General features: G+C 60.6%; 34 protein-coding genes, 3 pseudogenes and 1 riboswitch. Of the genes and pseudogenes, 22 read left to right on the top strand and 15 right to left on the bottom strand.

Translation table 11 applies throughout. From position 1 onward, the window contains the following. Window positions 1–190 (bottom strand): hypothetical protein (locus NKH95_RS31965; RefSeq protein WP_352894383.1); only part of this gene is annotated, 190 nt, incomplete at its 3' end. 395 nt (window positions 191–585) lie between these two features. On the opposite strand from NKH95_RS31965, the gene NKH95_RS31960 reads away from it, so the two are divergent. Then, a complete protein-coding gene (locus NKH95_RS31960) occupies window positions 586–3,120 on the top strand; it encodes a two-component system VirA-like sensor kinase (protein ID WP_352894381.1) in 2,535 nt (844 codons plus the stop codon). An 813-nt stretch (window positions 3,121–3,933) separates the two neighbouring features. On the opposite strand, the pseudogene NKH95_RS31955 reads toward NKH95_RS31960, so the two are convergent. Then, a pseudogene (locus NKH95_RS31955) lies at window positions 3,934–4,676 on the bottom strand (oxygen-independent coproporphyrinogen III oxidase); the annotation flags it as partial. 1,047 nt (window positions 4,677–5,723) lie between these two features. On the opposite strand from NKH95_RS31955, the gene NKH95_RS31950 reads away from it, so the two are divergent. Both NKH95_RS31950 and NKH95_RS31945 read left to right on the top strand, forming a co-directional pair. Then, complete coding sequence (locus NKH95_RS31950; RefSeq protein ID WP_245264324.1) at window positions 5,724–6,422, top strand: Fic family protein; 699 nt, start codon at window positions 5,724–5,726, stop codon at window positions 6,420–6,422. Between the two features lie 23 nt (window positions 6,423–6,445). After that, the gene (locus NKH95_RS31945) at window positions 6,446–6,865 is read left to right on the top strand and encodes a Fic family protein (protein WP_352894379.1); all 420 of its coding nucleotides are present in this window, start codon (window positions 6,446–6,448) and stop codon (window positions 6,863–6,865) included. Window positions 6,866–6,942: 77 nt separating this feature from the next. On the opposite strand, the gene NKH95_RS31940 is transcribed toward NKH95_RS31945, so the two are convergent. Beyond that, window positions 6,943–8,436 carry an NAD-dependent succinate-semialdehyde dehydrogenase gene (locus tag NKH95_RS31940; RefSeq protein ID WP_023768617.1) on the bottom strand — a complete coding sequence of 498 codons (1,494 nt, stop codon included), beginning with the start codon at window positions 8,434–8,436 and terminating at the stop codon, window positions 6,943–6,945. Window positions 8,437–8,558: 122 nt separating this feature from the next. Beyond that, window positions 8,559–9,938, bottom strand: coding sequence for an aminotransferase (locus tag NKH95_RS31935; RefSeq protein WP_352793957.1), 1,380 nt, complete (start codon window positions 9,936–9,938; stop codon window positions 8,559–8,561). Window positions 9,939–10,099: 161 nt separating this feature from the next. On the opposite strand from NKH95_RS31935, the gene NKH95_RS31930 reads away from it, so the two are divergent. The 4 genes from NKH95_RS31930 (at window position 10,100) to NKH95_RS31915 (ending at window position 14,014) form a co-directional block, all read left to right on the top strand. After that, complete coding sequence (locus NKH95_RS31930; protein ID WP_245263162.1) at window positions 10,100–10,918, top strand: transketolase; 819 nt, start codon at window positions 10,100–10,102, stop codon at window positions 10,916–10,918. Further along, window positions 10,915–11,895, top strand: a complete 981-nt coding sequence (locus NKH95_RS31925) for a transketolase family protein (RefSeq protein ID WP_023747620.1) — start codon at window positions 10,915–10,917, stop codon at window positions 11,893–11,895. Before NKH95_RS31930 ends, NKH95_RS31925 begins: the two co-directional genes overlap by 4 nt. A gap of 33 nt (window positions 11,896–11,928) precedes the next feature. After that, complete coding sequence (locus tag NKH95_RS31920; RefSeq protein WP_023768619.1) at window positions 11,929–13,242, top strand: aspartate aminotransferase family protein; 1,314 nt, start codon at window positions 11,929–11,931, stop codon at window positions 13,240–13,242. An 88-nt stretch (window positions 13,243–13,330) separates the two neighbouring features. Continuing rightward, the gene (locus NKH95_RS31915) at window positions 13,331–14,014 is read left to right on the top strand and encodes a GntR family transcriptional regulator (protein ID WP_023737066.1); all 684 of its coding nucleotides are present in this window, start codon (window positions 13,331–13,333) and stop codon (window positions 14,012–14,014) included. A gap of 44 nt (window positions 14,015–14,058) precedes the next feature. On the opposite strand, the gene NKH95_RS31910 is transcribed toward NKH95_RS31915, so the two are convergent. From NKH95_RS31910 to NKH95_RS31875, 8 genes and pseudogenes are all read right to left on the bottom strand, one after another. Beyond that, window positions 14,059–15,852, bottom strand: a complete 1,794-nt coding sequence (locus NKH95_RS31910) for a hydantoinase B/oxoprolinase family protein (protein ID WP_023768620.1) — start codon at window positions 15,850–15,852, stop codon at window positions 14,059–14,061. A 32-nt stretch (window positions 15,853–15,884) separates the two neighbouring features. Next, complete coding sequence (locus NKH95_RS31905; RefSeq protein WP_352538807.1) at window positions 15,885–17,945, bottom strand: hydantoinase/oxoprolinase family protein; 2,061 nt, start codon at window positions 17,943–17,945, stop codon at window positions 15,885–15,887. Window positions 17,946–17,961: 16 nt separating this feature from the next. Next, the gene (locus NKH95_RS31900; RefSeq protein WP_352443109.1) at window positions 17,962–18,951 is read right to left on the bottom strand and encodes an ABC transporter permease; all 990 of its coding nucleotides are present in this window, start codon (window positions 18,949–18,951) and stop codon (window positions 17,962–17,964) included. Beyond that, a complete protein-coding gene (locus NKH95_RS31895) occupies window positions 18,944–19,918 on the bottom strand; it encodes an ABC transporter permease (protein ID WP_352443110.1) in 975 nt (324 codons plus the stop codon). Before NKH95_RS31895 ends, NKH95_RS31900 begins: the two co-directional genes overlap by 8 nt. Then, window positions 19,915–21,417, bottom strand: a complete 1,503-nt coding sequence (locus NKH95_RS31890) for a sugar ABC transporter ATP-binding protein (protein WP_352760697.1) — start codon at window positions 21,415–21,417, stop codon at window positions 19,915–19,917. Before NKH95_RS31890 ends, NKH95_RS31895 begins: the two co-directional genes overlap by 4 nt. A gap of 74 nt (window positions 21,418–21,491) precedes the next feature. Next, window positions 21,492–22,469, bottom strand: a complete 978-nt coding sequence (gene torT / locus NKH95_RS31885; protein ID WP_352894372.1) for a TMAO reductase system periplasmic protein TorT — start codon at window positions 22,467–22,469, stop codon at window positions 21,492–21,494. Next, a complete protein-coding gene (locus tag NKH95_RS31880) occupies window positions 22,430–22,561 on the bottom strand; it encodes a hypothetical protein (RefSeq protein WP_352894370.1) in 132 nt (43 codons plus the stop codon). The genes torT and NKH95_RS31880 overlap by 40 nt, the downstream gene beginning before the upstream one ends. Before the next feature lie 476 nt (window positions 22,562–23,037). After that, window positions 23,038–23,543 (bottom strand): annotated as a pseudogene (locus tag NKH95_RS31875) (ISNCY family transposase); the annotation flags it as partial. A 365-nt stretch (window positions 23,544–23,908) separates the two neighbouring features. Here NKH95_RS31875 and NKH95_RS31870 point away from each other — a divergent pair. Beyond that, window positions 23,909–24,661: an SDR family NAD(P)-dependent oxidoreductase gene (locus tag NKH95_RS31870; protein ID WP_286461381.1), complete on the top strand. Its 753-nt coding sequence runs from the start codon at window positions 23,909–23,911 to the stop codon at window positions 24,659–24,661. Window positions 24,662–24,672: 11 nt separating this feature from the next. Here the strand turns inward: NKH95_RS31870 and NKH95_RS31865 are convergent, their stop codons facing one another. Further along, the gene (locus NKH95_RS31865) at window positions 24,673–25,341 is read right to left on the bottom strand and encodes a GntR family transcriptional regulator (protein ID WP_352538810.1); all 669 of its coding nucleotides are present in this window, start codon (window positions 25,339–25,341) and stop codon (window positions 24,673–24,675) included. A gap of 860 nt (window positions 25,342–26,201) precedes the next feature. On the opposite strand from NKH95_RS31865, the gene hemA reads away from it, so the two are divergent. The 8 genes from hemA (at window position 26,202) to NKH95_RS31825 (ending at window position 34,402) form a co-directional block, all read left to right on the top strand. Further along, window positions 26,202–27,332, top strand: coding sequence for a 5-aminolevulinate synthase (gene hemA / locus NKH95_RS31860; protein WP_502895401.1), 1,131 nt, complete (start codon window positions 26,202–26,204; stop codon window positions 27,330–27,332). A gap of 191 nt (window positions 27,333–27,523) precedes the next feature. After that, on the top strand, window positions 27,524–28,828 hold the full coding sequence (locus tag NKH95_RS31855; RefSeq protein WP_352558836.1) for an ATP-grasp domain-containing protein: 1,305 nt from the start codon (window positions 27,524–27,526) through the stop codon (window positions 28,826–28,828). 223 nt (window positions 28,829–29,051) lie between these two features. Next, a riboswitch (TPP riboswitch) is annotated at window positions 29,052–29,168 on the top strand. Window positions 29,169–29,271: 103 nt separating this feature from the next. Beyond that, complete coding sequence (gene thiC, locus NKH95_RS31850) at window positions 29,272–31,107, top strand: phosphomethylpyrimidine synthase ThiC (protein WP_352558838.1); 1,836 nt, start codon at window positions 29,272–29,274, stop codon at window positions 31,105–31,107. After that, entirely contained in the window at window positions 31,104–32,105 is a 1,002-nt protein-coding gene (gene thiO / locus NKH95_RS31845) for a glycine oxidase ThiO (protein WP_352538813.1), read from the top strand. Before thiC ends, thiO begins: the two co-directional genes overlap by 4 nt. After that, window positions 32,074–32,271, top strand: coding sequence for a sulfur carrier protein ThiS (gene thiS, locus NKH95_RS31840; protein WP_023685606.1), 198 nt, complete (start codon window positions 32,074–32,076; stop codon window positions 32,269–32,271). Before thiO ends, thiS begins: the two co-directional genes overlap by 32 nt. A 3-nt stretch (window positions 32,272–32,274) precedes the next feature. Next, complete coding sequence (locus NKH95_RS31835) at window positions 32,275–33,048, top strand: thiazole synthase (RefSeq protein ID WP_352894367.1); 774 nt, start codon at window positions 32,275–32,277, stop codon at window positions 33,046–33,048. Further along, a complete protein-coding gene (locus NKH95_RS31830) occupies window positions 33,045–33,650 on the top strand; it encodes a thiamine phosphate synthase (protein WP_352657839.1) in 606 nt (201 codons plus the stop codon). The genes NKH95_RS31835 and NKH95_RS31830 overlap by 4 nt, the downstream gene beginning before the upstream one ends. Next, a complete protein-coding gene (locus NKH95_RS31825) occupies window positions 33,641–34,402 on the top strand; it encodes a hydroxymethylpyrimidine/phosphomethylpyrimidine kinase (RefSeq protein WP_352894385.1) in 762 nt (253 codons plus the stop codon). The genes NKH95_RS31830 and NKH95_RS31825 overlap by 10 nt, the downstream gene beginning before the upstream one ends. Before the next feature lie 1,143 nt (window positions 34,403–35,545). Here NKH95_RS31825 and NKH95_RS31820 read toward each other — a convergent pair. Next, window positions 35,546–35,788: a hypothetical protein gene (locus tag NKH95_RS31820; RefSeq protein WP_352894364.1), complete on the bottom strand. Its 243-nt coding sequence runs from the start codon at window positions 35,786–35,788 to the stop codon at window positions 35,546–35,548. A 585-nt stretch (window positions 35,789–36,373) separates the two neighbouring features. On the opposite strand from NKH95_RS31820, the gene NKH95_RS31815 reads away from it, so the two are divergent. From NKH95_RS31815 to NKH95_RS31800, 4 genes are all read left to right on the top strand, one after another. Beyond that, window positions 36,374–36,817: a hypothetical protein gene (locus NKH95_RS31815; protein WP_352894362.1), complete on the top strand. Its 444-nt coding sequence runs from the start codon at window positions 36,374–36,376 to the stop codon at window positions 36,815–36,817. A gap of 198 nt (window positions 36,818–37,015) precedes the next feature. Then, window positions 37,016–38,671 carry an MFS transporter gene (locus NKH95_RS31810; protein ID WP_352894359.1) on the top strand — a complete coding sequence of 552 codons (1,656 nt, stop codon included), beginning with the start codon at window positions 37,016–37,018 and terminating at the stop codon, window positions 38,669–38,671. A 254-nt stretch (window positions 38,672–38,925) separates the two neighbouring features. Further along, a complete protein-coding gene (locus NKH95_RS31805; protein WP_352894357.1) occupies window positions 38,926–39,978 on the top strand; it encodes an NAD(P)/FAD-dependent oxidoreductase in 1,053 nt (350 codons plus the stop codon). Window positions 39,979–40,173: 195 nt separating this feature from the next. Then, window positions 40,174–40,365 (top strand): hypothetical protein, encoded by a 192-nt coding sequence (locus NKH95_RS31800; protein ID WP_023727257.1) that lies wholly within the window; start codon window positions 40,174–40,176, stop codon window positions 40,363–40,365. Window positions 40,366–40,541: 176 nt separating this feature from the next. Here the strand turns inward: NKH95_RS31800 and hemN are convergent, their stop codons facing one another. Continuing rightward, window positions 40,542–41,903 carry an oxygen-independent coproporphyrinogen III oxidase gene (hemN, locus tag NKH95_RS31795; RefSeq protein WP_352894353.1) on the bottom strand — a complete coding sequence of 454 codons (1,362 nt, stop codon included), beginning with the start codon at window positions 41,901–41,903 and terminating at the stop codon, window positions 40,542–40,544. Between the two features lie 1,003 nt (window positions 41,904–42,906). Between hemN and NKH95_RS31790 the strand changes: the two genes are divergently transcribed. Both NKH95_RS31790 and NKH95_RS31785 read left to right on the top strand, forming a co-directional pair. Next, window positions 42,907–44,064 carry a porin gene (locus NKH95_RS31790; RefSeq protein ID WP_352894350.1) on the top strand — a complete coding sequence of 386 codons (1,158 nt, stop codon included), beginning with the start codon at window positions 42,907–42,909 and terminating at the stop codon, window positions 44,062–44,064. Window positions 44,065–44,097: 33 nt separating this feature from the next. Next, a pseudogene (locus NKH95_RS31785) lies at window positions 44,098–44,284 on the top strand (thiazole synthase); the annotation flags it as partial. Window positions 44,285–44,366 lie beyond the last annotated feature (82 nt).

Here is a 44,366-nt window from a genome sequence, read left to right as displayed (position 1 = left end):
GCAGGTGCAGGACGCCGGCTTGGAAGACGGGCAAGCGGTCCAGGCCCGGCGAGTGGGCTTTGAGCAGCACGTGTCCGAGGCGCTCTGGCCGCTGTTCGATGGTCGAGCTGACGAGCCGCCTACCGGTCCAGAGGAGCTTCTGCGACTGGAAAAGGGGTTTCGCGAGGTGCTTCAGCGAGGGCAGGATCATCAAGCCGCCTCGTCTTTTTTCAGCGATCCAAGAATGCCCGCTGGACGGGATGACCCCAAGGGAAGCGTGTCGGACGCTTTCGCAGCAGCCGGCTCTAGGCACGCCGTAGTTGAGGCCGCCGCCCCGCCAGTGTTAGCTGCCAGCCAACAGCAGATCCGGCCCTCGCCAGTTGCGTTTGACCGGCCGGTATCATCCTCGGCTGCTGCAGGCGTGCGCTTGTATGCCCCTTCGATGATCTCTCGGAAGACCAGTTCCGAAAACTGCGATCAGTTGCCCGCCTTGTGCTGCCGCCTCGCCGTCGAGGTCGAAACGCCCGCGAATCAATGGAAGGTCAGCGGGCCATGGGGGCAGAGTGCAACGGTGTCTACACCGCCTGTTTGAGGGGAGAGGTACACTTGGCTTTCCTGTTCCAGCAGCATCCGGCCGCACACCGACGCGATGGGGAGCTAGAATTCAACTCGGACCTTCGCAAGGCACGCACCGCGGCTCAAACGCCGTTCGTTTGGGAAAAATGGCTCAGTACCGACAAAGCTTCTGTAATGGCCCTAGTGGCCTCGGTTGCGCTCTTGGTCGCGATACAGTGGCAAGACCCCCAGATCAACGAGGCGGTCCTAAGCGAACTGCGGACGATTCAGATCAACTACGCATTGCTCCAGCGAGACGTCGCCCGCGCCGACATGGTATTGGACTTCCGTTCCGTTGCTTCTACCGGGCAAGCATTAAAAAGGAACCTTCAAAACTACCAACGCCTTGTTGAGATTTCGCCCAATGAGAGCTCCGGGGTGCACTCCAGGTTGGTTGCACAGCTCAAAAAGTCCCTCGAAAACACAGAAGCTGCCATCTCGAACTCGGCCGCGCAAAATGAGCTTCTGCAAAGCTCTCTCGTACGCTTTGCTCGCTCGGCTAATCGCCTTTGGGGGGGAGTGTCGAACAGGCCTGAATTTTCCAATCTGATCCTTCAATTTTCGGCCAGACCGGGATTCAGCCTCGCATTACAAATCGATCAGTCTCTCCGCCGACTTCCTCCTAGCCAGGACCAAGTCACGGAGGATGTTGCCCGCGAGGGCCGCGCTATCCTGTCCTCAATGTTGAGGTTGGACCGCGCTGTCAATCGGATCCCATCCTTCGACACGTTCGCCAAGGCTGCCGAATTGGAGCGAGAACATCTGAAAGCCTACAGCTTCGCCAGCGCGCAAGCGCAGCGTACACGGCTTTTCTTTGGCTTGGTGTCCATATGCCTCTGCTTGTTTGCGACCATTCGAGCCTCCACGCTGCATGTGCGGACGAACCGGTTGGAAAGGCGGTTAGAGCTTGAAGCGGCGATGAGTGAGATCGAAGCTTGTTTCATCGACAGTCAAGCAACGAAGGCTTCGCGGCGCTTCTCCACCGAAGCGGCGCTTAGACTCATTCAATGCGTTTTCGATGCGGATCAATGCGCGCTTGCTCTGGTGGATCCGAGTATCAGCAGGAATACCGAGTACTTTGTCGCGAACAAGCGCATGCGCGTCTGGAACGCCACGCTAATCCATGAAGTCGTCTCACTTGTACACCCGGAACAGCCAGTGTTTCGCGTCGTTCCGGCGTCGGAAGTGGTTCGGACTGCCGTAGGCACTACCGGTGTTTGTCAAATTGTTGGTTGCCGGGCCTCCGATCAGCAGGCTGCGGTTTGTATCCTTGTTTTTGAAGGAGATCGCTCACCACCCTCCACAGACGACCTCCTGGTTCTGGCGAGCGCTACTGTGCGTTTAGGCAACCATCTTGAAATGCAACGTGTACACACGGAACGTAACCTTTTTGAGAGTCGATGGGAGCATGCGGAAAGGCTGACGGCTGTCGGCACAATCGCAAGCGGCGTTACACATGAATTCAATAATGTTCTAGGAGCAATAGTCGGCTACGCAGAGATGGCTAAAGGTCTTGTGCGTCGCCCCTCGAGAATTCGGGGCCACATCGGCCAAATTATCTTGGCCAGCAACCGAGCCAAACTGATTATTGATCAAATTTTGTCACTAAGCCGAAATCGGAAGCGCGTGACGATGCCTTTCGACGTCTCGGAGAGTGTAATGGATCTCGCGCCATTGCTGCGGGTTACACTTCGTGCGGATGTTCAGTTGAACTTCAAGATCAACGAGTGGCAAACGGTGATCGAGGGCAGCCCGACCGAGATACAGCAGATCCTTATGAATCTATGCAAGAACGCGTCGGAGGCTCTCTTGAATGAGGGCCGTGTCGAGATTAGCGTTTCTCGCGCTCACGTCTGTCAAACGAAGCCCGTGGCTAAGGGCACCTTGAAACCGGGAGATTACGTTCTCCTCTCCATCAGCGACGATGGCCAAGGAATCGCAAGTTCGGTGCTTCCGCATATCTTTGAGCCCTTTTTTACCACGCGCTCTCGCGTCGGCGGGACCGGACTGGGTCTTGCTGCAGTGGACCGCCATGTGAGCGCGCTCGCAGGATGCCTTGACGTCACCTCGGCTGTTGGCCGAGGTACACGCTTCGATCTCTACTTACCGGCCTGCGCTGAGGAGCAGGTCAGAGCTGATAGCGCTTTCGGCCCATGCGATGGATCACTTGGCAACGGAGAAATCATTGCAGTCGTTGACCCCGATCCAGCAGCGTTGGAGATCTACAAGGATAAGATCGCCGCGCTGGGTTATAAGCCGGTCGGCTTCGCGACCTTCGAGAGTCTTTGCGACTGGATCGAGAGCGGGAAGGCAGCCGACCTCCTAATTTTCGATAAAGCGACTTTCCTCGGGCCAGGACAGCCCGAAGCTCTACGTACCACCCTGATGACGGTGCCCATCATCGTCGTTGGTGGAAGCGACCCCATGCCGATCACATCTGGTAATCAGACCTTCGTCCTTCGGCTAGCCAAACCGGTCTCGTCCAGGACGATGGAGCATGCAATTCGTAGGATGATAATGGCATGATGCCGCCGACGCGCTCAGGATACCGAGCTACCGAGGCAGTCGGAGGCGGAGCCGGCTGGGATCCAGCAAATACAAGAGCGTCGGACGATCTCTGCGCACCCGGCTCATGGCGAGTTCCCCTCGAACACCGTCGTCGGCTCCGCCCAAGGAAGGGCTCCCCGACCACGGCAAACCTGCCGCCGTGCTCGTGACCGTCAAGGACAAGTCGCCGCGCGATGGGGTCTGCGGGCCTCCATCCTTGACAAGTCACTGCGCGCTGGCGGCGACAGGCAACGGGTAATATAAGGTCGGGACGAGGAGATGGTCGCCAATCGGTCACGCAAGATGGTTGACGAAATGACTCGAGAGCAAAGCTTGACAATCATCGCCCCATTCACGCCAGACTTCTCCTGTGCGTTCATCATCGGCTACGGCTCCTCGCTGCCCCGACAAGGCTATCGCCGCCCGGCCGGGCAAGCGATATCCCAGGTTCCGACGTGTTCCTTTCATGCTAGATTGACCTAGGCCCCGGCAGGGCGGGAGCATGAGGCTGGGTTCTCGGTCGCGGATCTGTGAGGCAAGCACGGGGTAAGCGACGGCTCGACCCACCATTGGGAAGGCCGGCTTCGGCACGGAGGTGCGGCCTCGGCGTTGAGAGGCATCGGATCGGGTGTAGCAGGACTTTCGAACTAACTGCCGACAACACACTGGATAGGCTGTTCTCGTCGTTCGGTCCAGTTCACCAACGCCTATGTCGACATTTTACGGCGCTTCACTACTAACCGGGCACCGCACGATGGCAGCTCGTTCTCTCCGGCAAAAGATACCCCTGTGTTAGCTTCCGTGTGTCTGCTTGCCCTCACCTGCGGGATACGTAACGCCATCCCTAAAAGCATCGAATGCGGCAGCGACAGCGCGAATCCCAAAGCGATGCTCCCGCCGTACGCGGACAAAACCGTTTTCGAAGTCCACTATTCCGTCCTTGGCCAGCATCGCCAAACGCTCATCTGAACCGCGAAGACGGATCGGATCAGATCCGTGGGCGACACAGATTGCCGGCACGTCAGCCTCGAAATCGCACATTAATCGCTCGATAATTGCGGCTCGCACGCGGTCGTCGTCTGTGAGGCGATGGCCCTTCGATGTAGCCAGTCGGCCAGCTGCGATGTGCTGGATGTAGGAATCCCGTGTAACTTCGTTTTGAACGTATCCCTGGCCGGTGCGGCCGATAGCCGACGCGCCGAAACCGATCAGGGTTCTGCAGGTGTCAGCCGAGTAGCCCAACGAGTTACGTCGCAGGCGACCTGTTTCCTGTGCCAGCGCGAGCTCGTCGTCCGGAAAGGCGAAATGGTCGAGCCCGATCTGTCGGTAGCCGGCGGCAATCAGCCTCACGGCGACAGCCGCATACTGTTCAGCGCGGGCAGCGCTGTCGGGAAGAAATTCCGCCTCGATGGGAGGCGCTGGTTCTTTATTTGGGATGGGATATGCGAGTAGCCGAACAAGGCAAGCCGGTCGGGGCGCATGGCGACCGCTGCCCTCGCCGTCTCGACCCACGACACCACCGTTTGACGCGGCAGGCGTCCCATGGTGATAACAAACCACCTTGCCGCTGAGCTCGCCTGTGTCTTTGCGTTATGCCAGTCCGTTCCGCTTAGATGTCTTGGCTGTTCCCGCCGAGACCTCACGCGCACCGTTTTATTCCCACCATCCCTCCCCGTCAGCTCCGCCTGGGAAATTCTGCCAGCTTGCCGGATCCGACGAGATAATGCAGCGCTGGGACGGACTTTGCTCGCCAGCTAGCGACCGTGGTGATCTCTGCCAAAAGGACGAGGCCATGAACGCGATCGGCGCTAACGGTGGCGGTTTGTATAAGCCTTGGGGTGGGAACTGGGCCTTCTATGCTGGCGCCACATACAAGCTCAACGAGACAACTTCGTTCTACCTTCGGCTCTCCCGGTGACCAGCTCTCAGTAGCGTCGCGGCAAACGTTGCCTATGGGCTTCTTTTCGATTTCACAGCTACGGCGACTCCAAACTCAGCAGTCGGCAAGATGGAAGCTTCCAACGGGAACTGCCCAATGCGAACAAGAAGAGCAGTGTCGGCAGTAATCCTGCGCCTCGAACGCTCATCCTAACGCCGTGAAGCGTAGAGCTCCGAGGTTGAGCAGACCAAGCCCGCAACACGCTCTAAAAAAACGGCGCATACAAGCCATCCGAGATTGCAGCCTAGCCTCGGGGCCGGACGTTGTTTCATATCAGACCGGTGGGGATGAAGCCTGCCATCCAGCACCCGGTCAGTTTCAGGTCAAACTTGAACTCCCAGTCGGGTCAGAACGCGATCAACTGGCAGTCCGACGCACTTAAAAATGACAAATGGATCGCCTGCTTTTGGGCCATCCATGGGGAATTCGGGCGCGAGAGAACAAGCTCACACAGCATAAGCGAAGCTCCAGGCGAATCTTGCGCTGGCCGAGGCAGAACCATGTTTAAAGCTGCCTGTTTTCCACCTCGAACCTGTCTGAGTCCGGCCGATCGTCATAGATCGGCCAAAGCATCGGCCAGATGGCTCCCCCAATTACGGTTTGTGCGTAGTTGTCAGTACGATAGGCCTGCCGAACATCGGCCATGATCATCATCGGCAGCATCGATTTGTGTCCAAGCCTGGCGACGTCGGCTGTTTTGGGCAAAAGCCTGCACTCGCGTACCGCAGCCAACCTCGCCCCATCTCGTGCGCATCATGAACACCTACTACAGCAACCTGATCGAAGGCCACGATACGCGCCCGCGCGACATCGAACGGGCGCTGGTCGGAATTTCGATCGAGACGAGAACCGCCGCAATCTGCAGCTCGAGGCGGCCGCGCACGTTCGCGTGCAAGCCGAGATCGACCGCCTGGCTGCCGATGGGCAGTTGCCGGAACCGGCATCGGTAGGTTTTCTTCGATGGCTGCATGCGGAATTCTACCGCGATGCGGAATCGCCCATGCTGACCATCAAGGGTTCCGGCCGTGAGTTCGTCATGGCGCCAGGTGAGTGGCGATCGAAGCCAGAGCATGACGTCGCCATCGGCCGGCATGAACCGCCTTCGAGCGATCGCGTCAACGATTTCATGCAATACTTTGCCATGCGTTATCGCTTCGATAAGCTGGGCAAGGCCGGACGCATCCTGACCATTCCTGCCGCGCATCACCGCTTCAACTACATTCACCCGTTTCCGGACGGCAACGGACGCGTCAGCCGATTGATGAGCCACGCCATGGCCCTCAGGCCGGGGTCGCCGCGCACGGGCTGTGGTCGATCTCACGAGGCTTGGCACGTGGCGTGAAAAGCCGAACGGATTACAAGAGCATGATGGATCATGCCGATATGCCCCGCCAGGGTGATCTCGACGGACGTGGCAACCTCTCCGAACGCGCACTCGGCGATTTTACCTTATGGTTCCTGCAGGCGTGTATCGATCAGGTGAGCTTCATGACCGGACTGTTCGATCTCGACACGTTGGCCAAGCGGCTGTATCGGCATGTGGAGCGCAGTGGTCTGAAGCCCGAAGCCGGCCGCCTCGTGGAGGAAGCGCTCACGCGCGGTGAGTTTGACCGCGGCGAGGCATCCCGTATTAGCGGACTACCCGAACGTACGGCGCGTCGAGTGTTCAATGACGTAATCGCGCTCGGACTATTGGCGTGGGAAACGCCAAAGGGCCCAGTGTCCCTACGCTTTCCGGCGGACGCTCTGGACGCGCTGTTTCCGAAGCTTTTTCCGGAAACGTAAGAGCATAGGGCGCTCACGATCTTAGGTCACTTCTCCTCGGAACCGGAAAGATTTTCACCGGATCACCCGCGGGTTCGTCATTCCGCGTTCTGAGACGCGGGAAAAGCCGGCGCACTAGAGCCGAGGCCGCCGATGCAGACATATTTGGTGTCGAGGTAATCCTCGATGCCCTGATGTCCGCCTTCCTTGCCGAGGCCGGATTCCTTGACGCCGCCGAAGGGTGCCTCCGGCGTGGTGATGAGGCCTTCATTGACGCCGACCATGCCGTATTTCAGCCCTTCCATGACGCGGAAGGCGCGGCCGAGATCGCCGGTGTAGAAATAGCAGGCGAGGCCGAATTCGGTGTCGTTGGCGAGCGCTATCGCTTCCTCTTCGGTCTCGAACTTGAACACCGGGGCGACCGGCCCAAAGATCTCTTCCTTCATGAAGCGCATATTGGGTGTCGCGTTGGCGATGACGGTCGGCTGGAAGAACGAGCCGCCGAGCGCATGGCGCTTGCCGCCGGCAACGATCTTGCCGCCCTTGGATGTGGCGTCGGCGATCAGTTCTTCGACCTTCTCGACCGCCTTCTCGTCGATCAGCGGCCCCTGCTGCACGCCGTCCTCGAGGCCGGAGCCGACCTTCAGCCCATTGCTGGCGGCAGCGAGCTTCTCGACGAACTTGTCATAGACACCAGCCTGGACAAGGAAGCGGTTGGTGCAGACGCAGGTCTGGCCGGAATTGCGATACTTGGCGGTGATCGCACCGGCGACCGCACGCTCGAGGTCGGTGTCATCGAAGACAATGAACGGCGCGTTGCCACCGAGTTCCATCGACACTTTCTTGACGGTGACCGACGACTTCTGGATGAGAAGCTTGCCGACTTCCGTCGATCCGGTGAAGGTGATCTTCGACACCAGCGGATTGGCGCAGATCTCGTCGCCGATCTCGCTTGCCGAACCGGTCAGGATGTTGACGACGCCCTTGGGGAAGCCGACCTCCTCTGCGAGCGCACCCCAGGCGAGGCCCGAATATGGCGTCTGCGAGGCCGGCTTGACCACTGCGGTGCAGCCGGCGGCGAGCGCCGGGCCGAGCTTGCGGGCCAGCATCGAGGACGGGAAATTCCACGGCGTGATGGCGGCGATGACGCCGACCGGTTCCTTGGTCACCAGGATACGGCGATCCGCCCACGGCGACGGCACCACGTCGCCATAGGTGCGGCGGCCTTCCTCGGCGAACCACAATATGTAGGCCGCGGCAGAGCCAATCTCGCCCTTCGATTCGAACAGCGACTTGCCCTGCTCGATGGTCAGCAGTTCGGCCAGCACGTCCTGATTGTCCATCATCGCGTCGTGCAGCTTGCGCAGCAGCTTCGAGCGCTCGAGCGCGGTCGTCTTGCGCCAGGTCTTGAAAGCTTCCGCGGCGGCTTCGATGGCGCGGCGGGTCTCGGCTTTGCCCGACTTCGGCACGGTGCCGATCTTGAGACCGGTGGCCGGGTTGTTGACGTCGACCGTCTGGCCGCTGTCGGCCTGCACCCATTCGCCGTTGATGAGATTGGCCTGGCGCATGAAATGGCTGGTTTTCTGAAGCATGGTCTGGCCTCCGTTCGGATAAGACAATCAGGATCCTGTATGCTGGCTGCGGCTCGCGCTTGCCCAAGCGCCTTTCGCGCGGCCGGCCCCTCCAGCGACGTCTCGCCGCACGCCGGGCGGGTTCATGCCGACTGGTCAGTCCGCGCATGGGCCGCCGCGGTCTCATCAAGAGCCGCGCGAATGCCATCAACCATGTAATCGATCTCTTTAGGGGCGATGACGTAGGGCGGGCAGATTGCCAGCACGTCGCCCATGTTGCGGATCATGACTCCGTGCTCGCGGCACCGCCGCTCGACATCGGTGCCAATTCGCAGCTCCGGCGCAAAGGCGCGACGGGTGGCGCGATCCTCGACGATCTGGATCCCCGCTATAAAACCGCGGCCGCGGACCTCGCCGACCAGTGTATGGTCGTTGAGCGCGTCCGCGAGCGCTGCATGCAGATAATCGCCGAGACGGCGCGCCTGGCTCACGAGATCGATCTCGCGGTAGATCCTGATCGCCTCGGCGGCGACGGCGGCTGTCACCGGATGGCCGGAATAGGTGAAACCGTGGCCGAACACGCCGACCTTGTGGGCCTCGTCGGCGACGCACTGGTAGACCTTGTCGGAGATAATGACGCCGCCAATGGGCAGATGACCGGATGAAAGCCCCTTGGCGACCGACAGCATGTCCGGTTCCATGCCAAAAGTCTGGCTGCCGAACCAATTTCCGGTGCGTCCGAAACCGCAGACCACCTCGTCGGCCAGCATCAGAATGTCGTATTTGCGCAGCACCGCCTGAACCTTTGGAAAATAATTCTCCGGCGGTACCAGCACGCCGCCGGCGCCCATGACTGGCTCTGCGATCATCGCGGCAATCGTCTCTGGCCCCTCCGCCAGGATCAGGGCCTCGAGTTCCTGGGCCAGGCGCGTGGCGTAGTCATGCTCCGCCTCGCCCGGCAGACCGTCGAGATAGTGGAACGGCCGCGCGGCGAATATGACGGGAAGCGGCGGCAGGTTGAAGGACTTGTGCATGTGCGGCAGCCCACTCAGCGCCGCGCCCATGATCGTACTGCCGTGGAAGGCGCCAAACCTGCTGATGATCTTGCGTTTCTCCGGACGTCCCCGCGCGGCCTGGTAATACCAGGCGAGCTTGACCATCGTGTCATTGGCTTCCGAACCGGAGCCGACCAGAAAGACGCGCGCGTGGTCGAACGGCGCCAACGCGGTAAGCTGTTCAACGAGTTCGACGGTGGGCTCATTCGAGCGGTGATTGAAGGTGTGATAGACGGCGAGCTTGCGCATCTGGCGGTCAGCAGCGGCGGCCAGCCGGCTGTCGCTGAAGCCGAGCGAGGCACACCAGAGTCCGCCCATGCCCTCGATATAGCGGTTGCCCGCGTCATCCGTGACGGTCGCGCCTTCGCCGGCCACGATCGTCAACGGACCATGATCCTCATGCAGGCGTGGATCCGTTTGGGAATGAAAGTGCCTGGCCATGTCCAGCACGCGCGATTCGTTGTTCATCAAAATTCTCCTTGCGACCAGATAGGCGGTTGCTTCGGCGAGGAATATCTTATAACTTATAAGTTGTCGAGAAAAAATGATCCTGAGAGTGACGTCCAATGGCCAACGCACCCACTCCTTCAAACAACACCCTGCCACCCGACGCGGAGCGGATCGCCCTGTTGCGCGACAGGGCAGAGTTCGTCCGGCTCGAGACGCTGCGCCTCATCCAGATCGCCAAGGTGGGCCACTATTCGTCGGTGTTCTCCTGCGCGGAAATATTCGCCACGCTCTACTACGATGCGATGCGGCTGAGGCGCGGCGAGCCGCAATGGCCGGATCGCGACCGCTTCCTGATGGGCAAGGGACATGCCGCGGTCGGCCTTTACCCGCTGCTGGTCGACTGGGGCTTCTTCTCCAAGGACGTCCTCGATGGCTACACCCGGCTCGGCAATCCGCTTGGCGATCATCCCGACATGCGCAAGGTGCCCGGCGTCGATTTCAGCTCCGGCTCGATCGGCCATGCCCTGTCCGGCGGCCTCGGCATGGTGCTTGGCGGCCGTGCGGCCAACCGGCGCTTCGATGTCTATGTCCTGCTCGGTGACGGCGAGATGCAGGAGGGCCAGGTCTGGGAAGCGGCGCTCTCCGCCGCCCACCATAAGGCCGGCAATCTGATCGCCATCGTCGACCGCAACGGATACCAGCTCGACGGGCAGGTCGACGACATCATCGGCATCGAACCGTTGGCCGACAAATGGGCGGCGTTCGGCTGGCAGGTGCACGAGGTCGATGGGCACGACGTCGTCGCTCTCGCGACGCTGCTGCGACAGTTGAAGGCCGAGGCAGACCGCACCCGGCCCGTCTGCATCATTGCCAAGACCTCCAAAGGCAAGGGCGTTGGTTACATGGAAACCGAACCCGGCTGGCATCTGGGCTATCTCGCGCCATCGGACGAGGCCTTGGCCGCCGAAGAGATCAAGCGTGGAGGCAAAACACAATGAACGGCCCGATCGATACCAACTCCTGGCAGTACCGCCAGATCAACGCGCGTGCGCCTGGCCTGAGTTATCTGGCCAACGCGCTCATTGATCTGGTCGAAGACGGTTATCCGGTCGTGGCCGGTACGGCCGACCTTCAATATTCCAACGGGCTGGTGCGGTTCGCGCAACGCTTTCCCGAACGCTTCACGCAATTTGGCATTTCCGAGCAGAACATGGTTTCGGCTGCTGCCGGCATGGCCAGCACAGGCGCCATGCCGTTCGTCGCTACATTCGCTTCTTTCCTGGCGCTGCTGTGCTGCGAACAGATCAGAACCGACGTCGCCTATTCGGCTCTGCCGGTGCGGCTGATCGGTCATCATGCCGGTATTTCACTCGGCTTCTACGGCACCTCCCACCATGCGACGGAAGATCTTGCCATCATGCGAAGCATCGCCGACCTCACGGTCGTCGCGCCGGCTGACGGCCCGCAACTGGCGGCCGCCGTCAAGGCGTCTGTCAATCATGCCCAGCCAATCTACTTCCGCATTGGCCGCGGCCAGGAACCGCTGGTCTATGAAGACGACGGCGTCGACTTCCAGTTCGGCAAGGCGATCGTTCACGGCGAAGGATCGGACCTGACCATCATCGCCTGTGGCTCGATGGTCCATCCCTCAAGGGAGGCTTACCGCGCGCTGCGCGCGGCGGGCAAATCCGTCGGACTGATCGACATGCATACGGTGAAGCCAATGGATACGAAGGCAGTGCTCTCGGCCGCGGCTCACTCCCGCTTCATTCTAACCATCGAGGAACACAATATCCTGGGCGGTCTGGGCGGCGCCGTGGCGGAAATCCTGGCGGAGGCGGGCAGCCCGGCACGGTTGATACGCCATGGCATCCGCGACGAATACAGCCTGATTGCGCCGCCAACGCATCTCTACAAGCACTACCGGCTGGACGCGGCGGGAATCGAGGCCACCGTTCTTGAAGCCCTCGGCTGAGCCGGCGGACCATAGCCATGCACGGACATTCCGATGACCGATCAGAATAACACCGCCCGACTCATTGAGCGCGCCGGTGCGGTGATGCCGGGCGGATTGCTCAGCCCGAGCCGCAGGCTCGGCGCGCCGCATGTATTTGCCCGGGCGCAGGGTGCGTTTCTCTACGACGTCGACGGACACCAGTACACCGACTTCCATTGCGGCTTCGGCGCCAACGTGCTTGGCCACTGTCATCCGGCGGTGCGCGAACGCATCGCTGCGGTCACGCAGGATATCGATCTTGTCGGTGCGGGAACGATGCGGCTGGAGATCGAGGTGGCGGAGGCGCTGGTCGACTGCATCCCTTGCGCGGATCTCGTCGCCTTCTGCAATTCCGGATCGGAGGCGACCTATCACGCCCTGCGCCTTGCCCGCGCCGCCACCGGTCGCAAGCGCATCATCAAGTTCCAAGGCGGCTATCATGGCTGGCACGACTATGTCGCCATGAACGTACAGTCGCACGCGCAGGCGATCGGCAAGTACGATCCCATCAGTGCTGGCATCCTCGAGGATGCCGCCCGTCACACCATCGTGCTGCCTTACAACGATGCCGGCGCCGTCGAGGATTATCTCAAGGCCAATCCAGGCGATGTCGCGGCGATCATCATCGAGCCAATCGCTCACAATATGGGGTCGGTGATCGCGACGGATGTTTTCCTGCGCGAGCTGCGTCGCCTGACCAGCGATCATGGTGTCGTGCTGATCTTCGACGAGGTCATCACCGGCTTTCGCCACGCGCTCGGCGGCTATCAGTCGATCGCCGACGTCACGCCTGATCTCGCGACCTTCGGCAAGGCGGCCTCGTCAGGCTATCCCGTTGGCGTGGTGGCCGGTCGTCGCGATCTCATGGCGCTCGTCGGCCGGACCGGGGAAGGATCCGTGTTCATGGGCGGTACTTTCAACGGCACGCCGTCGACGCTCGCCGCCATGCAGGCGACGATTGAGGAGCTGTCGAAACCAGGCTTCTACGACCGCCTGTTTGCCCTCGGCGCTTTCATGCGCACGCAGCTGGATGGCATTATCGATCGCCTCGGCCTGCCCGCGCAGAGCGCCGGGTTTGGCTCGGTCTGGCTGATCTATTTCCTCAGCGGTCCTTACCGCGACTACCAGGACTTGCTGGGCAACGACGATGTTTTCGATCTTGCATTCCGCAGAGAGATGGTGGCGAACCGGCTGATCGGCCAGCCGCTTCCGCTCAAGCGTCTCTACCTGTCAGGGAGCCATGACCGGGCGACAGTCGAGAAATCGCTGGATATCATCGAGACAATCCTGCGCAAGCTCTCCGCTGGGAAACCCGCCAGCTCCTAGCCATGTTTCGCAACGGACTTATAGGATATAAGAGCGTCTCGCACTATCCGTTGTCGATTCGGTGCGGCCAAGATTGCAGCGGTGGACCATGAGCACGATGCAGCCAATCGAGCAAGGCAGTCTGTCGGCGAGAACTTATATCTCGCTGCGCGAAGCCCTGATCGCCGGCAATTTCCGGCCCGGCGAAAGACTGTTGATGCAGGATCTGGCGCAACGGCTGGGCACCAGCGTCACGCCTGTGCGCGAGGCCTGTTTCAGGCTCGTCAGCGAGCAGGCGCTGGAACTGCGGTCAGGGCGGTTCATCACCGTTCCAGAGCTGACCCGGTCGCGTTACTGGCAGGTCCGGCTCATTCGCATCGCGCTCGAGGGACTAGCGGCCGAACTCGCCGTTGAGCATGTTTCGGAGAAGGACATTGCAAAACTGGTCGAGATCCATCGCGATTTCGTGGCCGGCGAAACGTCCGGCGATGCTGACCGCGCCCGTCGCGCCAATCGTGAATTCCACTTCGGCGTCTACCGCCTGTCCAAGATGGATATGCTGATCGCGCAGATCGAAAGCCTGTGGGTCTCGATGGGCCCTATCCTTAACGTGTATTATCTGCAGGCCGAGAACGATTACATCGGCGCGGAGGAGCACGAGACGCTGATCGAAGCGTTCCGGACCCGCAACAAGAAGGTGGCGCGTAAGGCGATCGAACGCGACATCGTGCGCGGTGGCATGAACCTGTTGCGGTATTTCGACGAGCAGGACGCGGCCGCCAAGCGGGCGTGATCGAAGCCGCCGGTCATTTGCTGGCGACCTCTCTTCGCGCTGGCTCAGGCCGCCCGAAGGCGCGCGGTGGCATCCTGGTCGACGGCCCAGACGCCCTGCTCGGCGTCCAGCACCAGGGCAACCTTGTAGGACTTGCGAGCCGCTTCGCTTGTTAGCCAGCCGCGGCCAACGCTGGCCGCGACACGGCGGACATCGCGCTTGGTCGGGTCGCCGTAGCCGCCGCCGCCACAGGCAACGAACTCGATGCGCTCGCCGGCGCGGCACGCCTCCTCATGGAAGGCCGGCAATTCCACCAGCTTGCCATCCGTGCCGCGCTTGGCACTGCGACTTGCTTTGGCGTCACCGCCGCCCAGCACGCCACGCGGCGGAAAGGTTGTGCCATCGGCCGAGTAGACCAGTGTCATCTCGTGGTCGACGGGATAGAAGACACCGCCCACCGCGGGAGCGCCCTCGAACTCGCCAATGCCTTGGGTATCCGCCACCACGCCGCGCGATTCAATGATGATGGGATACATGGATTCGTCCACTTCCACGGAATCCAGCGCGATCAGGCCGCCATTCGCCGGCCCGCAATATGTCAACCAGCCGTCATAGCCGTGACGCGCGCCGCCGCCGGCGTAGCCAATGAAGACCTGGTTGACGTAGGGCTGCCCGTCCTTGAACGGATCCTTGCCCGAAATCACCCCGATCCCCGCCGGCAGGTGCGAGCCGCTCTCGGCCTGGCCATAGGGTTCTCCCATCGTCGAGAACACGCAATTGCCGGCGATGATCAACCGGTCGTTGACATTGGTGGTCGCCACCGAGGTGCCTACTGGGTAGCGGGGCTTGCCAACCACGCTTCCCTCCCGCATCAACACCTTGATCCGGCTCTTGGCGCCCTCGTTGTGCGGGATGCCGTCGTCGAGATTGTTGAAGACGCCAATGCGGCACGAGCCCGTGCAGGTGTTTTCCGACAGGTTGAGACCGCCAGGGACGTTATCCATGTTGTCACGCACGTCGACCGTGATCTCGCCGGCTTCAGGGTCGACATCGATGGTGATCCGGACCGGGATGCCCTCCTCCGCCACGCCGGGGACCGGGTCATGGCGGACCTCGTAGGAGAACTTGCCCTTCGGCAATTTGGCGATCTCGGCCATGGCGCGACGCGCACCGTAGTCGAACCAGTCCTCGACGAAATCCAGCAGCGTGTCGCGGCCGTATTTTTCAAGCAGTTCCAAGAGACGGCGTCGACCGGTCCTGCAGGCGCCGATCTGGGCTCGCACGTCGCCCAGCCAGATGTCTGGAACACGGTTGCGCATCATGCCGATGCGCAGGATGTCCTGCTTCTCCCGGTGCTGTTCGACCACACGCACGCAGGGAAAGTGGATCCCTTCCTCATAAACGTTCTTGGCAAATGGCAGATAGGTCGAAGGTGTCGGCGCGCCAGTATCGGCGTGATGGGAAAGCGCCACGGCCCAGAACAGCGGCTTGCCGTCGAAAAAGATCGGCATCGCCATGATCAGGTCGGCATGATGGGTGCCGCCAGTGTATGGGCAGTTGTTGAGGAAGATGTCGCCGTCGGCGATATCGTCGAACAACTCCGTTATCGGACGGGTCGCCAGATCCATCGACATGACGTGGATCGGCAGCGCGTCCTCGGTGGAAACGAGGCGGTGATCATAGGTCAGGATCGCACAGCTCAGGTCGCGGGCGTTCTTGATCACCGCTGAGCGGCTGGCCCGCATCACGACCAGCGTCATTTCCCGCACCACCGCCTCGAACCGGCTTTTGAGAACCGACATCAGGAACGGATCGACGCGGCGCGTTGGCGTCTCCAGGCGAATGACAGGTGAATTCATTTTACGATGCCTTGTTCGGGAAGGTTTGAGTCTCAATCGACTGTCACGACAATGTTGCCTTGCGGGTCCACGCGCCCGCGATGTCCGTCCTTCAGGAAGGCGGTGAACGTCGTCGCCTCAACCAGGCATGGCCCATCAAGCGCCGCCCCCGCGCCCAGCTGGTCCATGTCGTAAACAGGCAGAGAGCTCGTCCCCCGGGTTTCGTGCAAATAAGCTGACCGATGGGTCTTGGCGACCGGCGCCGTCGCCTGGTCGGCCAGCCTGAAATCCTTCCAAGCATCCTGATTGGCCCGCTTGCCCACCGCGCGCAGCTTCCAGTTGGTGAATTCGACAATGTCGCGGTCGGATCTGATCGAATAGATGCGTTCGTGCATCTGATGAAACGCTTCGACGAGACTTGGGAGTTTTTCCGCTTCGAGGCGCGCCTCATTGGCCTCGAAATGGACCTCGATCTCCCAGGACTGGTACTCGTAGCGACCAAGAAAGGAGAACTCGAAACGCCGCAGCTCGGGCTCAACGCCGGCCTGTTCGAGGAATGCTTCGCCCGACACCTTCAACCGCGCCAGGATGTCGGAGACGCCGGCGGCGTCGAAGCGCCGGGTCGAGGTCAGGAAAACCGCGCTTTCCTCGCGCGTGATATCAGAGATCAACCCGCCGAACGCGCTCAGCCCGGCCATGAAGCGCGGGATCATGTAGCGTTTCAAGCCCAATATGTCGGCCATCTCGGCGATGTGGATGGCGGTCGCGCCGCCGCCGCAGACAAAGAAACTGTCGCGTGGGTTTATGCCCTCGCGAATGGTGATTTCCTCGATGGCCCCGACCATGTTGTGGTTGCTGGTGGTCTGGATGGCGTAAGCCGCGTCGAGCAGCGGGATGCCGAGCCGCGTCGCGATGCTCGCGACCGCTTTCTCGGCCAGATCGCGGCTGATCTTGATCCGGCCGCCGAGAAAATAATCCGGGTCAATGATGCCGAGCACGACATTGGCGTCGGTGACCGTCGGCGCGGTGCCGCCCGCTCCGTAGCATGCCGGCCCCGGCCGCGCGCCAGCGCTTTGCGGCCCGACACGAAGCAGGCCGCCATCGTCGACCCAGGCAATCGACCCGCCGCCGGCGCCAACCGATCTCACATCGACTTTCGCGATCCCCAGCGAGTCGTCGTGGATCATGCTGTCCGGGGTGACGATGATCTGGTGGTCACGCAAAGCCGAGACGTCGAAGGTGGTGCCGCCCATGTCACCGACGATGACGTTGGCTTCGTCGCTCAGCGCCAGCGCGGCCATCGGCGCCAGCGTCGGCCCCGACATGACGCTGTAGATTGGCCGCCGCAGCATCTCGGCGGGAGGCATCATTCCACCGACGCAGTTGGCGAGCAGCAGCTCGCCCTGGAAACCCGCCTGCGAAAGTGCTTGCCGCAAGTCCTCGATGTAGGTGCGCACGATCGGATTGATCGACGCGTCGATAGCGGCCGCGATGATGCGCTTGTACTCGCGCGACATCGGATTGACTTCATGGCTAAGCGTGACCGGGATCTCCGGCCATGCCTGCGCGATGATATCGCGCACCGTTGTTTCATGGATGGGATTGACGACCGACCAAAGCAGACCGACCGCTATCGCTTCGACCCCATAGCGCCGGAAGTCGGCTATCGCCGCCTCGACATCGGATCTCGACAGAGGCGTGAGCTCCCGCCCGCGCGCATCGACGCGGCCCCGCGCCGTCTTCGTCAGGTGGCGCGGGACATAGGGCTCGGGATAGTCGAGCCGCCACTGGAAGGCGCCCTTGCGCGGCCCCTCGCGCAGGACGAGGATGTCCTGATGTCCTTCGTTGAGGATCAATCCGACCTTGACGGTCTTGCGCTCGACCAGCGCGTTGGTCGAGACGGTCGAGCCGTGTACGATCAAGTCGATCTTGGTCATGAACGTCGCGGGATCGAGCCCGTATCCGGCCGCCGCCACGTGCAGCACGTTGATGAATCCCTTCTCGAATTCGCCGGGCGTGGTGGGCGATTTGAAGATCGAGATTTTCCCACCGGGCTCGGAAACCAGGCAATCGGTGAAGGTTCCGCCGATATCGATGCAGACTTGATAAGCCATTTAAGGTCCGAAGCTGTTAGCGTTTCTTGTGATCGCGGCCCAGTATCAGGCTGGCCAGAATGATGAGGCCCAAAAGAACCTGCTGCAGATAGCCGTCGACCTGCATGAGATTCATGGCGTTGGAAATGACCGTGATGAACAGGGCACCGAGCAGAGCCGCCGTGACGCCTCCCTCGCCGCCGGTCAGCCGCACGCCACCGACCACCGCCGCCGCTATCGATTCCAGGGTCAGGTTGCCGCCAAGGTTGGGCTCGCCCGACCCGGTGCGCGCGGTGAGCAGCATGGCGCCAATCGCGGCCAGCAGCGAGCAGACCACGTAGTCGATCGCAACGACACGTCCGGTGCGAACGCCCGCCGCCTTCGCCGCGCGCGGGTTGGCACCGATGAGATACAGGCCGCGGCCGAACACGGTGAAGCGCAGGACCAGGAACAGCAGTGCGAAACACAGCGCGGCGAACACGATGGGCACCGGAATGCCGATCACCCGTCCCTCCGCCAAGGCCTCCGTGAAGGCTTCGGGAATGCCCGGCACGGGAAAGCCGCCGCTGACGGTTGCCGCCAGCGCCATGACAATGTTGGCCATGCCGAGCGTCGTCACGAGTGGATTGATGCCGATACCGGCGATGAGGAAGCCGTTCAGCCCGCCGATCAGCAGCCCGACGCCGAGGCCGGCGGCGATTCCCCACAGGATGGGCATATCGCCGGTTCCGGTCATCACCATCGCCGATATGACGCTGACGAGCGAGACAGTAAAACCAAGCGACAGGTCGAAGCCGCGCGTCAGCAGCACCATGGTCTGCGCCATGGCGAAGAGTGCGAGATAGCTGGTCTGGATCGCGATGTTCCAGAGATTGCCGCTTGAAACGATGCGCGGGTCGAGCAGACCGAGAACTAGCAGGGCCAGGAATACGAGCCCCGGCAGCTTGGCCTGCGCCGCGAACTGGCGGATGTCCGGGCGAGCGCGGTCAAGAACAACCGGAGCCGCCATGTCTGGACGATCAGACATTGGCCCGCCTCCCCTGAACAATTCGGTCGAAAGCCAGTGCGCCGATGAGCACGGAACCGAGAACCAGCGTCTGGAATTTGCTGTCGATCTGCGTGAGGTTCATCGCATTGGCGATGATTGAGAGGCACAGCGCCGCCATGGCGACGTTCTCGGCGCGGCCTGAGCCACCGCGCAATGAAACGCCGCCGATCACCGCCGCTGCGATCGTCTCCAGTCCCAGCGTCCCGCCGATCGTCGACTGGCCAGAACCGATGCGAGCGGTGATCAGCACACCGGTGAGCGCGGCCAGAAAACCGGAGAGCACATAGGCGGTTATCAGCACACGGTGTGTGCGCACTCCCGACAGCCGGGCGGCGCCGACATTGCCGCCGACGGCGTAGAAGTGGCGCCCGAGCGCGGTCCGACGCTGCAGAATGATGGCGATGGCGATCACCACGATCGCCAGCAGCAAGACCGGCGGCAGGCCAAGCACCTGCCCTCGCCCGATGGCATCGACGAAGGCGTCGGAAACGCCATAGATCGGGATACCCTGCGTGTAATAGAGCGTAATTCCCGCGACGATCGACAACGATGCCAACGTCACCATGAAAGGTGATAGGGAAAGCCGCGCCACCAGCGTTCCGTTTACCAGGCCAACACAGGCGCCGCTGGCCAAGGCCAGCGCCACCGGTACCAGCAGCTGGAGCCCATCCGCGTCGGGCATCGCGGCCATCGCCGCGGCCGTGACCACGGACGCCAACGCCATCGTGGCGCCGACCGACAGATCAAAACCACCGGTGGTCATGACGATCATCTGGCCGATCGCCGGAACCGCCAGGAAGGAGAAATTGCGCAGGACGTTGAGGATGTTCAGGCGGTTCAGAAAACGCGGTTCGATGATCGCGGCCGCCGCCGCGACCGCGACCAGAAGCAGGATGACGATCCCGCCTGTTTCCAGAAAACGGCGCCGCAGCATGTCAGGGCTCATGCTGCCTCCGTGGCGCCGGTTTGGGCGTCGAAATAGTGACGCAGCACGGAGGCTTCGGTGATGCCGTCGGCTTTGAGTTCGGCGACTATGCGCCCTTCACGCATGACGTAGACGCGGTTGGCCAGGTGAACGAGCTCCGGCAGTTCGGACGATGACAGCAGAATGGCCGCGCCATTCTCCACCAGGCTTTTCATAAGCCGGTAGACCTCGCTTTTGGCGCCGACGTCGATGCCAACCGTCGGTTCATCGAAAATATGGACCGAGACTGGGCGCATCAGACCGCGCGCCAGCACGAGTTTCTGCTGGTTTCCTCCCGAAAACGACGACGCCGCGCGTTCCGGCGCCATAGGTCGCAAACCCAGTGTCTTCAGCGGCCCGGCTATCGCCCGGCGCTCGCGCCATGACTTGAGCAGTCCGGCGTGGGACAGTCTCGGGTCGTCAAGCGCGGCCATGGTCACGTTCTCGCGGCCCGGACGGCCAAGCGCCAGTCCCTCGGCGCCGCGATCAGCTGGATAGTAACAAAGTCCAGCACGCAACATGCCGTGCGGGACTGGCGCTCTTACCACCGCGCCATGGAGTTCGATCTCACCGGACGTCACCCGCTCCAGGCCGAACACGGCCCGGCAAAGTTCGCTACGACCGCAGCCAACCAGGCCCGCCAGGCCGACGATTTCTCCAGCCCTGACCGTGATGGAGGCATCTGACACGCTACCGGAGACACGCAGCCCTCTGGTCGCCAGCACGACCTCGGCGGGGCGCTGGCTGATTGACGGGTAGATTCGCTCGACCGGCTGGCCGACCATCATCTCAATGAGCGCAGCATCGGATGCCGCGGCGATGGCCACGGTATCGATCTTACGCCCTCCTCGCAGCACCGTGACACGATCCGCGAGCCGACGGATCTCGGCCATGCGGTGCGACACATAGATAATGCCGACGCCCCGGGCCTTGAGACCCGCGATGGCGGCGAAAAGTTTTTCCGCTTCACCGTCGGTGAGCGACGCGGTCGGTTCGTCCAGGATGAGTATCTTGGCATCCGAAAGCATGCCTTTGGCAATCTCGACCATCTGCTTTTGCGCCCGGGTCAGCGTTTCGATCTTGCTGTCCAGCTCGACGTGAAAGCCAATTTCGCGGAAGCGTTCCTCGGCGCGGGCGCGCATCGCGCGCCGGTTCAGGAAAAGCCGCCCTTTCAACTCGCGTCCAAGAAACAGGTTCTCCTCGACCGTGAGGTCGGGGACGAGACTAAATTCCTGGAACACTGCCGCGACGCCGGCATCGCGGGATTTCTGTGGGGTCAGCGCGGAAACGGTTTGGCCGTCGATACGGCACGAGCCTTCGGTCCAGCCATACGTTCCCGCTATCAGGTTGATGAGCGTCGACTTGCCGGCGCCGTTTTCACCGAGAAGGGCATGGACCTCACCGCTCAACAGCGAGAAGTCGACGCCGTCAAGCGCCACCACACCCCCGAAACGCTTCGTCATACGCGTAAGTTCAAGCATCGCTGACACCACCGAACTCGAAGCAAAACGGGCGGCAGGCCAAGGCCGAGGTCTACCGCCCATCGAAGATGTGGCTATTGTACCGAAAATTCAGGCTTCCACCCATCGGGCGCGAAAATCTGCGTCGGGTCGATTTTGTCGACGTTGTCCTTGGTCACGATACCCGGCGCGACCAGCAGAACCTTCTCATAGTCCTTCTTTTCCAAGGCGCGCACCGCGAGGTCGACGCTGATGCGGCCCATCATCACCGGATACTCGGCGGCAAAGCCAAGCACCTTGCCTTCCTTGACCAGCTTCAGCATCGTCTGGTTCTCGTAAGACGACATGATCACGACATCGTCGCGGCCAGCGTCGGCGACGGCGCTGACGGCCGCTTCCGCCGCAGCAGCCCCGCCCCAGATGACATTGAGATCGGGATAGGTCTGCAGGGCGTCCTCGATGAGGCGCAGGCTTTGCGGAACGCCGGGCTCACCATAGAGCTCGGCCGCGAGCTTGATGTTGCCGGTTTTGATGCTGTCGCGAAAGCCCGCCATATAGCTCTCCGCCCAACCCGATCCCTGCGGACCCGGCAGGCCGATCGCGGTCGTCTTTTTGTCGCCGAGATACTTCTTGAGGTACTCACCCTCCTGAAAACCCTTCTGGTAGGTATCGGGAGTGATGCGCGCGGTGATCGGAGTTTCCAGAATGGGATTGGCGACGGCGATCTGGACAAGGCCCTTGGCGTCGCCCTCCTTCAGCTTGGCCGCCAGACCGGCTTCCGAGATGGCGGCGACGAGGATACTCTGGGCACCGGATGCGACGCAATCGTCGTATTGCGACAGCTGCTTGGGCAGCGCGTCATAGCCGCCAGCCTGCAGGACCGTCACTTTGACACCCAGGCGCTTTGCTTCCTCAACGATACCATAGTCGACCGAGACCCAGTAGCTGTCCTTGAGGTGCGGAAACAAGACGCACAGGTTCCAAGGCTTCTCGGCCTTTTCCAGCGGCACATAGTCGAGTGCCTCGACTTTTTTCAGATCGCCGCCTTTGGCGCGTTGATCTTGAAGGGCCACCAATCCTTGGCCTGGGCGGCGTTGGGCAGGACGGCCACGCCGGTGACGAAAGCCGCCGCGAGGATGGATCGGAAAGCGTGATTCTTGGTCATGTGATTCCCCATTTTCGTGTGTTCCCGGGTCCGGAGCCGGCGATTTCGCCGGCTCCGCGGTCTGCCTTGGGAGCAGAGGCTTGCTGGCGGATCGTAGTACCGTCTAGGCGAGTTCGCCTTCAGGGCCATCCGCGCCGTTGTTCATTTTCACAGCGCTACCGTACTACTTATAAGTTATAAGTCAATAGGGTTTTCATTAGCCGGTGCTCAGCCGGGAAAGTGTCTTCAATCGCGGTTTCGCTGCCTCGACCGGGATCACAATCCATTTGACGAAAGACGAGGTCGGAGACAGCAGCCATGCAACTGGCCGCGGCGATGTGGGCTTCCTCGCGACCGACCGGTATGCGGCTTGTCGATCGAGTTGCCTGACATCAAGCGCCGGCGAATAAGTCAAAGCGATCAGCGTGGCCTTCGAATACAGAGCCATTGGTCAGCAGCCGCACTTCGCTATCGACCAAATCGTCATAGTGTCTTTAGGGAGGAGATGTGCCCAGTGCATTCGCGTGCTGCAACAGCCGCGCTGAACCGCACCGCAGCGTGCCATAACACGCTGCGGTCGGATGATTGTTGAAATGACGGTTCCCCGCGCACGACCGTGCCGCTTTCCAACTTCTCTCGTCTGGCGCTTGCCAGCCTGAGTTCTTCCTAGAGGTCGGCGCCCGGATTGCGGGTGTTGTCTTGCGACTTCATTCTCCCGGCAGCCGGGCAAAGGCCCGCAACGTGGAGGCTTCTAAATGGAACGCGGGTTCCCGATGCTTAGTGGGTGGTGCTGCTTGAGCAGGGGCAGGGCAGCACAGCCTCCGCCGGCAAGCCGTCGCGGCCGGTTCCCTTGATGGCGTGCCGGCGCAAGTCCCGCGTCACCAGGCTCGCAAATCGCGATGCACGTCCAGCCATTGCGACATGGTTTTGCCAGCTGAGAGGCCGATCCCGTGTGCGGCGAACAGTCGAAACACTGATTGGTCGGTGTGCGTTCTTGGCGTATTGTGCAGCACTTCTGGCATTACTGGCCTTGCGGGGATGACGAGTCGGTCATGCGACAGTATGCATGTCCCTATCGGAATAGCCGGTCCGCCTTATCGGTCGTCACACCCGCATATCGCTCCGCTTCTAGGGAACACCCCATCACGCGAGGAAAGACATGGCCACATGCGCAGTATCGCCAATCCAGCCGTTGGGCCGACGGCCCGGCGCTTGGGCCAGTCCACCGGCTTTAACCTGCGTCACAATTGATCCACTGATCCTAGGTGACGACAACGTTGTTCGTCATGATTTGATGGGGCGGGGATTGGCCCAAAAGCGAGCCCCCCAAACTGTGCGGTTGCCAAATACGTAATGGAGTGAATTGGAATGATCATCGTAACAGGCGCCACGCACGGGATTGGGCGGGCCTGCGTGGAGAAACTTGCGTCTGCCGGTTCCAGAGTGGTGGCGACCGGCCGAGATGCAGAAGCGGGCGCGGCGCTCGAACGCGCCAATCACGGTGTCACGTTCGTTGCCGGTGACATTATCCGTGAAGACGATTGCCGCCGTGTCGTCGACCGTGCGCTTGAACTTGGCAACGGCCGGCTCGCGGGGCTCGTGAACAATGCCGGCATGTCGAAGCGCATTGCCTTCGCCACCGCCACCCAGGACGATTGGGATGAGGTCCTTGCGGTTAATGCACGCAGCGTCTTTTTCTTCATCCGTCATGCGCTGGACGGCTTGCGGCTCGGGAGGGGTTCAGTCGTCAACATGGCCAGCATCGCCGGAAAGACGGGCGAAGAAGGGCTCGCTGCCTACTGCGCCTCAAAGGCCGCGGTCATCGGGCTGACGCAGGCCCTCGCGCTGGAGTTCGGCGAGGAGATCCGCTTCAACGCTGTCTGCCCCGGCCAGATCGAAACACGCATGATGGGCAACATCATAAGCGATGCACTGCGCAAGAAGCAGCTCGAACTGCGGATCCCTGCCAACCGCTTCGGTGCCCCTGAAGAGATCGCTGATGTGGTCGCTTGGTTACTTTCGAATCAATCGAGCTATGTCAACGGCACGGTGGTGACTGTAGACGGCGGGGAAACAGCCGGCCTGCGCACACCGCGCGTCGCGCAGATCGATGGTGCTTAGGGCAATTCAGCTCAGCCGGAGCCGCGCTCGTCGAAATAGCGCAGAAAACCATGTGAGCCTCGCTGGATGTCGTTCTCGATCGCCTCGCGGGCCCTCTTCCTGTCGCCAGTCCTCAAGGCCTCGATGAGATGGTCATGTTCTTCCGCGCCGGTGTACCCGCGCGGAATTTCCCGATCGTAAACGTTAAGGATTGGACCCATCGAGGCCCACATGCTTTCGATCTGTCCGATCAGCATCGGCATACGCGACAGGCGGTAGACGCCGAAGTGGAAAGCGCGATTGGAGGATCGCGCTTCCTTGATATTACCGGCCTTATGGCTCTCTACAAATGAGGCGCGGAAGGTCTCAAGCTGTTCGAGATCGGCGGGGGCAAAATGGTCGGCAGCGTGTTCTGCCGCAAGCCCTTCAAGTGCCACGCGGATCAGCTTGATCTGAATGTAGCGGGCGCGGCTGAGGTCTGGCACCGCGGCGAACCTGCCGGAGCGCAACTCGAGCGCCTGCTCGCTGACGAGCCGCAGACAGGCTTCGCGCACCGGCGTAATGCTGGTTCCGAGCTGCCCGGCAAGATCCTGCATAAGGAGACGATCGCCCGGCGCGAAATTGCCGATGATCAAGCCATCCCGCACCTTGCTGTAAATCCGCGCGGACAGGCTGCCCATCTCCTCGGGCTGCATCTTCATAGGGCCCATGGGACTCCCCTCGCCTCTGCTGCAGCTCTATGGAAATGTCGATTTACGCGTTTCACTACGTTTATAAGTTATAATCGCTGCCTATATTTCGTTATGCAGCGGCAGACAAGTACGTGCACGTTAATTGTCTGCAGCAAACATGTCCGTTTTCATAATTATTTGTGAAATTTTGTTTCATATAAAAACAAGGAGACCCTTCTTTTCCGATTCTGACAATGGAATGTGACGACAGAAAAAGGCGCGATCTCATCTGCGTGGCATGAGTTGGTGTGCGAGAGATGATGACATCTGAAGGAGCCGGGAAGCTTACATGTCAATTTCCAGTCTGATGGGCAGAAATTTCCGATTCTGAGGCGACTCCGAACCGGCTGGACCGACGATGACGTCGGCACCGTCAAGATGATCCGGCAGGCCAGCACGTCCAAAAGCTGCGTATGGCGTTTGCAGAGCGTTTCGCCGCCGAAGGGCTTCAAGGGCTGTTGCGCGACAAGACGCGGCCCTCGCGCATTGCGGCTCTCGGGCCCGAAAGCCCGCCGAGCGCAGCTCTGACAAGGCCGCGACAGGAATCGAACGACGACTGGCCAGAATTATGAAATCGCTTGCGACACTCATGCAATTTCAGACATTTCAGTAACAAATAGATTTAACATTCTCTTCACTTGCACTTTGGGGCGCGTTACCCGAATTAGCTGGAGCGGCCGAAACCCCCGCAAGATCAAGCGCGTAGTCGAAATCCAATCTTGCTGGTGCTTGTCGAGGGATGCGACGCGATGGGCCGGCGCAGGTGCGCTGTGAAGCAGCACTGAGCGCGCCGAAAAACGGCTTCCCAACAGGAGATTGATTTGGATTATGTGCAGTATTTCGCCGGAAGAATCGAGCAACTCAAAGGCCGTGGCGGGTATCGTGAATTTGCCGATCTGGAGCGTCAGTCTGGCAACTTCCCAAAGGCCTGGCTCAATAGGCCCGACGGCCGAAAAGAGATAACCATTTGGTGCACTAATGATTATCTCGGTATGGGGCAGCACCCCAAAGTGCTATCGGCAATGAAGCGCGCCATCGATGCCAACGGCGCAGGATCGGGAGGATCCCGCAACATTGGTGGCACCAACCATTATCACGTGTTGCTCGAGCGGGAGCTTGCAGCTTTCCACAACAAGGAAGCAGGATTGATTTTTGTTTCCGGCTTCAGCTCAAACGATTCATCATTGAGTACATTGGCATCTTTGATGCCGGACACAATTATATTTTCTGACGCGCACAACCACGCTTCAATTATTAGTGGATGCCGCAACAGCCGGGCCGAAAAGCGCGTCTTCCAGCATAACGACGTTGCGCATTTGCGGGAGCTTCTGCGCAGCGTAAATCCTGCAAGACCCAAGATCATTGTTTTTGAATCGGTATATTCAATGGACGGTGACATTTCACCGATCAAAGATATCTGTGACATGGCGGACGAATTTGGCGCAATGACGTTTCTGGATGAAGTTCATGCATCGGGAATGTACGGTCCGAAAGGCGCCGGCATTGCCGCGGAACTTGGCATCATGGATCGTCCAACCATCATCGAAGGGACGCTAGGTAAGGCGTTCGGCTCGATGGGGGGTTATGTGACCGGACCTGCCTCCATTGTTGACAGCATACGAAGCTTCTCGATCGGTTTCATTTTCACCACGGCGCTTGCGCCAGCGCTAGCGGCTGGTGCGCTGGCAGCGCTGCGCCATCTTCGCGATTCAGATTCAGAACGAATTGATCTGCACCGGAAAACGAAACTTTTAATCGGATTGCTGAAAGAGGCGGGCATCCCCGTCACTCGCTGCTTACACATCGGGCCGGTTCCAGATTCAGGGCTCACCATGAGCCGGTATGACCAGAGCGCATGTTCTTGTGCTGCGAGTTTGATGTGGCTTGGCGTGCCCTACCCGAGGGGTAGGTCACGCCCAGGCCCACGGGATCACACACCAACCCCAGCTAACCTGGTTTGAACGGAGCAAGCCTCCGACGCCGCCCTAATCAAAAACGCTGCAACAGATCCTTCAAATCAATTTACAAGATTTTTACAACCGTCAGTCGTTGACAATGGTACGGCACCCCGAGTCTGAGGTCCGGCACGGCCACAAAAGTGACACCGGTACCCTCGGACCGCCGCCAGCACGCAACATCGGGATTAACAGCAATGGTAAGAAGAAGAGCGCTCATATTGGTCGAAGGCCATAGGGGTACTGGTCAGCTATACGTCCAAGCGGCTCAGTGTCTTGGTCTTCATCCAATTACTCTGACGGCTGATCCACCTCGGTACGACTATCTTTCGGCGGAAAACGTTGAGGCAATCCGTGTCGACACTGGCAATCTCGAAGCGTTGGTCCGCGAAAGTTCGCGGCTGCGTGCTACCCACGACATTGCTGGCATTACTGGCTTTGCCGGGGACCATGAATCGATCTATGCGACAGTTGGCAAGCTTTGCCGGCATTTCGATCTACCGGGACCGAACCCTGAATCGATTGAACGAAGCTGCGACAAATTCAAGCAACGCCAACTCCTCGCGCAGGCCGGCGTTCCAATACCGGCCTATCGGTTGGCAGCGAATGCGGCGGAGGTAGAAAGCTCGGCTGCAGAGATCGGCCTGCCCGTGATTCTTAAGCCGGCAGTAGGCAGCGGCAGCATGGGTGTCCGATTGTGCCGCAGCCTCGAAGACGTAGCCGAACATACGACCCATCTATTGGGCGGAAAGCACATATGGCGGTCTACACCGAAAATACTCGTCGAAGAATTCGCACAGGGCCCGTTCTATAGCATTAATGTTATGGGGAATGAGGTCGTTGCGATTTGCGCCAATGACTTTGGTCCCCTCCCCCATTTCGTCATACGTGAGGTGACGTATCCGGCCCTGCTAACCGATCAGGAGCGTGAGCGCATCGCCGATGTTTCGCTGAGCTGTTTGCGGGCTCTCGGCCTTGGCTGGGGGCCAACTAACATTGAACTCCGGTGCACGAAACGCGGTCCAGTTGTCATTGAAGTCAATCCGCGTCTTAGTGGCGCGCCCGACCCTCAACTGGTCCAGTTAGCTTACGGTGTCGACCTCGTCACCGAGCACATCAAGCTTGTCATTGGCGAGGAATGGGATCTGCGCAAAAAGCATTCGCATACTGCGGCCGCGCGATTCCTGCTTCCTGATCAAGATGGCACCCTCGACTGGATTGGTGGCGACACTCAGGCAGCTGCTATATCAGGTGTGGCCGAGGTCAAATTGAATGTTGAACCCAAGACACCGATCGTCAGGAAGGGGGATTTCCGAGACTGGATTGGACATGTCATTGCCACTTCGCCCAGCCGTGCTGAAACCGAGGGCGCCCTTCAGCGAGCGGTCGACTTGATCGAATGGTCGATCACCCCTTTTCCGGCGACAATAAGAGGTGATCGAGAGCACGATGTTTGTGGGGCGTTCGGGCGGCCCACCAGTTCTGTTCCGATCAGGCATTGACGGCTTAAGATCCTTGAAACGCAGCAGTTCCGTCTACGTCAATGTCACATCAAGTTTGACGAGGCAAATGCAGCTTTGGCCACACCTGCCTTGTCTCCCGCGGAACTTCTCCGCGACCCATGGCGAGGCCGTCGGCCCAATTTGGGCCCAATTTGAATGCCGCCCACCGCCGCCGCAGGACGAACATGCGCTTGACAAGACAACGCCGGCCCGTTCAACTTGAGGCATTCACCAGGGGAGTCCCGGCAAGGGGCTGAGATACTGCTGGCTTTCGCGGCGCAGTGACCCGTTGAACCTGATCCAGTTCATACTGGCGTAGGGACGGTGCAAGCGCTCTGCGGGAGTTCACGCCCGAGGTCCTGTTTCGGCAGGTCGACAGAAGCGTCTTTTCATCCTTCCGGCACAGAACTGGGTCTCCAATGCATGAGCAAAGGAGCCTCAAGATGAATGCCCTCACCCCAGCCGTCTCAACGGGGCCGCTGCCTGCTTCGCGTAAGATCCACAAGCCCGGTGCCATCCACCCGCAGATCAGGGTGCCGATGCGCGAAATCTCCGTCCATCCGACAGCCGGCGAACCGCCCGTCACCGTCTACGATCCGTCGGGCCCCTATACCGATCCGGCTGTCGAAACCAGCATCGAAAAAGGCCTGGCCCGGCTTCGCCACGAATGGATCTTGGCGCGCGGCGATGTCGAGGTCTGCGACGGCCGCCATGTCCGGCCGGAGGACAACGGATTCGCGACGGGCGAACGCCTGACGCCAGAATTTCCCATCCGCCACCGACCGCTCAGGGCCAAAGCAGGCAAGGCGGTGACGCAGCTTGCCTACGCGCGCGCCGGCATCATCACACCCGAAATGGAGTTCGTCGCCATCCGCGAGAACCTTGGTCGCGAGATCCTGCGCGGCAAGCTTGAGCGCGACGGCGAGGCTTTCGGCGCGACGCTGCCCGATTTCGTCACGCCCGAATTCGTGCGTGACGAGGTGGCGCGCGGACGGGCGATCATCCCCGCCAACATCAACCATCCCGAGAGCGAGCCAATGATCATCGGCCGCAATTTCCTGGTCAAGATCAACGCCAATATCGGCAACTCCGCCGTCACATCGTCGATGGCGGAAGAGGTCGAAAAGATGGTGTGGGCGATCCGCTGGGGCGCCGATACGGTGATGGACCTGTCGACCGGCCGCAACATCCACAACATCCGCGACTGGATCGTGCGCAACGCGCCGGTGCCGATCGGCACGGTGCCGCTCTACCAGGCGCTCGAAAAGGTCGGCGGCATTGCCGAGGATCTGACCTGGGAGGTCTACCGCGACACGCTGATCGAACAGGCCGAGCAAGGCGTCGACTATTTCACCATCCACGCCGGCGTGCGGCTGCATTACATCCCGCTGACCGTCGACCGGGTGACGGGTATCGTCTCGCGCGGCGGCTCGATCATGGCCAAATGGTGCCTGCACCATCACCGGGAGAGCTTCCTCTACGAGCACTTCGCGGAGATCTGCGACATCGCCAGAGCCTACGACGTCTCCTTCTCGCTCGGCGACGGCCTTCGTCCGGGCTCGATCGCCGATGCCAACGACGCGGCGCAGTTCGCCGAGTTGGAAACGCTCGGCGAGCTGACGCAGATCGCCTGGGCGAAGGATTGCCAGGTGATGATCGAGGGGCCTGGCCACGTGCCGATGCACAAAATCAAGGCGAACATGGACAAGCAACTCGCCGTCTGCGGCGAGGCGCCGTTCTATACGCTTGGACCGCTGACGACCGACATCGCGCCGGGCTATGACCACATCACCTCAGGCATTGGCGCCGCGATGATCGGCTGGTTCGGCACCGCCATGCTCTGCTACGTCACGCCCAAGGAGCATCTCGGCCTTCCCGATCGCAACGACGTCAAGATCGGCGTGATCACCTACAAGATCGCCGCCCACGCCGCCGACCTGGCGAAGGGCCATCCGGCAGCGAAAGTCAGGGATGATGCGCTTTCCCGCGCGCGCTTCGAGTTCCGCTGGGAGGACCAGTTCAACCTGTCGCTCGATCCGGAAACGGCGCGGTCCTTCCACGACCAGACTTTGCCCAAGGAAGCGCACAAGGTGGCGCATTTCTGCTCGATGTGCGGACCGAAATTCTGCTCGATGCGTATCTCTCACGACATCCGTGCCGAGGCGCAGAAAGAGGGCATGGCGGCGATGGCGGCGAAATACCGCGAGGGCGGTGATCTCTACCTGCCGGCGGACGAGACCGGGGCACCGCTCATACCTCAGCCACGTGAGCCATCATGAAGGTCTTGGTCAAAGGAGCGGGCGTTGCTGGCCTCACCGCCGCCTTCGAGTTCGCCGCACGCGGCGCGGCGGTTACCGTTGCCGAGACAAGGCCTGCCCTTGGGGGCAATGCGTCGTGGTTCGCCGGTGGCATGTTGGCGCCGTGGTGCGAGCGTGAAAGCGCCGAGCAGCCGGTGCTGGATCTCGGAAGCGACGCCGCCGACTGGTGGGACGCCGCAACGCCAGGCTTGGTAGCACGACGGGGAACGCTGGTCTTGGCCGCGCCGCGCGATGCGGGCGAGCTCGACCGGTTCGCCAGCCGCACGACGGGCTATCGGCGCGTCGAGGAAGATGAAATTGCCTTGCTGGAGCCCGACTTAGCCGGCCGCTTCCGCCGCGGATTGCTGTTCGCCGATGAGGCTCACCTCGACCCACGCCCGGCGATGGCGGCACTTCATGACAAGCTTGCGACCATGGGTGTCAAATTCCACTTCGGCTGCGACGCCCGGCCTGTTTCGGGTTTCGCCCGTCAGATAGACTGTATGGGAATGGCAGCGGCCGATGACAGGCTGCGCGGTGTTCGCGGCGAAATGCTGATTCTTCGCACGCCTGATGTCTCGCTGTCGCGGCCGGTCCGTTTGCTTCATCCACGCTTTCCGCTTTATGCCGTGCCGCGCACCGATCACCGTTTCATGATCGGAGCGACGATGATTGAAAGCCAGAGTGCCGGACCGGTGACGGCGCGTTCCATAATGGAGCTGCTGGGTACCGCCTATGCCCTCCACCCGGCCTTTGGCGAGGCCGAGATCGTTGAAACCGGTGTCGGCGTCCGCCCAGCCTTTGCCGACAACTTGCCGCGCGTCGAAACCAAGGGTGAAATCATCGCGATCAACGGGCTCTATCGTCACGGTTTTCTCCTGGCTCCCGCCATGGCGCGCCAGGCTGCCGACCTGGTTTTCACTCAAGACAGAACCAAGGAGCTTGCTCATGAAACTGATGGTCAACGGCGAAGCGCATGAGGTTGCCGCCACCACGCTGGCCGAGCTGCTTGCCGCGCTCGACTATGAGGGCGATTGGCTCGCGACCGCCGTCAACAATGACCTCGTGCACAAAGCCAACCGGGCGGAATTCCAGTTGAACGACGGCGACCGGATTGAAATCCTCTCGCCCATGCAGGGCGGCTAGGCCATGATCGAGCTTTATGAAGCCGAGCTTCCGTCGCGCCTGCTTCTCGGCACCGCTCAATATCCTTCGCCGGCCATCCTTGCCGAGGCTGTCAGGGCTTCGGGCACGGCGGTGGTGACCGTCTCGTTGCGCCGTGAAATGGCAGGCGGCAGGGCTGGCGAAGAATTCTGGTCGTTGATCCGCTCGCTTGGTGTCAGAATCCTGCCCAACACTGCTGGCTGCCACTCCGTCAAGGAAGCGGTCACGACCGCACAAATGGCGCGCGAAGTCTTCGGTACGAACTGGGTCAAGCTCGAAGTGATCGGCAACCATGACACCCTGCAGCCGGATGTTTTCGGTCTGGTCGAAGCCGCCCGCATCCTGTGCGAGGACGGTTTTGCTGTATTCCCCTATACCACCGACGACCTTATCGTTGCCGAGCGGCTGCTTGCGGCGGGCTGCAAGGTCTTGATGCCGTGGTGCGCGCCGATCGGTTCCGCTCTCGGACCGATCAACATCACGGCGCTGCGCTCGATGCGCGGACATTTCCCTGAGGTACCTCTGATTGTTGATGCAGGGCTCGGGCGGCCGTCACACGCGGCGACTGTCATGGAACTCGGCTTTGATGCCGCTCTCCTGAACACCGCGGTTGCCAAGGCGGCCGATCCGGTCGGCATGGCGCGCGCGTTCGGCAAGGCGGTCGAGGCCGGTCGTGAAGCTTTCAGCTCCGGAATGCTCGAACCGCGCGAGATCGCCATGCCATCGACACCGACCATCGGCAGAGCAGTATTTTCATGAAGCTCGATCCCTTCTACCTGATCGTCGACAGTGCTGCCTGGATCGAACGGCTGGTGCCGCTTGGCGTCAAGCTGGTTCAGTTGCGCATCAAGGATAGGGACGAGGCCACGCTGCGGACGGAAATCCGCCGCGCGAACGGCGCCTGCGTGGTCCATGGTTGCCAACTGATCGTCAACGACTATTGGCGCACGGCAATCGAGGAAGGCTGCGACTTCGTCCATCTCGGCCAAGAGGATTTGGCTGCGGCCGACCTGCTGGCGATTAAGTACGCCGGATTGAAGCTCGGGCTTTCCACGCACGATCATCTAGAACTGGAAACGGCCATCGCTGCCGAGCCCGACTATATCGCGCTCGGCCCCATCTATCCCACGGTCCTGAAGCAGATGAAATGGGCGCCGCAAGGGCTCGCGCGGATCAGCGCGTGGAAGCATCGGGTGGCGCCGATCCCATTGGTCGCCATCGGCGGCCTCAACCCCGACCGGCTCAACGGTGTCTTCGAGGCTGGTGCGGACAGCGCGGCGGTGGTCACCGACATCACGTTGAATGCCGATCCCGAAGCGCGCACGCGAGAATGGATCGAAAAGACAAAGCCATGGCGCTGAGGCGAGAACCGCATGTGCTCGTGGTCGGCGGTTCTGACTCCAGCGGTGGAGGCGGAATAGCACGCGATATCGAGACGATCTCTTCCATTGGCGTGCGCACCTGCCTTGCTGTCACCGCGCTAACGGTGCAGACGCACGATGCGGTCATGGAAATCCACTCTATGCAACCCGGTCTGGTGGCCGGTCAGATGCGTGCGGCGTTGCAGGCCAACAAGGTGGCGACCATCAAGATCGGGATGCTCGCCACGGTGGAGATCGTCATTGCGGTTGCCGGAGTGCTGCGCGAAAATCCGCAGGTGCCGGCAGTGCTCGACCCGGTGCTGGCGTCGACGTCAGGCCGGGCGCTCCTGGAAGCCGGCGCCATCGCCGCCCTGAAATGCGATCTGATGCCATTTTGCCGTCTGGTCACCCCCAATCTCTTCGAGCTGGCACTCCTTGTTGGCTCGGAGCGGGCAGTGGATGAGGACGGCGTAGTGTGGCAAGGCCAAGAATTGCTGGCAGCCGGCGCGCGGGCTCTGCTGATCAAGGGCGGCCATGCGTCGGGACCGCAATCAACCGATATTCTGTTGCGCCCCGATCACGAAGCAGTCCGCTTTGACACGCCGCGTCTTGCCGCATCGATGCGCGGGACGGGCTGCATGCTGGCCAGCTCGATTGCGGCACATCTGGCGAAGGCGCAATCAATCGAGTACGCCGTGCGCCAGGGCAAGCTCTTTGTGTTAGAAAAGCTTCGGAAAACCCCAGCCGAATAGCCGTAGAGCCGGCTCAAGCGTTCAGCGGCTGACGCTGAAATGGAAGCCGTAGCCCTCCTGCCCTTTTATCACAGGGGCAGCAACGCGCCGCCGTCAGGCGGGATGCGGAACGGACGGCCCCCGGCGAAGGGCGCCGTTCTCTTTGAGCTGCGACCCTGGTGAGCGCCTTCGTGCCTAAAGCTGTGCCGTCGGGCTAAGCTTCAGCTTAAGATCGTTCTGAAAAGCCGAACATGGTTCGTCGAGGTAACCCTTGAGGAAGGATCCTTGTCGGGTTCCCTGTTTTTCGACAAAATCGCCCTGCAGAATTTATATTGCGATTTGGCGGCATCGCACTGCTGGGTGTCCGCCTTATAGCAAGCGTGGACCAAAACGGCTCCCACGTAACCATGCTCGACGTTGTTGGAAGACAGTTGGTCTGAATGTCTTGGAGAATGGCAACTCCATGGGACATCCCATCTGCTCCGGAGTAGGTCATTACGAGTTGACCGGGTCGTTCAAAGCCGCTTACCGAGCCGCTCCCTGCAACGTTCTCGTAGGTGCCAGACAAATCCGGGGCCGACGTGAATGTCACCTTGAAGGGGTGCCCCAGGCCGACAGGGGTGACATCCGTAAAGTCGGGATCGTAGTATACCGAGAGATACCATTCGCCCTCTGTAAGAGCGTTGGGGGCTTGCCCGAGCCCAAGGCGCTGCATGCTCTTGTCAATGACAGTCCGAACGACGTTGGACGTGCCCTGCTGGATGCCTTCGCCGAAGCTGGTCCAGATGAAGGCGCCTACGGCCAACACAGCCACACCCAGCAGGCCGAACCTCGCACCTGTTGACTTCGTTTCACGCCCGGGCTCGATTTCCGGCTGGTCCTGCATCCGCGCCTCGCAACGCTCGTCGGGAACAACTTGGGACCCGATTATGGGCCCCAAGGGATCGGTCAGCAGGCTTCCAGATGAACTTTCTTCTTCATGCGTTCCTCCTCGACTCAAGGGCACTTGCCGTGCGGAGCCGAACACGCGCAGTATGGAGATGATAACCCGATTGCGGCTTTCAAGTGTCCTCGCATCCCCCGAGGGCGCCACCTGATCTCTCGGGCAACCTTCGGCGCCGCAGTTATTGAGGCGGCCGGCTTGGAAGCAGTTCCTTATGGCCCTCATGCATAAACCAGAGCACCCGTTTGAGATGACTGCGAAGGACGGGCGCGGATTGGCTCTTTGACCGGATCGATACCCAGTACATCCAGCGCCATCTCCTCTTCGCTGGCACTGTCGGCGCAAGCGTTCATGAGCTTCAAATAGAGCTCGATAAGCTTGTCATCATATGCGGTTAGGCTTTCCGACCAGGGGACTTCCGTTGCAATGGTTGGATTAGGCGTTGGGCGCGATCTGCTTTTCATCCATGTCTCGCTTTGGCGATGAACCAGGCCCCCGTTCCAATTCAGAATATCTCCATCTAGCGCACTTTCAACCGTTCTCGGCCTTCTTCGGACAGTGCCCAATCGTTGCATATGGTCGTGGGTTCCAAATTGGCGCGCGGCTGCTCGCGACCAATACATCCTCAACTTGGCGAGGCGATGTAACGCCCGGCCGAACCAGAATGGCGCGGCTATTGAGCATCGCCGATTGGATCGAACCTCTTATTTTAGCTTCGCGATAATCTTGTCTGGATGCTTGCAAGCGTCCATCATGCCGCCGTACATACGCTTAAGGATCTCGCCCACCACCGTACGAGCAGCAAACATTTCCAAACTCGATCTTGCAACTTGAGGCTTTGCGTTACTGCATAGCTGCATTGCACAAAGTGTGTTTGCGCATTGCACAACTTTTAGCCATTAAGCTTACAGCTGATGCACGCGATGGTTTCCTCCCATTCCATCGTATCAGCTGTTCCCCTCTGAAGGTTTTGACTTACATACCTCGGTTTTCCGATGGCCCTCTTTTTGGCGGTCGCCACGTCGTTAATTGGAACGCGGCGTCGTTAATTGGAACGCGGCTCGATCGCCGGTTCAGCCATCAGGCTTTGGAACCCGTTCTGCCCGGCCGACCCCTCCCGACAACAGTCTGACCTTCGCCAGCCTTCTACGGGCAAGCGTTCGCGCCAAAAGTTCAAAGCCGCGTCCGTAACATTCGACGATGAAAGCCAATGTCATCAGGTCGAGCAGAAACTCGTCGATCGCATGTGTGAGGGCATCAGACTTTTGTCCGAACTGAAGGAGCAGGGCGCGCGCGTCTTCGATCGCGGCCTGGCAATCGTCTGCATCTATCAGGGAACTGATCCTGTCAAAGATCTGCAAGCGTCCTCACTTTTCGGAAGCCACACTCAGCATCGAACGCCGCTGATGAATGAGTTTCCAACAAAAGAACAGGGTAACGTTTCGCGAAAAATCGCTCGGCAGCGCGTCGATCGAAAATGGTGCCTCAAATGACATGTGAATCCCGGCTCACCAAGATGTCGTCGAAGGCGAGTGAGCCGGCCCATGTCTGCGTCCCGGCCGCCTGACAACTGGTCAGGAGGAACTGTGGCCACATTCGTCGTAGGCAAATGGGCCATCTATTCTTAAGCCGCCACGGTTCAGCCTAGATTACATGGGAAGCGACAATAACGGAAAGAAAAGGTTCGCAAAATGAGTAGGGTGGCTGGATCAAACGAAGATTTGGCTGCACCAACGACCTTTGGGCCACTTCTGCAGCCCACCTTTCGCTCGATCTGGCTCGCCACGCAGGTTTCAAGCCTCGGCTGGTTGATGCAGACTGTCGCCATCAGCTGGCTGATGGCAACGATCTCGACTTCCGATCTGATGGTTGCGTTGGTTCAGGCTTCATCGAACCTGCCCGCCTTCGTCTTGTCTGTCTTCGCCGGGGCTCTCGCTGACAATTTCAGCCGGCGCCGGGTCATGTTCGCCGGTCGGTGCCTTATGGTGATAGCCTCCGCGATGCTGACCGCATCGGTGGCGCTGGGCTTTGTCAGTCCGTGGATGATCCTCGGCTTCAGCTTCTTGATCGCAAGCGGCGGTGCTCTCAATGATCCGGCCTGGCAAGCGTCGGTTGGCGATATTGTGGATCGACGCGATGTTCCCGCTGCCGTCACCCTGCTTTCTGTTGGATTCAATACCGTCCGGACTGTGGGCCCGGCGCTCGGCGGCATTGTAGTTGCCTCGTTTGGCCTTATGGCGGCATTCGCGGTGACCACGCTCACCTATTTCGTACCCTTGGCCACTATTTGGCGCTGCAAGTGGAAGGTTCGTTCTTCCCCTCTTCCACGCGAGTCGATGAGGACGGCGATCTATGACGGGCTGCGCTTCACGGCGATGTCATCGGAAATCAAGGCAGCGATCGCGCGCGGAACCCTCTTTGGCTTGGCGAGCATCGCCATACTCGCGCTGCTGCCGGTGGTTGTCCGCGATCAGCTGGGAGGAGGCCCGCTCGCCTATGGCGCGCTCATGGCCGGCTTCGGGACCGGAGCCGTCTTCGCTGGCCTCTCCAACAGCCTGTTCAGACGGAGCTTGTCGCAGGAGCGGCTGATGAGGCTCTCCTGCGTCGCCTGCGCGGCGTGCTCACTTTCGCTGGCACTGACAACTTCGATCGGGGTGGCGGCAATTGCACTCGCTTTGGGCGGCGCGGGCTGGGTCACCGCCTGGTCAGGGGTCGGTGTGAGCGTGCAGCTGGCAAGCCCGCGCTGGGTCGTGGGGCGCACCATCTCGATCTACTATGCTTTGATAGATGGTGGCATCGCGCTCGGCAGCTGGGTGTGGGGCACGGTGGCCGAAAACCATTCGCTGGCCCTGGCGCTGGAGGGTTCCGCTGCCTCCCTGATGTTCGTCGCTGCAGCCGGCGTTCTGTTTCCTCTTCGCGAGCGCCGCGACTCAGAGCCCGATCCTCTGGAGGAATTCGATGCCCCGGCTGTCGCGCTCAACCTGAAGCCGAGAAGCGGCCCGATCGTGGTCAAGGTCGAATATCTGATAGCCGAGAGAGATCTCGAGGCTTTCCTCGACCTCATGCGGCACCGGCGTCATGTACACAGCCGGGTCGGTGCTCGGGATTGGACGCTCCAGCGGAACTTGCAGAAGCCTATGCATTGGACGGAAACGTTCCGCACGCCGACCTGGACGGACTACCTTCGCCTCAATCATCGTCTGACGGAAGTGGACAAGGAACTGGACGAGCGTGTCTTCCAGTTGCACGCGGGAGAGGAAGCGCCTCAGATGACACTTTCCATCGAGCGACCGACAAGCTCGGCCCGCAAGCCCGAGCACTCAGCTTTTCGCCATCCCCGTCATTGAAGCCCGGCCGGCACAGAAACGCGATTCTTGTCTATCGCGCTCAAACCGGTGCGGGAGACGGACAATCCACCAAAATTCGATGTGGGTGGCAGAGAAGAACCACAGGCTGAGAGTGCGACCGATCGGTCCCCACGGTGAAGCGGAGCCTGGGGCTACAGCGGCACGCGACTATTGCCGCGTGTCACCTTTTGAATTTAAAGTCTTCCTCAGTCCGCCTCGCTGATCCGGGCCAACGCTATCTTGAGGTTGGCATTTTGTCCCGCCAGCTCGCTGAGACGATCACGTTTGGCGGCGACCACATCCGGACTGGCGTTGGCAACGATGCACCCGCGCGGAGCGTGCTGTTGCTGGAAGCAGGAAGGCATGATCGGCCAAAGCCGGGAGAGGTGCTGCCGGCAGTAGCGAATGGGCTGCTGCGTCAGCTTGGTGTCTGGACGCCGTTCGCCGAGGCCGGCTTCGTTGAAAATCGTGCGCTTGTTTCGGTGTGGGCCAATGAAGTTCCCAGCGAGCGGCACGGCATGTTTTCCGCTCAAGGTGCCGGCTGGCAGCTCGACCGGACGCGATTCGACCGGCTGATGGTGCAGGCGGCCAAGGCGGCAGGTGTGGACACGCGGTTTGGCTCGGCCGTGGGTTCGGCAGTGCGCGACGATCAAGGCTGGCTGCTCAAGCTGGCCGATGAAGCTATCGTTGCCCGCGCCGTGGTTTGGGCGACCGGTCCAGTTGGAGGCTGGCGCGATGTTTCGGCGCCAAGCTCACCATGCACGGACATCTTGCCGCCTACACACGCTTTTTCGACCGCGCACCGGGCGATTGCAGCATGGTCGTCGAGGCGCGTCCCGAAGGCTGGTGGTACAGCGCCGACTTGCGCGTGCCTCACCGATCCGGATCTGGGCAGCGAACTGCGCAAAGCCGGACATTGGTACCGCGCTTTAGCCGCAACGCAGTCCATCGCGCCGCTCGTGCCGCCCAACGCAATCGAGACCGCCAGCATGATCAAGGCGGCGGGAACCGCAACGATCGATCCCGCCGCCGGTGACCGCTGGGTCGCGGCGGGCGACTGCCTGTTCTGTGCCGATCCACTGTCATCACGCGGGATCGTGCATGCACTCCGCTCAGGGATCCTTGCGGCCTACGCGGCATCGGACATGCTGGACGGGCGTGGCGATTCGCCTGCGCCCGCTATGCAAAATCGCCACACGCGGCTTTGCCGATTAGCTCCCGGCGCTGGCTGCCCACTATGCAGCCGCCGCGCGATGGGACACGCCTTTCTCGCAGCGGCGGCGCAGCCATGTCTTCCACGCGTCTAGCATCGAAGGAGGTAGGTCAGAGGTGGTCTCGGGACGGGGTGCTCGGCATTTATGAACCGACCGAGCGCCAGCGAGTGGTCGTCGGCGGGCTCGATGGCGGCATCGATTTAATTCAAATTTGTCTGTATATATTGACGATTGCGCTACCTTCACCTCGTAGACGGCAATGCGGGCGGGTAGAGAGGGTTCTATGATATGACAAGCGATTTTTCCGCCGCCCGAGTGCATTTAGATCGAGCGTATGACTACCTTTGTGGGGATGACCCGATGAGTCAAAGGGGCCGCGAAGCCTTGGACCTGCTAATTGAGGCGGTTGCCGTCGAAGAGTTCAAGCAGCCACGTCAAAGCGCTGAGGTGCTAAGGTTTCCGATCGGGCGCCGCTGCTGAGGTAATCTCCACGGCCGCCATGTAGCCTCACGGGTGAGGCGCTCACGGCAGGGACTCGCCGCCCCGTGAGGGCCGGGAACGAACGCATTGGCAAACGGAAAGCCCACTTGCCAGACCAGCGCCCGGCCGGCGTGGCAAGTAGGCCGGCGGTTCCAAGCGGAGACATTGATGCCGGACTATGTCGTGCTTTGCATCGCATTAAGCTGCTGCGGGATATACGTAACGCCATCCCTAAAAACATCGAATGCGGCAGCGACAGCGCGAATCCCAAAGCGATGCTCCCGCCGTACGCGGACAAAGCCGTTTTCGAAGTCCACTATCCCGTCCTTGGCCAGCATGGCCAAGCGCTCAGCCGAATCGCGAAGATGGATCGGATCAGATCCGTGGGCGACACAGATTGCCGGCACGTCAGCCTCGAAATCGCACATTAATCGCTCGATAATTGCGGCTCGCACGCGGTCGTCGTCTGTGAGGCGATGGCCCTTCGATGTCGCCAGTCGGCCAGCTGCGATGTGCTGGATGTAGGACTCCCGTGTAACTTCGTTTTGAACGTATCCCTGGCCGATGCGGCCGATAGCCGACGCGCCGAAACCGATCAGGGTTCTGCAGGTATCGGCCGAGTAGCCCAACGAGTTACGTCGCAGGCGACCGGTTTCCTGTGCCAGCGCGAGCTCGTCGTGCGGCAAGGCGAAATGGTCGAGCCCGATCTCCCGGTAGCCGGCGGCAACCAGCGTCACGGCGACAGCCGCATACTGTTCAGCGCGGGCAGCGCTGTCGGGAAGAAATTCCGCCTCGATGAGGCGCTGATTCTTTACTTGGGATGGGATGTGCGAGTAGCCGAACAAGGCAAGCCGGTCGGGGCGCATGGCGACCGCCGCCCTCACTGTCTCGACGCACGACTCCACCGTTTGATGCGGCAGGCCGTAGATGAGGTCGAAGTTGATGCGGCTTACTCCATGCCGGCGCAGCACTTCCACGGCAGCCGACGTCTGGGCCTCGCTCTGGATTCGGTTGATCGCTTTTTGAACAATGGGATCGAAGCTCTGTACGCCCAGGCTCGCGCGGTTCACGCCGGCCGCTCCCAAGCGTTCCGCCATCTCGGGCGTGAGCGTGCGTGGATCGATCTCGATGGCGACCGTAGCTGTTTTCGAGATGGCGAAGCGGCATCGCAGAAACTCCATCAGAGCGAGGAACTCGGCTGGTCCGATGAGAGACGGCGTTCCGCCGCCGAAATGTATGTCGCTCACGGGCAGCGTCTTCGGCACTCGCTCCGAAACCAGACGGATCTCGTCACGCAGCGCCGCCAGATAGTTGAGGATGGGCGCATCATGGCGGGTGATGGTGGTTGGGAAGCCGCAATACCAGCAGGCTGATCGGCAGAACGGAACGTGCAGATAGAGTGACACCGGATCATCAGCCGGCAGGTTCCTGAGCCATTCCTCATAAGCCTCGGCGCCGACCGCCCCAGAGAACTCCGACACAGCCGGATAGATAGTGTACCAAGGCAGCCGGGCCTCTCGAAATTTCGTGGTCTGCAACGGTCACCGTCCCATGCTGATAACATCCAACCTTACCGCTGCGCTGGCCTGCGTCTTTGCGCTATGTCAGTCCGTCCCGCTTTGGGCTCGAAATTTTTTAGCAATGGGCGCCGTTCAGTCTTGGCTGGACAGCGATGGTCTGAGCGCACTCGGTCAGCGACTGACGATGGTGTTCCCGCCGAAACCCTCACGCGCACCGTTTTGTTCCAGCGTCCCTTCCCTTCATCTGCGCGTGGGAGACTCTTCTGAGCGCAGATGCCGCATCCGATGAGACAATACGGTGTTGGGTCCAGACTTTGCACGCCAGCTACGCCGCCCATAATGATCTCTGCCGTCTCGATGAGCTCGTTGTGTGAATTGCTGGCAAGAAGCATTAGCTGTGGCGCGCCGCTTTCAGGACGAGAACCTGCTCGACGCGACCGTCAGGTCCGCCGCAATGCCAAGGCTGGCGCCTACCGACTCAGTGGTGCAAGGCTGCGGCGCGTGGTTATCGACCATCAGCTCGCCAAAGTGACGGCGTCGTACCGAGCGGTGGCCGCCAGATGATGCCTCAACGGCGGGGCTCACAGCAAACAATGCCGTCGCCATTAAGCCAAACTGTCGCGAAGCGAACAGACGAACCGTAGCCGAAACGTTTGCCGTTCCTGCTTGGGTGGATCCGCAAGGCAAAGAGAAGGAAGCGCAAACCAAGGTCCGCCCGTACATTTGAGCTTCAAGCCGCAGCTGGGTCGTCAGGGTGGCACGTCATTTGCTGTAGTACCCTTTGTGAGGCCCGCCGGAGGTGAAAGGGTGATTGTACAAAAATGCTGTACGACCGCCTGGGAGTGTTAACTAATTAATATATGTGACAACAAGTCTCAATCACATTCTAACTTCTCCTGAGCATTAGCACGATATGTGCAGCAACACTCCCAGAATTCAGCTTGATGCGCTATCAATAGTTTGCTTAGCAAAAATCATTTATCGGTCTCGATTCCTTTTACTATTTAGACGGAGATCAACAATGACCATTGGGAGCCTCCTCCTCGGCTCAACTGCGGCACTGATCGCCTTTTCCGACGCTCGCGCGGTGACCACCGTCGCCGAGCCTGACCCGACTGAGTACGCCAAGATCTGCGACGTCTACGGCTCGGGCTACGTCTACATTTCAGGCACCGAGACCTGCCTGCGCATCGGCGGCTATCTTAGCTACTACGTGGGCTTGGGCGATGTCGGATTGTTTTACCACGCAAGAACCTCAGATGTGAGGACTGGTGAGGATCAGGGTACATGGCAAAACAACACGCGCTTCACACTGAAAGCTTGGACCGGCCAGGAGACCGAACTCGGCACGTTGAAGACCTACACCGAAACCCGCGTGAATTTCGGTAACCGCCACACTTCGGTTTCGGACAGTTCTCGGTCCTATGCCTTCAACGGAGACAGCATCTTGACTTTCGCCTGGATTCAGCTTGGTGGCCTCCGAGTTGGTAAGGACTGGTCGGCCTTCGACATGTTTATTGGCGGCGCGGGTGACGTACTCAACCAGACGCCGGTTCCGTACGGCGCTTTGGATACCAATGTGGTCCAGTACTACTTCGACGCCGCGAACGGCTTTTCGGCCGTGGTTTCGCTCGAAGAAGGCTCAGGCGTGGTCGGCACAATCGACAACTACGCTCCGCACATAGTGGGCGGCTTGAAATACACACATGGCTGGGGAGGGATCACCGGCGTTGCTGGTTATGATAGCAACTACGAATCGGTAGCCGTCAAGGTCCGTGTCGACATCAATGTCACCGACGAACTGTTGCTGTTCGGAATGTTCGGCTACGGTTCCAATGGCAAGCTCAACGACGACTCCATGAACGCGATCGACGCTCATGGTCGCGGCTTCTATAAGATCTGGGGCGGGAACTGGGCTTTCTGGGCTGGCGCCGCTTACGAGCTCAACGAGACAACTTCGTTCAACCTTCAGCTCTCGGGTGATCAGCTCAAGAACTATGGTGCCGCTGCGAACGTCGCCTATGCGCTTCTTCCAGATTTCACAGTTACGGCTGAACTCGACTATGACCGCTACGGAGGCTCCGCCGTCGGAAAGGTGAAAGCTTCCGAAGTGAACTGGGCCAATGCCAACAAGAAGAGCAGTGTCGGCGGTATCCTGCGTTTCGAACGCTCATTCTAATGCGATGAAGCGTTGAGCTCCGAGGTCCAGTTGATGCGCGGACATTTCCCCTACATTCCGTTTGATTGTGGATGCGTGGCTCGGACGGCCGTCGTACGCGGCGACGTCATGGAGCTCGGGTTCGACGCCGTGCTCCTGAACACGGCGGTCCCGAGGGCGGCCGATCCGGTCGGCATGGCGCGTGCGTTCGGCAAGGGCGGTCGATGCCATTCGTGAAGCTAGAGCAGAATCTGATCACTCAGGCTCGTATCCTGCGGCGCAGAAGTAGTTTGAGCACTCCTCGGCGGTGAAGCGTGGCAAGG

Origin of the sequence: Mesorhizobium sp. M0848, from assembly GCF_040319805.1 — a bacterium.
Taxonomy (GTDB): Bacteria; Pseudomonadota; Alphaproteobacteria; order Rhizobiales; family Rhizobiaceae; genus Mesorhizobium.
Note: the sequence above shows the minus strand (reverse complement) of the source record. Positions and strands in the feature narration are given on the sequence as shown.

What these genes read in the sequence shown, in the direction of transcription:
- NKH95_RS31950 (WP_245264324.1), top strand. Translation starts at nt 5,724, where the DNA reads ATGATCATCATCGGCAGCATCGATTTGTGTCCAAGCCTGGCGACGTCG.
- NKH95_RS31945 (WP_352894379.1), top strand. Translation starts at nt 6,446, where the DNA reads ATGATGGATCATGCCGATATGCCCCGCCAGGGTGATCTCGACGGACGT.
- NKH95_RS31940 (WP_023768617.1), bottom strand. Translation starts at nt 8,436, where the DNA reads ATGCTTCAGAAAACCAGCCATTTCATGCGCCAGGCCAATCTCATCAAC.
- NKH95_RS31935 (WP_352793957.1), bottom strand. Translation starts at nt 9,938, where the DNA reads ATGAACAACGAATCGCGCGTGCTGGACATGGCCAGGCACTTTCATTCC.
- NKH95_RS31925 (WP_023747620.1), top strand. Translation starts at nt 10,915, where the DNA reads ATGAACGGCCCGATCGATACCAACTCCTGGCAGTACCGCCAGATCAAC.
- NKH95_RS31920 (WP_023768619.1), top strand. Translation starts at nt 11,929, where the DNA reads ATGACCGATCAGAATAACACCGCCCGACTCATTGAGCGCGCCGGTGCG.
- NKH95_RS31915 (WP_023737066.1), top strand. Translation starts at nt 13,331, where the DNA reads ATGAGCACGATGCAGCCAATCGAGCAAGGCAGTCTGTCGGCGAGAACT.
- NKH95_RS31910 (WP_023768620.1), bottom strand. Translation starts at nt 15,852, where the DNA reads ATGAATTCACCTGTCATTCGCCTGGAGACGCCAACGCGCCGCGTCGAT.
- NKH95_RS31905 (WP_352538807.1), bottom strand. Translation starts at nt 17,945, where the DNA reads ATGGCTTATCAAGTCTGCATCGATATCGGCGGAACCTTCACCGATTGC.
- NKH95_RS31900 (WP_352443109.1), bottom strand. Translation starts at nt 18,951, where the DNA reads ATGTCTGATCGTCCAGACATGGCGGCTCCGGTTGTTCTTGACCGCGCT.
- NKH95_RS31895 (WP_352443110.1), bottom strand. Translation starts at nt 19,918, where the DNA reads ATGAGCCCTGACATGCTGCGGCGCCGTTTTCTGGAAACAGGCGGGATC.
- NKH95_RS31890 (WP_352760697.1), bottom strand. Translation starts at nt 21,417, where the DNA reads ATGCTTGAACTTACGCGTATGACGAAGCGTTTCGGGGGTGTGGTGGCG.
- NKH95_RS31880 (WP_352894370.1), bottom strand. Translation starts at nt 22,561, where the DNA reads ATGACCAAGAATCACGCTTTCCGATCCATCCTCGCGGCGGCTTTCGTC.
- NKH95_RS31870 (WP_286461381.1), top strand. Translation starts at nt 23,909, where the DNA reads ATGATCATCGTAACAGGCGCCACGCACGGGATTGGGCGGGCCTGCGTG.
- NKH95_RS31865 (WP_352538810.1), bottom strand. Translation starts at nt 25,341, where the DNA reads ATGAAGATGCAGCCCGAGGAGATGGGCAGCCTGTCCGCGCGGATTTAC.
- NKH95_RS31855 (WP_352558836.1), top strand. Translation starts at nt 27,524, where the DNA reads ATGGTAAGAAGAAGAGCGCTCATATTGGTCGAAGGCCATAGGGGTACT.
- thiC (WP_352558838.1), top strand. Translation starts at nt 29,272, where the DNA reads ATGAATGCCCTCACCCCAGCCGTCTCAACGGGGCCGCTGCCTGCTTCG.
- thiO (WP_352538813.1), top strand. Translation starts at nt 31,104, where the DNA reads ATGAAGGTCTTGGTCAAAGGAGCGGGCGTTGCTGGCCTCACCGCCGCC.
- thiS (WP_023685606.1), top strand. Translation starts at nt 32,074, where the DNA reads ATGAAACTGATGGTCAACGGCGAAGCGCATGAGGTTGCCGCCACCACG.
- NKH95_RS31835 (WP_352894367.1), top strand. Translation starts at nt 32,275, where the DNA reads ATGATCGAGCTTTATGAAGCCGAGCTTCCGTCGCGCCTGCTTCTCGGC.
- NKH95_RS31830 (WP_352657839.1), top strand. Translation starts at nt 33,045, where the DNA reads ATGAAGCTCGATCCCTTCTACCTGATCGTCGACAGTGCTGCCTGGATC.
- NKH95_RS31825 (WP_352894385.1), top strand. Translation starts at nt 33,641, where the DNA reads ATGGCGCTGAGGCGAGAACCGCATGTGCTCGTGGTCGGCGGTTCTGAC.
- NKH95_RS31820 (WP_352894364.1), bottom strand. Translation starts at nt 35,788, where the DNA reads ATGAAAAGCAGATCGCGCCCAACGCCTAATCCAACCATTGCAACGGAA.
- NKH95_RS31810 (WP_352894359.1), top strand. Translation starts at nt 37,016, where the DNA reads ATGAGTAGGGTGGCTGGATCAAACGAAGATTTGGCTGCACCAACGACC.
- NKH95_RS31800 (WP_023727257.1), top strand. Translation starts at nt 40,174, where the DNA reads ATGACAAGCGATTTTTCCGCCGCCCGAGTGCATTTAGATCGAGCGTAT.
- NKH95_RS31790 (WP_352894350.1), top strand. Translation starts at nt 42,907, where the DNA reads ATGACCATTGGGAGCCTCCTCCTCGGCTCAACTGCGGCACTGATCGCC.